The sequence below is a fragment of the Kitasatospora sp. NE20-6 genome (genome assembly GCF_045862635.1).
On sequence record NZ_BPRL01000013.1, the window covers coordinates 112,951 to 170,232 of the forward strand.

Genomic DNA, 57,282 nt, shown 5'->3' on the forward strand with positions numbered 1-57,282 from the left:
GCCGTGGCCGGCGGCTCGGAGTAACGGCCGGCGCGGCCCGCAGCACCCCCGCCCCCGGCCGTCCGGCCGGGGGCGCGCGACCGCCACGGGGACGCCCGCGCAGGCTCCCGCACCGCACACCCTCATCCGCCCCCCGAACGCCGGAGGCACCATGCGCTACGACAGCCCCCTGGAGGCCGTCGGCAACACCCCGCTCGTCCGGCTGCCGCGGCTCTCGGCAGACCTCCCCGGGAACGACGACGGGCGCGTGAGCCTGTGGGCGAAGCTGGAGGACCGCAACCCCACCGGCTCGATCAAGGACCGCCCGGCCCTGCACATGATCGAGACCGCCGAGGCCGAGGGACGGCTCACCCCGGGCTGCACCATCCTGGAGCCCACCAGCGGCAACACCGGCATCTCGCTGGCCATGGCCGCCAAGCTCAAGGGCTACCGCATGGTGTGCGTCATGCCGGAGAACACCAGCGAGGAACGGCGCGAACTGCTCCGCATGTGGGGTGCCGAGATCATCTCGTCGCCCGTCGCCGGCGGCTCCAACACGGCCGTGCGGATCGCCAAGGAGATCGCCGCCGAGCACCCGGACTGGGTCATGCTCTACCAGTACGGCAACCCCGGGAACGCCGCGGCGCACTACGGCGGCACCGGCCCGGAGATCCTCGCCGACCTTCCCACGGTCACCCACTTCGTCGCGGGCCTGGGCACCACCGGCACCCTCATGGGCGTCGGCCGGTACCTGCGCGAGAAGGTGCCCGGCGTGAAGATCGTCGCCGCCGAGCCCCGCTACGACGACCTCGTCTACGGCCTGCGCAACCTCGACGAGGGCTTCGTCCCCGAGCTGTACGACGCCGAGGTGCTCACCACGCGCTTCAGCGTGGGCTCCGCCGACGCCGTCCGCCGCACCCGCGACCTCCTCCAGCAGGAGGGCATCTTCGCGGGCGTCTCCACCGGCGCCGTCCTCCACGCCGCGATCGGCGTCGGCCGGAAGGCCGCGCAGGCCGGCGAGCGTGCCGACGTCGTCTTCGTCGTCGCGGACGGCGGCTGGAAGTACCTGTCGACCGGCATCTACACGGCCGAGTCCACCGAGGCCGCCGTCGAGGCGCTCCAGGGGCAGCTCTGGGCCTGAGGCCCGAGGGCGTACCCGCCGAGGCGTGGCATCCGGACGGGTGCCACGCCTTCCGCGTGCCGCCCCGGCCGCCCGCCCGTCGTGCTGTGACAATCGGGGATTTGTCCGTTCCGTGCTGCCGGCCCGTCACGGAACGGCGACGGCGTCAGGCCGCCGCCGGCCGTCCCGGGCCCGCCCGCGAAGCTGATCGCGCACCGCACCCAGCGCGAAGGGCGAAGCCTGTGACGCACCCCGAGGACCTGTGGTCCTACCCGGAGATCGCCCGGTACATCGGCGTCCGGCCCGACACCGTCCGCAGCTACCGCCGCCACGGCCTCCTGCCCGACCCCGACGCCGTCGACGCCGCCGGACGCCCCCGCTGGCGTCCCGACCGGATCCGCAGCTGGGCCCGCAACCGCCCCGGCCACCGCTGACCGGCGCCCGCCGCCACTCCCCGCAACCTTCCCGGCCCGTTCTGGTGATTCCAGCCACAGCGCGGCACGGAGACGGGGGCAAAGTGCCGCCCGCCCCTTACTCTCGACAACGCGAAGGCATCACTACCGACAGGTAGTGCCCTGTCGGCGGACCATGACCCAGCGGGGCGGAGGGGCTCGGCATGAAACTGACCGTGGTGGGGTGCTCGGGAAGCTTCCCGTCGGCCGACTCCCCCTGCTCCAGCTACCTGGTCGAGGCCGACGGCTACCGCCTGGTGCTCGACCTCGGCAACGGCGCCCTCGGCGCGCTGCAGAGGTACACCGGACTCTACGACGTCGACGCCGTGATGCTCAGCCACCTGCACGCCGACCACTGCGTCGACCTCTGCGCCTACTGGGTCGCCCGCAACTACCGCGTCGAGGGCTGCCCCGACCCGGTGCCCGTCTACGGGCCGCACGGCACGGCCGACCGCCTCGCCCGCGCGTACGACATGCCGGAGGAGCCCGGCATGAAGGAGGTCTTCGACTTCCGCCCGCTCGGCAACCGCACCTTCGACCTCGGGCCCTTCCGCGTCACCAGCACCCTGGTCAACCACCTCGACACCGAGGCGTACGGCTTCCGGGTCGAGCACGGCGGCAAGGCGCTCGTCTACTCCGGCGACACCGGCGAGTGCGCCGACCTCGTCGACCTCGCCCGCGGCGCCGACCTCTTCCTCTGCGAGGCCGCGTACACCGACGGCAAGGAGAGCTTCCGGGCGATCCACCTCAACGGCCGCGAGGCCGGCGAGCACGCCGCGGCCGCCGGGGTCGGCCGTCTGGTCCTCACCCACATCCCGCCGTGGACGGATGCCGAGCGCAACCGCCGCGACGCCGCCGCGGCGTTCACCGGGCCCGTCGACCTCGCCCGCCCCGGCGCCGTCTACGAGCTCTGACCGGACCCGGACCCGGACCCGGAGCCGTACCGAACCCGGAGCCGTACCGGACCTGAAGCCGTACCCGGCCCGGCCGGCCCCGGGGCGCCTCACAGCCGCGTCAGCCAGTGGGCGTAGCGGGAGTCCTCCCCGGTCACCGCCGCCCGGTACGCGTCCGCCAGTCGCTTGGTCAACTCGCCTGGAGCCGAGGGGAGTTCGCGATCGTCCAGGGAGCCGACCGGGGCGATCCCGGCGGCGGTGCCGCACACGAACACCTCGTCCGCCGCGTACAGGTCCGACCGCAGCAGCCGCTCCACCCGCACCTCCACCCCCAGATCCCGGGCCAGCGCCAGCACGGTGTCCTGGGTGAGGCCCTCCAGCGCGCCCGACGCCGCCGGGGGAGTGCGCAGCACCCCGCCGCGCACCGCGAAGACGTTCTCCGCGCTGCACTCGCTCACCGAACCGTCGGACGCCAGCAGCAGCGCCTCGTCGTAGCCGGCATCGGTCGCCTCCCGCCGCGCCAGCACCGAGTTGAGGTACGGGCCGGTGGCCTTCGCCGCCGGGGGAACGGAGTTCGGGTCGTTCCGCCGCCAACTGCTGGTCTTCAGCCGCAGCGGCCGCGCCTCCGCGGCCTCGGGCCAGTCCCACGACGCGATCACCGTCGTGGTGGGGGCGCCCTGCATGCCGAGCCCCATCGTGCCGTACCCGAGGAACGCGAAGTGCCGCACGTAGCAGGACCGCTGCCCGTTCGCGCGGAGCAGGTCCAGCGTGCCCGCCGCCAACTCCTCCACCCCGTACGGCAGCGGCAGCCGCAGCATGTGCGCGGAGCGCACCAGCCGGTGCAGGTGGTCGTCCAGACGGAACACCGCGGCCCCGTCCGCCGTCCCGTGCACCCGGGTGCCCTCCAGCACACCGGTGCCGTAGTGCAGCCCGTGCGTCAGCACGTGGACCTGCGCCTGCTGCCACGGCACCAGCGCACCGTCGAACCAGATCGTCGAAGCCTCGGTCATCACCATGCCCGCCATCCTGGTGCCGCCCGTGCCGTCCGGGGCCGCCGCGGCGGCACCCTGAACCGGCCATGGCCGGGACCGGCGCCCCGGTCCCGCATGCTGGAATTCACCGTCCGGGCGGCGGGCCGCTGACTATCGTCCCCGGGGTGGAGCACAGCACCGCCCTGTACCGCCGCCTGCTTGCCGACCCGGGCCGCCCCCTTCCTCTCCTGCGCGACGAACTCGGCTGGTCGCAGCACGAGTTCGACACCGCCGTCGCCGAGCTCCGGCTCCTCGGCCTGCTCCAGCCCACCGCCTCCACCGGCAGCGGCCTCGCGGCCGTCTCCGTCACCACCGCTGTCCGCCACCTGCTCGGGACCGCCGACGACCACCTCGCGGAACTCTTCGCCGCCGTCCGGCACACCCGGGACTCCGTCGAGCACCTCCACGCCCGCTACCTCCCCCTCCAGGCGGCCGGCCCCGGTGACGGCCCCGGCCACCACCTCGTCCACGGCGCCGACCGGATCGCCGCCCTCCTGGAGGACGCGGCCCGGGGCGCCCGCACCGAGGCCCTCTCGCTCCGCCCGGGCCAGGACCAGAGCCCCGGCGCCCTCGACGCCAAACTCGCCCGCGAGCGCATCGCCCTCGGCCACGGCGTACGGCTGCACACCGTCTACCCCGCCGCAGCCCTGCGCCACCCCGCGGTGCTGGCGCACGTCCAGCAGCTCACCGCCGCCGGCGCGGGCATCCGGGTCGCCCACAGCCTGCCGCTGTGGATGATCGTGGTCGACACCACCCTGGCCGTGCTGCCGGCACCGGGCGGCGCGCCCGACACCGCCCTGGTCGTCCGCGACACCGCGGTGCTCGCGGTCGTCCGCGAGCTCTTCGACTACTTCTGGACGGCCGCCTGGGTGCCGTCCGACCTGCTCGGCCGCGGCGTGCCCGACGACCGCCACCGCGAGGTGCTGCGCCTGCTGTCGGCCGGGCTGACCGACCAGGCGATCGCCCGGAAGCTGGAGATCTCCGAGCGCACGGTGCGGCGGCTGGTCTCGGACCTCACCACCGACCTGGGTGCGCAGAGCCGCTTCCAGGCAGGCGTGCACGCCGCTCGGCTCGGCTGGCTCTAGGCGCGGGCGGCCGCGGCGCGGAACGCGACGGACCCCGCCCGGAGCAGCCGGGCGGGGTCCGCGCGAGCGGGGGAGGGGTGTCAGGCCTTGGTGACGTCCTCGAGTTCGCCGTCGTCCTCGCGGCCGGGTGTCTTGAGGTTGAACTTGGTGATCGCGAAGCGGAACAGCACGTAGTACAGCGCCGCGAAGACCAGACCGATCGGGATGATCAGCAGCGGGTGGGTGGCCTTGCTGAAGCCGAGGCCGTAGTCGATCAGGCCGGCGGAGAAGGTGAAGCCGGCGTGCACGCCGAGCGCCCAGGTGACGGCCATCGAGACGGCGGTCAGCACGGCGTGGATGGCGAAGAGCACGGGGGCGATGAAGAGGAACGCGAACTCGATCGGCTCGGTGACACCGGTGACGAAGGAGGTCAGCGCCAGCGACATCATCATGCCCATGACGGCCTTGCGGCGCTCGGGGCGGGCGGCGTGGGCGATGGCCAGGGCCGCGGCGGGCAGCGCGAACATCATGATCGGGAAGAAGCCCGACATGAACTGTCCGGCGCTCGGGTCGCCGGCGAAGTAGCGGGTCAGGTCGCCGTGCACGACGGTGCCGTCGGTCTTGGTGAAGTCACCGGTCTGGAACCAGGCGTACGAGTTCACGAACTGGTGCATGCCGACGGGCAGCAGGCCGCGGTTGATCAGGCCGAACGCGCCCGCGCCGAGGGCGCCGGCGCCGATGAGGGAGTTGTTCAGGCTGCTGATGGCGTCGCCGATCGGGCCCCAGGTGAGGGCGAAGACCACGCCGACGGCGGTGCCGACGAACGCCATCATGATCGGGACGAGGCGGCGGCCGTTGAAGAAGCCCAGCCAGTCGACCAGCTTGGTGCGGTGGAACCTCTGCCACAGCACGGCGCTCAGCAGGCCGATCACGATGCCGCCGAGCACGCCGGGATCCTGGTAGGTCGCCGCCTCGTCCTTGCCGGGGAGGATCTTGTACTCGGTGATCGGGAACGCGGTGAGCACGTTCTTGTACACCAGGTAGCCGACCAGCGCGGCGAGGGCGGTGGAGCCGTCCGCCTTCTTGGCGAAGCCGATGGCGATGCCCACCGCGAAGAGCAGCGGGAGGTTGTGGAACACCGCGTCGCCGGCGGTGGCGAACACCGCGGCGACCTTGTCCCAGCCGAGACCGTCCTTGCCGAAGACGTCGTCCTGGCCGAGGCGCAGCAGCAGGCCCGCCGCCGGCAGGACGGCGATCGGCAGCTGGAGGCTCCTGCCGATCTTCTGCAGGCCCTGGACGGTGCTCTGGCCGAACTTCTTGGCCGGGGACGGTGCCGCGGCGGGCGCCGGTGCCTGCGCAGTCGTACTCATGGGGATGGTTCCTAACGACAGGGCGGGCCGGAGGGGTGCATCGGGGCCGACACGCCAAACTGGTCTACACCACGAGTGGTGTAGACCAGTTTCTAACACGCTCCCGACGGAGGGGGGAACCCTCGGAAGCACCGCAGGTCGGAAGCGCTATGAAATCGAAACCTTCTTGCGGATCGGCGATCATGATTACCCGCGGTCACCGCGACTTTGGCGAGTGGCTCAACAAAACCTCACGCCTTCGTGACATCCACCTCGTCCGCCTCGTCCTCCCGGCCCGGAGTCTTCAGATCGAATTTCACGATCACGAATCGGAACACCGCGTAGTACACCGCCGCGAACGCCAGACCGATCGGGATGATCAGCCACGGTTTCGTCGCCAGCCCCCAGTTGATGACATAGTCGATCAGGCCCGCCGAGAAACTGAAACCGTCGTGCACCCCCAACCCCCACGTCACCCCCATCGACGCGCCCGTGAGCAGGGCGTGCACCACGAACAGCGCCGGCGCGATGTACGCGAACGAGTACTCGATGGGCTCGGTCACACCCGTCACGAAGCTCGTCAGGCCCACCGACAGCATCAGACCGTAGATCTCCTTGCGCCGGTGCGGTTTCGCGCAGTGCGCGATCGCCAGCGCGGCCGCCGGCAGCGCGAACATCATGATCGGGAAGAAGCCCGACGTGAACTGTCCCGCGGTCGGGTCCCCCGCCAGGAACCGCGGGATGTCGCCGTGCACCACCTCGCCCGTCCCCGGCTTCGTGTAGTCCCCGAACTGGAACCACACGAACGTGTTGATCAACTGATGCATGCCGATCAGCAGCAGCAAACGGTTCGCCAGGCCGAAGATCCCCGCCCCGCCCCAGCCCAGATCCGCCAGCCACTGCGAGAAGTCCGTCATCGCGGTCCCGATCGGCGGCCACACCCACAGCGCCAGGCACGCCAGCGCCAGGCCCGCCACGGCCGTGATCATCGGCACCAGCCGGCGCCCGTTGAAGAAGCCCAGCCAGTCCACCAGCTTCGTCCGGTGGTACCGCACCCACAGCCACGCCGACATCAGACCGATCAGGATCCCGCCCAGCACCCCCGGATTCTGGAACACCGCCGCGCTCGACGTGTCCGCCGAGAAGTCGATGCACTGGTCGCCCGCCAGCGTCCCCCCGCACTGGTCCCTGTCCGGGAACGCCCGCAGGACGTTGTAGTAGACGAGGTAGCCCACCACCGCCGCCAGCGCGGTCGAACCGTCCGCCTTCTTCGCCATGCCGATCGCCACGCCGATGCAGAACAGCAGCGGCAGCCCCAGGTTCGAGTTCAGCAGCGCGCCGCCCGCCGCGGCGAACACCTTCGCCACGTTGTCCCATCCCAGGCCGTCCTTGCCGAACACGTCGTCCTGCCCCAGCCGGTTCAGGATGCCCGCTGCCGGCAGCACCGCCACCGGCAGCTGCAGGCTCCGCCCCATCTTCTGCAGGCCCCCGTAGAAGGTCTGCCACCACGGCGAGGGTGGAACCGCTGCGCCCGCTGTGCTCATCCGTACCCTCCGAGTGCCGTCACCGATGCCGAAGCCGCCGCCCTGCACCGCCGCCCTGCACGGTCGCGGCGGCGGTGCAGGGCGGCGGGGGCCGAGGAACACCGGGGGTCCGTTCCGCGTTGTCCGTTGTGCACCTAATATTGGTGTAGACCACTTGGAGGCAGGCGGGAACCGGGCCCACGGCCCCGGTGATCGCCATCCTCCGGCCCCGGCGCGCGGCCGTGCGCGCCGAAATGGGCCAAAAGTGAACTGACGTGGCAAATCACCCCGAAACGGGAAATGCTGGTCGCGCCACGGTGGCACGGTGAACCCGCGTCACCACCCACGGCACCACACGCACCAACGCAGGACGGCACCCGGCGGCACCGCCGCCGCACCGCCGACACACAGGGAGACACACATGGCCAGCAAGGCAGAGAAGATCGTCGCCGGCCTCGGCGGAATCGACAACATCGAAGAGGTCGAAGGCTGCATCACCCGCCTGCGCACCGAGGTCGTCAACCCCGAGCTCGTCGACGAGGCCGCCCTGAAGGCCGCCGGCGCCCACGGCGTCGTCAAGATGGGCACCGCCATCCAGGTCGTCATCGGCACCGACGCGGACCCCATCGCCGGCGAGATCGAAGACATGATGGACTGACCCGCCCGCACGCCCCGCGGCCCGCCGACCACCCGGACGGCGGGCCGCAGCCGTCCCCCCAACAGCTACGCTCGGTGCCTATGTCACGCATCGACGGCCGCACCCCCGACCAGCTCCGCCCCGTCACCATCGAACGAGGCTGGAGCAAGCACGCAGAAGGCTCCGTCCTCGTCTCCTTCGGCGACACCAAAGTCCTCTGCACCGCCAGCGTCACCGAAGGCGTCCCCCGCTGGCGCAAGGGCACCGGCGAAGGCTGGGTCACCGCCGAATACTCCATGCTCCCCCGCGCCACCAACACCCGCGGCGACCGCGAAGCCGTCCGCGGCAAGATCGGCGGACGCACCCACGAGATCAGCCGCCTCATCGGCCGCTCCCTCCGCGCCGTCATCGACCACCGCGCCCTCGCCGAGAACACCATCGTCCTCGACTGCGACGTCCTCCAGGCCGACGGCGGCACCCGCACCGCCGCCATCACCGGCGCCTACGTCGCCCTCGCCGACGCCATCGCCTGGGCCCGAGACAAGAAGATCCTCCGCGCCAAGGGCCAGCCCCTCACCGGCGGCGTCAGCGCCGTCAGCGTCGGCATCATCGACGGCACCCCCATGCTCGACCTCCGCTACGAGGAGGACGTCCGCGCCGGCACCGACATGAACATCGTCTGCACCAGCGACGGCCGCTTCGTCGAGGTCCAGGGCACCGCCGAAGGCGCCCCCTTCGACCGCGCCCTCCTCGACCAGCTCCTCGACCTCGGCACCCTCGGCTGCGCCGAACTCGACGAGATCCAGCGCAAGACCCTCGAACAGCTCCAGAACTGACCCGCCGCCGGGCCGCGGGCGCGCATCCTGTACACCGCGCGCCCGCAGCCCGTACCGTTCGGAACCGAGGACACCCGACCCACCGTCCTCACCACCGAAGCACCGAAGCACCGAAGCACCGAAGCACCGCACCGACCGAGTGACCACCCACCAGCGGAGGACCCCGATGCCGGACCGCCTCACCCGCTCCACCACCCTCGCCGTGGCCGGCCTCGCCCTCGTCCTCCCGCTCAGCGCCGTCAGCTGCTCCGCCGTCCAGCGCGCCGTCGACTGCGGCAACACCGCCATCCGCATCACCAACGACATCACCCAGGCGGGCGACGCCTTCAACAACGCCGCCAACGACCCCGCCGCCGCCGGACAGGCCCTCCAGCAGCTCAAGAACGACCTCGACCAGCTCGGCCGCAACTCCAGCGACACCGACGTCTCCCAGGCCGTCACCGACCTCCAGACCCAGGTCGACAACGCCCAGAAGGCCATCGACAGCCAGCAGGTCCCCGACCTCAAGCCCCTCGCGGACGCCGCCGGCAACCTCACCAAAGCCTGCGCCTGATCCTCGCTAGGGTGGCCGCATGACCACACGACGCCTCGTCCTCGCCACCCGGAACCGCCACAAGGTCGCCGAACTCCGCGACATCCTCGGCGACGCCGGACTCGACGTCGAACTCGTCGGAGCCGACGCCTACCCCGAGATCCCCGACGTCCCCGAGACCGGCATCACCTTCGCCGAGAACGCCCTCCTCAAGGCCCATGCCCTCGCGAAGGCCACCGGCCACCCCGCCGTCGCCGACGACTCCGGCCTCTGCGTCGACGTCCTCGGCGGCGCCCCCGGCATCCTCTCCGCCCGCTGGTCCGGCAAGCACGGCGACGACCGCGCCAACCTCGACCTCCTCCTCGCCCAGCTCTCCGACATCGCCGAACCGCACCGCGGCGCCCACTTCGCCTGCGCCGCCGCCTTCGCCCTCCCCGACGGCACCGAACGCGTCGTCGAGGGCCGGCTCCTCGGCACGCTGCGCACCGCGCCGGCCGGCGACGGCGGCTTCGGCTACGACCCGATCCTCCAGCCCCTCGGCGAGAGCCGTACGTGTGCGGAGCTGACCCCGGCGGAGAAGAACGCCATCAGCCACCGCGGGCAGGCCTTCCGCGCCCTGGCCCCGGTCGTCCGCGAGCTGCTGGGCTGAACGGGACCGGCCCCTCACCTTCGTTTCGAAGGTGAGGGGCCGGTCTGTATCTGTACGCCCGGTGGGACTCGAACCCACGACCCTGCGGACCTAAACCGCAGCTCTCTAGCCAGCTGGAGTACGGGCGCACGCCGCACCACAGCGTACCGTTTGGGCCGACGGCGGCGCCGCAGGGATTCCGGTCAGTCCCCTCGCCTGTTCCGTCCGCAGTACGTGTCCGTGACCGCGTGGCAGTTCGGGCAGAGCAGGCGGAGGTTCTCCGCGCGGTTGTCGAGCCAGTCGCCATTGATGTGATCGACTTCCAGGGTCAGGACCCGGCCCTGCCACTCCGGCCCTGTCCCGCAGTCGGCACAGGCATCGGGGCGGCCGAGGTGGACGAGCATGGCGCGCAGCTGTCGGCCGCGGATGCGGTTGCTGCCCGCGGGCAGCCGCACCAGGAGATCCGCGGGAGCCCTGAGCGGCCCCGTCCTGCGGCCCTTGTTGTGGGCGGCGCCGGTGAAGTGCGAGGTGTCGATGCCGTGTTCCCGGATGCCGGACTTCAGCAGTGCCCGGCAGGCCGCGGTGTCGGGGAGGCCCAGGGCGCGCAGCGTGCCGGCGATGCTCCGGCTCGCCGCTGCCGCCGCCGCGAGCTGCTCGGGCGGGCACGGCCTCCTCCGGGTGCCCAGGGGCGTGTGGAAGTGGGAGGTGTCGATCCCGTAGTGCTTGATCCGCTTGCTGAGGTAGCTGTGAGCTCCTCCGGCGGGCCGTGTGCCGAGCCTGCGCAGCATGTCGTTGACGCTGACGGCCGCAGCCGCCGTCTCGGCGAGGAGTTCGCGGGTGTATCTGACCTGCATGTGCTTCCCCCTGTGGGTTCCTGTGAGCAGTACCCGTCCCCTGGTGTGAGAACGAGTGTGCGGGCGGGGGGTCACGGGGCGGCGGCAGGTTATTGGTACAGACCTATTGACCGAAGTGGTTCAGACCACATACCTTCGGGCCCAATCTGCGGGACGGCCGCCGGGCGGTTGACGGTGCGTCGGCCGCGGTGCGTCCTACCCTCCCCCACTTGCACGTCCGCGCCCCAACCGGACGTGCCGACACTCTCTCCTGGAGGACCGAGTGTTGAACCGAAACCTGACGGTGCAGCGTCCCACCGCCGCAGGCCGTCGCGAGGGCTCCGGCCGCCGGACGGCGTTCGTCGCCTCGGCCGTGGCCGGCCTCGCGGGTCTGCTCGTGGCGACGCTCGGTGCGTCGCCCTCGCAGGCGGCCGTCGACAACCAGTCGTGTCGTCCCGACGGCATGTACAGCACGCCCGGCGTGAACGTCCCCTACTGCGACGTCTACGACACCGCGGGCCGCGAGAAGATGGGCGCGGACCACCAGCGCCGCATCATCGGCTACTTCACCGGTTGGCGCACCGGGCAGGACGGCACGCCGGCCTACCTGGTGAACAACATCCCGTGGGACAAGGTGACCCACCTCAACTACGCGTTCGCGCACGTCGGCAGCGACAACAAGGTGTCGGTCGGCACGGATTCTGCGACCAACGCGGCGACCGGGATGACCTTCCCCGGCGTGGCCGGTGCCGAGATGGACCCGAGCCTGCCGTACAAGGGTCACTTCAACCTGCTGACGAAGTTCAAGAAGCAGTACCCCAACGTCAAGACCCTCGTCTCGGTCGGCGGCTGGGCGGAGACCGGCGGCTACTTCGGAGACGACGGCAAGCGCGTCGGCTCCGGCGGCTTCTACTCGATGACGGTCAACGCGGACGGCTCGGTCAACCAGGCCGGCATCAACACCTTCGCGGACTCGGCGGTCGACTTCGTCAAGAAGTACGGCTTCAACGGCGTCGACATCGACTACGAGTACCCGACGTCGATGAAGGACGCGGGCAACCCGCTCGACGCCGCGACCTCCAACGCCAAGCGCGGTTCGCTGGTCAAGGGGTACGCGGCGCTGATGAAGACGCTGCGCGAGAAGCTCGACCGCGCTGGTGCCACGGACAGCAAGTACTACATGCTGTCGGTCGCGGCGCCGTCCTCCGGCTACCTGCTGCGCGGCATGGAGACGTTCCAGGTGGCGCAGTACCTGGACTACGTCAACATCATGTCGTACGACCTGCACGGCGCCTGGAACAAGTACGTGGGCCCGAACGCCTCGCTGTACGACGACGGCAAGGACGGCGAGCTCGCCGCCGCCAACGTGTACGGCACCTCGCAGTACGGCGGCATCGGCTACCTGAACACCGACTGGGCGTACCACTACTTCCGCGGTGCGATGACGGCCGGCCGGGTCAACATCGGCCTGCCCTACTACACGCGCGGGTTCAAGAACGTCACGGGCGGGACCAACGGCCTGTGGGGTACGGCGTCGACGAGCACCTGCCCGGCGGGCGCCGGGCTGACGTCCTGCGGTGACGGCGCGGTCGGCATCGACAACCTGTGGCACGACCTGGACGACAACGGCAAGGAGGCCCCGGCGGGCTCCAACCCGATGTGGCACGCCAAGAACCTGGAGAAGGGCGTCGTCCCGGACTACCTCTCCAAGTACGGCCTGACCGACACCGCGCTGCAGGGCAGCTACACCCGCAACTACAGCTCCTCGCTGGTGGCGCCGTGGCTGTGGAACGACTCCAAGAAGGTGTTCCTCTCCACCGAGGACGAGGAGTCGGTGGCCGCGAAGGCCGACTACGTGGTCGCCCAGGGTGCCGGCGGCACGATGATCTGGGAGCTCGCGGGCGACTACAGGTGGGACGCCACCGCGAACGGCGGCAAGGGCGAGTACGTGCAGGGCTCGACCCTGACCTCGCTGATGTACGACAAGTTCAAGGCGGCGTCGGCGTACGGGGCGACCCGGTCGACGATCGCGCTGCCGCAGCAGACCCTGCCGATCGACGTGTCGTTCACCAACTTCGCGCTGGGCGACTCGAACTACCCGATCAACCCGAAGATCCACATCGTCAACAACTCGACGCTGACCCTGCCGGGCGGCACGGAGTTCCAGTTCGACTACGCGAACTCGGCCCCGGGCAACGCCAAGGACCAGTCGGGCTTCGGCCTGAGCGTGATCCGGCAGGACCACACCGCGGCGAACAACGTGGGCGGCCTGAAGGGCGTGTACAACCGCGTCTCGGTGAAGCTGCCGAGCTGGCAGTCGCTGGCGCCGGGCGCGTCGGTCGACATGGACTTCGTCTACTACCTGCCGGTCTCGACCCCGGCGAACTGGACGGTCAGCGTCAGCGGCACGCTGTACGGACTGGCGGGCGACTTCACCCGCGGCGCGACCGGCTCGACGGCCTCGCCGAGCGCCTCGGCCTCCGCCTCGCAGTCGGCCTCCGCCTCGCAGTCGGCCTCGCCGAGCGCGAGCGCCTCGGCCAGCGCCAGCGCGTCCGCGTCGCCGAGCACCTCGGCCAGCACCTCCCCGAGCACCTCGGCGAGCCCGACCGGCGGCACCTGCACGCCGCCGAGCTGGAACACGGCGACGGTCTACGCCACGACCACCACGGTCTCGTGGAAGGGCCGCAAGTACAGCAACAAGTGGTGGACCCAGGGCGAGGACCCCTCGACCACCGGTCAGTGGGGGGTGTGGAGCGACCTCGGTCCGTGCTGACTGACCTGAGGTGACGGACGGCGGTGGCGGTCGACCCGGTCGGGGGGTCGGCCGCCACCGCTGCCGTGCGCGGGGGCCCCGCGGCGGCTCACTGCTCCAGATCGGCCCGCATGGCGGCGAAGAGCTTCGCGGCCGCCGCCGGGGTGGCGGCCGGGACGAGCGCGACGCCCGCGGTCGAGGAGTCGGCCCAGCCGCAGATCGCGTCCGCCCCCAGGGAGAGGCACTCCAGGCTGCCGCCCAGGGCGCCCGCGGCGTACGGGTTCGCCGTGGTGGGCTGACCGGTGGAGCCGTTGCCCTCGGCGTACTCGATGAGGCCGCGCCACAGGTGCTCGCGGCGCTTGCTGGTGTCCTCGGGCACGTTGTCGACGCCGACGAAGAGGATGCGGCGGCCGCCGGTCTGGCCCGCCCGCTGGTAGTTCTCGACGACGAGGTTCATGCCGTCGCGCATCTCGCCCGGGTCGACGGGCACGTCGGTGATCGCGTCGTCGCCGGTCGCCAGGGTCAGCCCGCCGGCGGTCTTCGCGGAGACGACGGTGTGCTTGCCGCCCGCCTTGGCCGTCGGGCTCGCCTTGGGCGTGGCAGGTCTGCTCGCGGCGGCGGTGGTCGCGGCGGTGGCCGGGGCGGCGGGCGCGGAGGCGGTGGCCGGGGTGCCGGAGCCGGCGGGCGGGAGGGCGTCGGGCTCGCCGTCCGGGTCGCACGCGGTCAGGGTGAGGGCGGCGGCGAGGGCGCCGGCGGCGAGGAGGGTGCGGGCGGTGCGGGATCCGGTGCTCGGCACGGTGTCTCCAGAGTCGTGGTGGGCGCGGGCTGCTGGACCCGGTGACCGGAGACGCTAGCGGCCGGGGGAGGCGTGCGGTGGAGTCTTGTCCGTCCCAGAACGCCATCGGAACGAGACGGTGACACGGTGACAGCACCGCCCCGGCGCGGGACCGGCCCGGAACGCGCCGCGGCGGGCACCGGGAGCGGTCCCGGTGCCCGCCGCGGGCCGACGGAGGGTCAGGCGCCGATCTTCAGGTCGCGGAGCAGCTTCGCGACGTGGCCGGTGGCCTTGACGTTGTAGAGGGCGTGCTCCACCTTGCCCTCCTCGTCGACGACGACGGTGGAGCGGATCACGCCGACCACGGTCTTGCCGTAGAGCTTCTTCTCGCCGTAGGCGCCGTACGCCTCCAGGACGGACCGGTCCTCGTCGGCGAGCAGCGTGACCTTGAGGTTCTCGGTGTCGCGGAACGTGCCGAGCTTCCCCGGCTTGTCGGGCGAGATGCCGAGGACGTCGTAGCCGGCGCCGGAGAAGACCTCCAGGTTGTCCGTGAAGTCGCAGGCCTGCCTGGTGCAGCCGGGGGTGAGCGCGGCGGGGTAGAAGTAGACGATCACCTTGCGGCCGAGGTGGTCGGCGAGGGACACCCGGTTGCCGTCGGCGTCGGGCAGGGTGAAGGCAGGGGCGGCGTCGCCGGCCTTGAGGCGCTCGCTCACGGTGGATCTCTCCTCGTGCTGGACGGGTGGTCGTACCCCGGTCAACCTACCCCTGTCGGTGGGTGGCGCTGCGCGAGGCGCCGGGCGAGCTGACAGACTGGACCCCTCGTACGGACAAGCATCGGTGATTGGGGTGGCACGAGTGGCCCAGGCGAGCACGAAGGACGGGGCGCCGCGGACGACGGCCCAGATCGAGGCGGACATCGCACAGGCCCGTGAGCGGCTCGCCTCCACGCTGGACGAGCTGGCGATGCGGGTGCACCCGGCGACGGTCGTCGCGCAGACGAAGGCGCGGGTGCTCGGCGCCGTGGAGCAGAAGGCCGGTCGCGCGTACGTGGCGGCCAGCGGCGCGCTGGAACAGGCGAAGGCCGGGTTCGTGGACGCCAAGGGCCGGCCGCGCCCGGAGCGGGTGGTGCCGGCGGTGCTGGTCGGCACGGGCGTGCTGCTGCTGGTCGCCGCGGCGCGGCGGCGCCGCCGGGGCTGACCCGCCGGGAGGACGGACGGAGGGCCGGGGCGCGCAGGACGCGAACCGGCCCTTCCGCATGCCGGGCAGCGCGCGGGGCGACGTGCGCCCGGCGCCGGGCGGGCGGGTACGGTCGGGGGCGTGAGCAAGAACGACGAGCGCGGCGCGCAGCAGGACGAGACCCGGCACGACCGGCTGGGGGAGAAGCTGCCGATCAGGATGTTGCACGACCGGGTGCTGGTGCGCACGGAGGCGGGGGAGGGGGAGCGCCGTTCGACGGGCGGCATCCTCATCCCGGCGACGGCGGAGCTGTCGCGGCGCTGCGCCTGGGCGGAGGCGGTGGCGGTCGGCCAGAGCGTGCGGGCGGTGGAGCCGGGTGACCGGGTGCTCTACGACCCGGAGGACAAGCTGGAGGTGGAGGTCCGCGGGGCGACGTACGTGCTGCTGCGGGAGCGCGACCTGCACGCGGTGGCCGCGGAGCGGCTGAGCGGTGTGGAGGGCTCGACGGGCCTGTACCTGTGACGCCCCCCCTGCTCCGACGGCCTGGCGTTCTGACGGCCCGCCGTCCTGACGGGCTGTCGATCTGACGGTCCGCGCTTCGGCGGTCCCGCGTCGGTCCGTGCCGGTCGGTCGGTGGTGGACGGCTGGTGGTGGACGGACGGCTGCGGCGGCCCGCGGGTGCGGGTCGCCGCAGCGGCCTGCGGCGGCCGTCAGGGCCGACGGGGGGTGGGCCGGGGAACCGGGGGCCTGACGGGTGCGGGTGGTGCGGCCGCGGCGGGCCGGGTGGCGGCGGGGGGCCGGGGTGCGGCCGGGCGCTTGGTCGCCGGCGCGGTGGTTTTGGCCTTGGGCTTCGGCTTGGGCTTGGGCTTCGGCTTGGCGGGTTGGGGGGCCTTGGGGGTCTTGGGGGTCTTGGGGGCCTGGCTGACGGGTGCGGGCGGTTCGGTGTTGCCGGGGCCGGGCTGGAGGTCGAACTGGCCGACGGGGGTGCCGTTGAGGGCGCTGCCCATGTAGGCGGTCCAGATGCGGGCGGGGAAGGTGCCGCCGTTGATGCGTTCGTACCCGGCGGTGCCGGCGAGGGACTCCTTGGCGTGGGTCTTGGTGTCCTCGCGGAACAGGCCGACGACGGAGGCGAGTTCGGGCGTGTAGCCGGCGAACCAGGCGGAGCGGTTGTCGTCGGTGGTGCCGGTCTTGCCGGCGGCGGGGCGGCCGAGCGCCTGGGCGGTGGAGCCGGTGCCGTCGGGGCCGACGGTGTCGCGCAGCACGTCGGTGACGGCGTCGGCGCTGGTGCGGGTGACGGCGACGGTGGGTTCGTGCCCGGGCAGCGGGGGTGCCTCGCGGGTGCCGGGGCGTGAGAGGGCGCTGACGGCCCAGGGGCGGATGGCCTGGCCGTGGTTGGCGAGGGCCGCGTAGACGGCGGCGAGGTCGAGGGCGCTGGGGGTGGCGGTGCCGAGGGTCATGGAGCTGTGGTCGGGGTCCATGCCCTGGAGGCTGTCGGGGAGGCCGAGCCGGATGGCGGTGCGGCGGACGTTGTCGAGTCCGGCGTCGATGCCGAGCTGGGCGTAGACGGAGTTGACGGACCGCATCATGGCGCGGCGCAGGGTGATGGGGCCGTGGTTCTCGTTGTCCTCGTTGGGCGGGGAGTACGGGCTGGGGCCGCCGACGACGGTGCGGCCGCTGGTGCCGTCGTAGAGGGTCTGGGTGGTGATGGGGTGGCCGTCCTGGGTGGTGCGGTCGCCTTCGAGGGCGGCGGCGAGGTCGACGGGCTTGAAGGTGGAGCCGACCTGGTTGTCCTGGCGGAGGGCGTCGTTGTAGGGCTGGACGGCGTAGTCGGGGCCGCCGTACGCGGCGACGATGCGGCCGGTGGCGGGTTCGACGGAGGCGCCGGCGACGCGCACGTCGGTGTCGGTGCGGGGCCGGGCGGCGGGGTCGAGTTCGGCGGTGAGTTCGTGCTTGACCGCGTCGACGAAGGCGTCCTGGCGGGGCTTGTCGAAGGTGGTGGTGATGCGCCAGCCGCCGGCCTTGAGGGTGGCGGTGTCGAGGACGCCGGTCTGGGTGAGGTAGTCGTCGGCGATGTCGACGAGGTAGCCGGACTGTCCTTCGAGCCCTTGGGCGGCCTGGGGTTCGAGGGTGTCGGGGAAGGTGAGCCCGGCGCGGGTGCCGGGGTCGAGGAAGCCGAGGGTCACCATGCCGTCGAGGACGTAGTTCCAGCGGGCGACGGCCTTCTCGCGGTTGGCGGGGCTGGCGGTTCTGACGTCGTAGGCGCTGGGGGCCTGGAGGAGGGTGGCGAGGTAGGCGCCCTGGGCGAGGGTGAGGTGGGCGGCGTCGGTGCCGAAGTAGGCGCGGGCGGCGGTCTGGATGCCGTAGGCGTTGCGGCCGAAGTAGCTGGTGTTGAGGTAGCCCGCGAGGATGGTGTCCTTGGTGGAGCGGCGGTCGACCTTGAGGGAGATGAACAGCTCCCGGGCCTTGCGGGTGAGGGTCTGGTCCTGCGTCAGGTAGTAGTTCTTGACGTACTGCTGGGTGATGGTGGAGCCGCCCTGGAAGGCGCGGCCGGGGGCGCCGAGGTGGCTGACGTTCTGCCAGGCGGCGCGGACCATGCCTTTGAGGTCGACGCCCCGGTTGCGGTAGAAGGTGCGGTCCTCGGCGGAGACGACGGCGTTGCGGGTGTCGAGGGGGATCTCGGAGAGCGGGACGTCCTCGCGGTTGACGGCGCCGGTGCGGGCGATCTCGGTGGTGCCGTCGGCGTAGTAGTAGACGTTGCTCTGCGCGAGGGCGTGCGCGTTGGGGTCGGGCACGGGGACGGCGGCGTAGAGCGCACCGAAGGTCGCGCAGGCGAGGAGCACGCCGCCGGCGAGGGCGCCCAGCAGCATGCGCCAGGTGGGGACGGCACGGCGCCAGCGGGGGAGGGCGCGGCGGCGGGCCCGGCGGGCCTCGCGTCGCCGGCGGCGGTCGTGGCCGGGGGTGCGGCGGTGGCGGCGCCGGGGGCCGGGAGGGCCGGGGAGGGGCGGTTCCCCGGTGCGGCCCGGTGCGGCGTGCGGGCGGCGCTGGGCGGGCGGGTCGGTGCGCGTGGCGGTGTCCGGCCCGGGGCGGTGGTTCCGGTCGCCCGTGGGGTGGTTGGCTCGCTGCGCTCTGGTCATGGGGTGATTATGGGCGATTTGACCCGTAATCAGGTGTTTCTGCGGGTCGGCCCGGGCGTGCCGGAAATCGGCTGCGACGGCCGGACGGCGGCGCTACGGTGAAAGGTGACAACCGCACAGCACCGCAGCACCGCCCAGCTCCGCCCGCCGCCCCGCACCCCCGGGGGTGTGCCGGTCGGGGCGGTTCCGGGCTGCCCGCGCGGGTGTGCGCGGGCAGCCGGGCCGCACCGGGCGCGTGCTGTCCGCCACCGTCCGTCGATGTCCGCAGAAAAGTCGACAAGGAGACATTCGAGTGTCAGAGCTGCAGCTCGGGCCGCCCCGGGCCGGCGCCCTCGCGGTCCACCGGGCCGTCGCCGCCGGCGCCTTCCGGCGCTACGCCACCTACCGCGCCGCCACCGCCGCGGGCGCCTTCACCAACACCGTCTTCGGCTTCATCCTCGCCTACACCTTTCTCGCCCTCTGGCGCGCCAGGCCCGGCCTCGGCGGCTACGACGCCAACCAGGCCGTCACCTACATCTGGATCAGCCAGGCCCTGCTGGTCACCGTCGCCGTCTGGGGCGGCGGCTTCCAGGACGACGTGCAGGAGCGCTTCCGCAGCGGCGACATCGCCGTCGACCTCTACCGGCCCGTCGACTTCCAGGCCTGGTGGCTCGCCACCGACCTCGGCCGGGCCGCCTTCCACCTGCTCGCCCGCGGCGCCGTACCCACCCTCGCCGGCGTGCTGGTCTTCCACATCCGGCTGCCCCGCTCGCCGCTGGTCTGGGCGGCCTTCCTGCTGTCCGTGCTGCTCGCCGTGGTCGTCAGCTTCGGGCTGCGCTTCCTCGTCTCCCTCACCGGCTTCTGGCTGCACGACTCCGAAGGCATCCGGGCCGTCACCCTCGTCGTCGCGATGTTCTTCTCCGGCATGCTGCTGCCCATCACGCTCTTCCCGGGCCTCCTGGGCCGCCTCGCCGCCGTACTGCCCTGGGCCGCCCTGATCCAGATCCCCACCGACGTCCTCCTCGAACGCCGCACCGGGACCGCCCTCGCCACCGGCCTCGCCTTCCAGCTCGTCTGGGCGGCCGTGCTGTTCGCCGCCGGACGGGCGATGCTCGCACTCGCCGTCCGCAAGGTGGTGGTGCAGGGTGGCTGAGACCCCGACCGCCCGCTCCGGCGGTTCCGGCAGCCCCGAAACCTTCGACGGACTCGACGGGTTCGACGGACTCGACGGACTCGACAGGTTCGACGGCACGCTGCACCGCACCGGCCCCGTGGCCCGCGCCCGCTGGGCCGTCCGCGCCTGGCGGATGATGGCCGGCATGTGGATGCGGTCCCTGATGTCCTACCGCACCTCGTTCACCCTCATGGCGATCGCCAACATCGCCGTCACCTCCCTCGACTTCGTCGTCGTCGTGCTGATGTTCCGCCACACCGACACCCTCGGCGGCTGGACCCTCCCCGAACTCGGCTTCCTCTACGGCACCTCCGCCCTCGCCCTCGGCACCGCCGACCTCTTCGTCGGCTCCGTCGACCTGCTCGGCGACCGCATCCGCACCGGCACCCTCGACACCATGCTCGTGCGGCCCGCCCCCGTGCTCGCCCAGCTCTGCGCCGAGCGCTTCTCGCTGCGCCGCCTCGGCCGACCCGTCCAGGCCGCCGCCGTCCTCGCCTGGTCGATCGGCGAGCTGCCCGTGCACTGGACGGCCGACCGCGTGCTGCTCGTGCCCGTCCTGCTGCTCTGCGGCAGCGTCATCTTCGCGAGCGTCTTCATCGGCGGCGCCACCCTGCAGTTCTGGTGGGGCGAGGCCAAGGAACTCCAGAACTCCTTCACCTACGGCGGCGCCACCCTCCTGCAGTACCCGCCGACGATCTTCGCCAAAGAACTCGTCGCCGGCACCGTCTTCGGCGTCCCGCTCGCCTTCGTCAACTGGCTGCCCGCCCTGCACATCCTCGGCCACCCCGACCCGCTCGGCCTGCCCGCCGCCTTCCAGTACGCCTCCCCGCTCGCCGCGGCGCTCTGCGTGCTCGCCGCAGCCCTCGCCTGGCGGGCCGGCCTGCGCGCGTACCAGGGCACCGGCAGCTGACCCCGGCGGCCGGCCCCCCCCGCAGGTCCCCGCAGTCCCCGTCCCCGCGGCCGACCCCGGCCGGCGCACCCGGCCACGACCAAGGAGCACCCGCATGGCCCTCATCGAACTCGACGACGTCCGTCGCACCTTCACGATCCGCACCCGCGCCGGCCGGCTGCGCCGCGAGCGCCGCGAGGTGCACGCCGTCGACGGCCTGAGCTTCACCATCGGCGCCGGCGAGTGCGTCGGCTACATCGGCCCCAACGGGGCCGGCAAGTCCACCACCATCAAGATGCTCACCGGCATCCTCGTCCCCACCTCCGGCCGGCTCCGCGTCGCCGGCGTCGAACCCGCCCGCGACCGCACCGCCCTCGCCCGGCGGATCGGCGTCGTCTTCGGCCAGCGCACCACCCTCTGGTGGGACCTGCCGCTGCGCGACTCCTACGAGCTCGCGCGGCGCATCTACCGCATCCCCGACGCCCGCTACCGTGCCAACCTCGACCGCTGCGTCGAACTCCTCGACCTCGCCACGCTGCTCGACACGCCCGTGCGGCAGCTCTCCCTCGGCCAGCGGATGCGCGGCGACCTCGCCGCGGCCCTGCTCCACGACCCCGGCGTCCTCTACCTCGACGAACCCACCATCGGCCTCGACGTCGTCAGCAAGGCCAAGGTCAGGGCGTTCCTGCGCGAGGTCAACCGCACCCGGGGCACCACCGTGCTCCTCACCACCCACGACCTCGTCGACATCGAGCAGCTCTGCGACCGCGTCATGGTCATCGACCACGGCCGGCTCGTCCACGACGGAGACCTCGGAGGCCTCCACGCCGCCGGGGAGAGCGAACGCACCCTCGTCGTCGACCTCGCCGAGTCCCGCCCGCCGATCGACGTGCCCGGCGCCCGCGTCGTCAGGACGGACGGCCCCCGCCAGTGGCTCGCCTTCCCCGCCCGGGAGAGCGCCGCGCCGATCGTCGCCGCCGTCGCCGCCCGCTACCCCCTCGTCGACCTCTCGGTCCGCGAGCCCGCCATCGAGGACGTCATCGCGCGGATGTACGCGGGCGTCGCCATCGGCTGACCCGTCGCGCCGCGGCCCGGGCACCCGCCCGGGCCGCACCCGGTGGCACCCGGTGGCACCCGGGCCGCACCCCGGCCGCGGCGGGTACGCGGTGGGTATGCGGCGGGTGCACGACGGTACGCGGGCCGGACCGCCCGGTCCGTTGACGCGATGCGGGCCCCGGACCCGGGGCAGACTGTGCGGGTGAGCGTCGAACAGAGCACCGGGACGGCCCCCCGACCCGCCGGCGGGGTCAGGTTCACCGAGGCCGATGAGCGCAAGCGCCGCGGCGTCCGGCGGATGAAGACCATCGCGACCGGCCTGCTGGCCGCCGCCACCGCCGTCTTCGCCCTCGCCACCTGGGCGGACGCCGCCGGGGCCGGCGCCTGGGCGGGCTACGTCGCCGCGGCGGCGGAGGCGGGCATGGTCGGCGCCCTCGCCGACTGGTTCGCCGTCACCGCGCTCTTCCGGCACCCCCTCGGCCTGCCGATTCCGCACACCGCGATCATCCCCACCAAGAAGGACGCCTTCGGCCAGTCGCTCGGCGACTTCGTCGGCGACAACTTCCTCTCCCCGACCGTCGTCCGCGCCCGGCTGGAGGCGATCGGCATCGCCCGCCGGCTCGGCGAGTGGCTCTCCGCCCCCGGCAGTGCCGAACGCGTCACCCGCGAGGCGTCGGCCGCCCTGCGCGGCGTCATCGCGGTGCTCCGCGACGAGGACGTGCAGGCCGTCGTCGCCGAGGCCGTCACCCGGCGCGCCGGCGCCACCCCCGTCGCCGAACCCGCCGGCCGGCTCCTCGCCAAGGTCGTCGCCGACGGCGGCCACCACGGCGTCGTCGACCTGATCGCCGTCCGCGTCCACCACTGGCTCACCGAGCACCACGAGGACGTGGTGCAGCGGATCACCAGCAAGACGCCCGGCTGGACGCCGCGCTTCATCGACCTCCAGGTCGGCGAACGCGTCCACAAGGAACTCATGCGGTTCGTCACCGACATCCGCGACGACCCGCACCACGCGGCGCGCGGCGCCATCGACAACTTCCTCGCCGACTTCGCCACCGAGCTCCAGCACGACCCCGACACCATCGCCCGCGTCGAGCACGCCAAGGCCGACCTGCTGGCCCGGCCCGAGGTGCAGGACCTCATCGCCTCCTCCTGGGACGCCGTCCGCACCCTCGTCCTCGACGCCGCCGAGGACGAGGACAGCGAACTGCGCCGCCGCCTCCGCGACGGCCTGCGCTCCTTCGGCGAGCGCCTCGCCACCGACGGCCGGCTCCAGGCCAAGGCCGACGGCTGGCTCCAGGACGCCGCCGAGTACGTCGTCGCCACGTACCGCGAGGAGATCACCGCCCTGATCTCCGACACCGTCGCCGGCTGGGACGCCGACGAGGCCTCCCGCAAGATCGAGGCCAACGTCGGGCGCGACCTCCAGTTCATCCGCATCAACGGCACGGTCGTCGGCGCCGCCGCCGGACTCGTCATCCACAGCGTGGCCGTCGCGCTCGGGGGCTGACATTACGATCGGGGACGCGGCCCGGTCCCGTCCCGGGGGGACGGCGGCCTGCCGCGATCCGCGCGAGTCGACCGAGAAGGAGCAGCACCGTGGCCGAAGGCACGAACGGCATCGAGGCGTTCATCGCCGGCATGCCCAAGGCGGAACTGCACGTGCACCACGTCGGCTCCGCGTCGCCGCGCGTCGTGGCCGAGCTCGCCGCCCGCCACGAGGGCCGCAGCAAGGTGCCCGCCGACCCCGTGGCGCTCGCCGAGTACTTCACCTTCACCGACTTCGCGCACTTCATCGAGGTGTACCTGAGCGTCGTCGACCTCGTCCGTGACGCCGAGGACGTCCGGGCGCTGACGTACGGCGTCGCCGAGGACATGGCCCGCCAGCAGATCCGGTACGCCGAGCTCACCGTCACCCCGTACTCGTCGGTGAGGCGGGGCATCCCCGACACGGCGTTCATGGAGGCCATCGAGGACGCGCGGATCTCCGCCGAGAAGGACCTCGGCATCGTGCTGCGCTGGTGCTTCGACATCCCCGGCGAGGCCGGTCTCGCCGCCGCCGAGGAGACCGCCCGCCTCGCCCTCGACCTGGCCCCCGAGGGCCTGGTCAGCTTCGGCCTCGGCGGTCCGGAGATCGGCGTGCCGCGCCCGCAGTTCAAGCCGTACTTCGACCGGGCGCGGGCCGCCGGCCTCCACAGCGTGCCGCACGCCGGCGAGACCACCGGCCCGCAGACCGTGTGGGACGCGCTCCGCGACCTCGGCGCCGAGCGGATCGGGCACGGCACGCAGTCCGTCCACGACCCGGCCCTCGTCGACCACCTCGGCGAGCACCGCATCCCGCTGGAGGTCTGCCCGACGTCCAACATTGCGACCCGGGCGGTCGCGCGCATGGAGGAGCACCCGATCCGGCAGATGGTCGACGCCGGTCTGCTCGTCACCGTCAACAGCGACGACCCGCCGATGTTCGGCACCGACCTCAACACCGAGTACGCCGTCGCCGCCCGCCTGCTCGACCTGGACGAGGCGGGCGTGGCGGCGCTCGCCCGGAACGCCGTCGAGGCCTCCTTCCTCGACGCGGCGGGCAAGAAGCGGATCGGCGGCGAGATCGACGCCCACCTGGACGCCTGGTCCCGCCGCTAGGCCCGTGCCCCGCCGCGGCCGGTGCCGCCCCGGACCGGGGCGGCGGGAACAACGGCCCCGGGGAAGGGCGTTGTGGCGGAGAGGTGACGGGTACGTACCGATAGCGGTTCCACGGCAGAGGGCCCCTGACGGCGCGTCGGGGGCGGCCGCTATGTTAAGGGTGGCGGCGGATGCCGCCCGTCGGTGCGTGAGCGTCCGAACGGAACGGTTAGAGCACCCGGCAGGGGAGCTCAGGAGAAGTGGTGGTACGGCGGGCCGCGGCGGGGCCAGGCCGTGCACGGGGGAGGTGGAACGGCGATGAGCGATGGCGGGACGTCCGGGATCTTCTACAACATCGTCTCGACGGTGACGGCTGCGCAGACGGCGGCCATGGTCGCGCAGTCTCAGACCCTGGCCGGCCAGGTCGGGGCCAGGGAGGTCAAGGTCGAGGTCGAGAACCTGCAGACCTTCAAGAACAAGGTCGACGCGATCCTGAGCGGCCTCGACGGCTCGCCCGCGAGTCACGGCGAGGTCTCCCAGCAGCAGCTGCAGCCCTGGCAGCTCGGCCAGAACTTCGGCCAGGTCGGCGACCTGATGTCGGCGTACACCACCGTGCACGCCAACCTGGAGCAGCTGTCGAGGACGCTCTCCCTCCAGATCGAGGCGATGAGCGCCAGCATCGACATGGCGGCCAAGGGCTACGACAACGCCGACGAGGAACAGCGCCAGAAGTTCCACACGATCCTCAACCAGGCCGGCGAGCAGTCGCAGCTGCCGCCCGCCGGATCGTCCGCCGCCTACCGCCCGGCGGGCAGTGGCACGTACGCCCAGCCGGCGACCTACCCACAGCAGGCCGTCCAGCCCACGACCGGTACGCAGCAGGGGGCCTACTGATGACTGCTCCGACAGCGGAGAGGGGGAGTGAGGCATGACCGAGAAGCGATTCGTCCGTCGTCTCCACCAAGGGGACGGCGACTTCGGCGCCAACACCCACGAGGATCTCGTGGCGATGGTCGACGGCGCCGACCCGGTGGCCGTCATGCAGATCGGTCAGCGCCTGCTGCTGGCCGCCCAGAAGATGGACGAGGTCAGCAACGAGCTGCACGCCCACATGGGCGGGCTCGACTGGCAGGGCGACGCGGCCGACAGCTTCAAGAACTGGGGCGGCAACGTCTCCAAGTCGACCATGGAACTCGCCTCGTACTCCCGGACCGCCGGCACCTACATGGCGACCGCCGGTGAGACGCTCAGCGAGGTCAAGTCGGGCATGCCCGGCGTGCCGACCGCCGACATGGAGATCGTCCGCCGGTACGAGGCCCAGCCCAACACCGCCGTCACCGTGGGCGGTGTGATCGCCGGTGGCATCGCGATGCCCGGCATCGGCACCGTGGTGGGCGGCTGGGCGGCCGGCAAGGTCGCCAACATGGTCGACCCCGACTGGGTGACCCCGGAGGAGGCGAACGCCGCGCAGACCCGGATCAACCAGGCCCACGAGGACGCCACCCAGCAGATGGCGAAGCTGGGGCAGTCGTACGACCAGTCCATCTCGCGGCTCAGCCAGGCACAGCCCCCGATCTTCCCGCCGCCGCCCGGCGCGGACATCAGCCGCGGTAACAGCGAGAACGTGTCGGTCGGCGGTGGCTCGACCGGCGGTGGCACCGGCGGCTCGTTCAGCCCGGCGCAGATGCCGTCGTGGTCGCCCCCGGGCGGGTCGCAGCAGGTGCCGACGGGATCGACGCACCCGACGCCCGTCACCCCCGGCCACGTCACACCCCTGCCGAGCCCCGGCGTGAACATCCCGAGCACGGGGATCGACCACGTGCCGGTGTCGCCGACCCTGCCGAGCCCGTCCGGTCCGGGCCTTCCCGGTGGTGGCGCCGGTGGTGGCGGCCTCGGAACAGGCGGCGGTGGCCTCGGCGGTGGTGTCGGCGGTCTGCCCGGCGGCACGATCCCCGGTGGGCTCGGCGGCCTGGGCGGAGCGGGCGGCCTCGGTGGCGGCCGCGGCGCCGGCAGTGCGGGCGGCCTCGGTGGCGGTCGCGGGGCCGGCAGTACGGTCGGTGCCGGTGGCGCCGGCCGGGCCGGCGGCTCGGTCGCCGGAGCCGGCGGCGCGGGTGCGCGGACCGGTGGCACTGCGGGTGCCGCGGGTGGCGCGGGTGGCGCGGGTGGCGCCCAGACGGGCCGGTCCGGAGCCCCCGGCATGGGCGGCATGCCGCACGCCGGCGGCGCGGGCGGTGCCGGTGCCGGTGCCAAGGGCGGCGCCGGCGGTGCACGCGGTGGTGCCGGAGGCCTGGTCGGACGCTCCGGCGGTGCGGTCGGCGGCCGCCGCGGGCCCTCCGCGGGTGGCGAGTTCACCCAGGGCGGCTCCGGCCTGCGGGGCAGGGCGGAGCGCGGGACGGACGGGCGGGCCGGTCACGGCGGCTTCGGCGGCGGCCAGGGCGGCGCTGCCGGACGGAAGGACAAGAACCGCGGTAACCGTCCCGACTACCTGACCGAGGACGAGGACACCTGGACGTCCGGTACGGGCCCGGTCAATCCGGGCGTGATTGAGTAGTCATCAGCCTGCCTGCCCGGTCACGGGGTCATGGACCCGGTGGCCGGGCAGGTCTGTGCGGCAGGCCGGAACGGCCCTGGACGATCGATCGAAGGAGAGTGTGATGCGGCGAACGGGCAGGGGAGTGCGGGGGCGGCGGTTCGCCGCGTTGTCGGCGGTGGCCGCCGTCATGGTCGGGGTGGTCGTCGGTCCCGCCGCCGGAGCGGACTCGATCCGGGAGCAGCAGTGGCACCTGGACGCCATGAAGGCCCCGGAGATGTGGAGGACCAGCACCGGCACCGGCGTCACCGTCGCCGTGATCGACACCGGCGTGAAGGGGGATGCTCCTGACCTGCAAGGTCAGCTGGTGTCCGGCAAGGACTTCAGCGGGCTGCCGGGAGGGGCCACCACCGACCCGAACGGGCACGGCACCTCGATGGCGGCGAACATCGTCGGCAGCGGCAAGGGCCTGAACGGCAAGGGCGCGTACGGCCTGGCACCCGGCGCGAAGGTCCTCCCGATCAAGGTCAACAGCAAGATCGGCGGGACGGACGGAACCGCCGCCGGTGCGCTGCAGCAGCTGGCCGACGGCATCGTCTACGGGTCCGACCACGGTGCCAGGATCATCAGCATCTCGCAGGGCATCGCCGCCGGCTACCTGAAGCCGGCGGACCTGGAGAAGCTGCGCGCCGCGGTCGACCACGCCACCGCGAAGGGCAGCCTGATCTTCGCCGCCGCGGGCAACAGCGGCAGCGGGAGCAACGTCGTCGAGTACCCCGCCGGCATGCCCGGGGTGGTCGGGGTGGCGGCGACCGACAGGAACGGCAAGTCGACCTCCGAGTCCGAGCACGGTCCGCAGGTGACCCTGTCCGCGCCCGGCGCCGACATCTACACCGCCTGCACCGGACCGTCGGGGTACTGCAAGAGCCACGGGACGTCCGACGCGACCGCACTGGCCTCCGCGTCGGCCGCCCTCGTCTGGTCCGTGCACCCGGAGTGGACGAACAACCAGGTCCTCCGCGTCCTCATCAACACCGCGGGAAAGGCCGCCGGTGAGACGGGCCGCAGCGACTACGTCGGCTACGGCGCCGTCCGTCCGCGGATCGCGCTGACCACGCCGGGCGACCCGGGGCCCGCGGACCGGAGCCCCCTCGCGGGGGAGGCTGCCCCGGCGCCGTCCGGCGAGGCGACGGCCGATCCCGGCGGTGCGGCGAGTACGCCGGCCTCGGCGCCCGCGCAGGTGCCGTCCTCTCCGGCGGCCCAGGCGTCGTCGGACTCGGACTCGGGGAGCCTGCCGCTGATCCTCGGCGCCGCGGGCGTCGTCGTGGTGCTGGTGGTGATCGTGATCGTGGTCGTCGCCCGGCGCAACCGCTCCGCGGCAGGGCCCGGACCGGTGCCGCCCGCGCCGTACGGCCAGCAGCCGCTGCAGCCCCAGCAGGCCCAGCCGTCGTACCCGGCTGCCGGGTTCCCGGCGCAGCCGCCGGCTCCGGGCCCGTACGGTCAGCAGCCGCAGGCGCCGTACGGGCAGCCGCAGCCCTACGGCCAGCAGCCGCCCGCGCCGGGCGGTTTCCCGCCCGGGCAGGGCACGCCGCCGCCCGGCGGGAACCCGTACGGCCGCTGAACGACCCGGGGAACCCGTCGGGGGCGCCCCCCCCCCCCGGGGGGCCCCCCCCGCCGCGGCCGCCCGGCGGTACCCGGTCCGGCCGCGCACGCCCCCGGGGAACCCGTCGGGGCCGACCGCGCACCGCGGTCGGCCCCGACGGCGTTCCCGGGCCCGGGCGGGCGGTGTCAGCCGAGCCGGACGGTGCTGCCGGTGGCGGCGGAGCCGCGCGCGGCTTCGAGGACGGCGAGGGTGGCGACCGCGTCGCGCGGGTCGACGGGCGGCGGGCCGCCGGTGGCCAGGGCGGCGGCGACCCCGGCGTAGTAGGCCGGGTAGTCGCCGGGGTCGGTGGGGGTGCGGGCCGCGCCCTCGTCGGTGCCGAGGGTGCCGTAGGAGGCCGGGTCGTCGGCCCCCCAGGGACGCCCGTCACCGGGGTGCCGACCGGCCCTGAGGTCGTCCTCCTGCGGGTCCATGCCGAACTTCACGTAGCCGGCGGTGTCGCCGAGCACGCGCAGCCGGGGGCCGCCGAGCGGGGCGAGGGCGCTCGTCCACAGGTGCGAGCGGACACCGGAGGCGTGCGTCAGGGCGACGAAGGCGTCGTCGTCGACGACCGCGCCGTCGCGCAGCGTCTCGATCTCCGCGTACACGCTCTCGGCCGGGCCGAACAGGGTGAGCGCCTGGTCGACGAGGTGGCTGCCGAGGTCGTACAGGGTGCCGCCCACCTCGGCCGGATCGGCGAGCTCGCGCCACCCGGGCTTCGGCTTGGGGCGGAAGCGCTCGAACCGCGACTCGAAGCGGTGCACCCGGCCGAGCACGCCCTCCTCCAGGAGACGGCGTGCGGTCAGGAAGTCGCCGTCCCAGCGGCGGTTCTGGAAGACCGACAGCATCACGCCGGCCTGCTCGGCGAGGTCGCACAGCGCGGCCGCCTCGGCGGCGGTGCCGGCGAGCGGCTTGTCCACGACCACGGGGATGCCGGCGGCGACGGCGGCCCCGGCGATCGGCACGTGCGTGCGGTTGGGGGAGGCGACGACCACCAGGTCGAGCTCGTCGCCGCGGGCGAGGAGCTGTTCGGGGGTGTCGACGGGCTGCGCGCCCGGGTGCACCCGGCGCAGCCGGTCGCGGCGGTCGGGGTTGGCGGTGACCACCGCGGCCAGCTGCAGTCCGGGGGTGGAGGCGATCAGCGGGGCGTGGAAGGCGGAGCCGGCCAGGCCGTAGCCGATCAGACCGACGCGGAAGGGGGGTCGGGGCACGCTGCTCATGTCCCTACTCAACCACGGCCGCGTCGGCCCGCCCGGTGTCAGCGGGCGTGCGCGCCGCGGCGGTGACGGCGGCGCAGGACGGCCATCGCGGTGCCCGACAGGAGGAAGGCCGCGCCGACCGCGGCGATCAGGCCGGTCGACCGGTCGGTGCCGGTGCGGGCCAGCTGCCGCCCGGCGGCGGGGGCCGTGGCGGGCGTGGGGGCGCTGCCGGGCGTGGTCGCCGGTGCGGCGGCGGACGAGGCGGCGGCCGACGCCGCGGGGGCGGCGGGTGCCGCTGCGGGGACGGCCATGGAACCGGTCGGCGTCGCGGTCGGCGTCCCCGGCGCGGGAGCGGTCGGGTGCACGTGCTGCGCCCCGCTGCCGGCCGACGGCACGGGGGCGGTGCCCGCGACGGTGCCCGTGCCGTCGAACACCACGTCGGAGCAGGAGTAGAAGGCCTCCGGGCTGTCCGAGCGCTGCCAGATCGCATAGATCAGCTGGCGGCCCTTCAGCCCGGACGGAACGGTGCCGGGCAGCACGTACTGACCGTCCACCAGCTGCGGGTCGGTGACGGTCAGGAACGGCGTGGACTGCAGGTCGGACCAGCCCAGCGGCCGCGTCGGGTCGTACGCCGTGTTGGTGACGTACAGCCGGAACGTGCCGCGGTGCGGGGCGGTGGCACGGAACCGGAAGGTGAAGGCGGCGCCGGCGGTCAGGCTGGTCGCGGGCCAGTCGGCGCGGGCGAGGTCCAGACCGGCGAACTCGGCGTTGCCGGCGCTGCAGAGCCGTCCGTCCGGGATGATCTCGCGGTGGCGGCCGCCGGCGTCGCCGATCCGGACACCGTTCCAGTCGTACACGGCCTGGGTTCCGCCGTGCGCGATCGCCGCCGCGCAGGCCGCCGACCTCGGGTTCTCCGGGCCCTCCAGGTAGCAGCCGGAGACCCGGCTCAACGGGTTCTGCATGGAGCCGTGGGCGGCGGCGGTCCCGGTGCCCAGCGTGCCGGACAGGGCCAGCCCCGCGAAGGCGCCGGCCAGCACGGTGACCCGGCGTCGGCGGCAGGCGGACGGGCGAGCGGACATGGGGGAGCTCCTCGGGGGAGGGAGGGGTGAGGGCGGGGGCGCTGCGTCCTGCACGCTAGCCAGTGCGGACCGGCGGATTGACGGTCACCCAGTGCCGTTATGGGCCGCTTAAGGACACCTTGAGGCGGTGGGCCGCCCGGCAGGACGGCCCGCGCGCCCCTCCTGCCCGGTCCCCGCCACGGGCCCCGAAGTCCGCAGGGCGGGACGTCCTCCCGTCGGCCAGGTGTGCGGATTAGGCTGGGCCCGTTGGGGCAGCCGGCAGGACCCCCACACGTCGCGGTCCGGCCCGCTGCGGGTCACCGGGCGGAGGGGTGCAGTTCAGAACGACCACCCGCACGATCTCGGGAGACACGCACGTGGCAGACCGCAAGCCCATCGAGTCCTGGCTGACCGACATGGACGGCGTCCTCATCCATGAGGGCACCCCGATCCCCGGGGCGCAGGAGTTCCTCCGCCGCCTGGGGGAGTCCGGCAAGCCGTTCCTGGTGCTCACCAACAACTCCATCTACACCCCGCGCGACCTCAGCGCCCGCCTCGCCGGCATGGGCCTGGAGGTGCCGGAGGAGTGCATCTGGACCTCCGCCCTGGCGACGGCGAAGTTCCTCAAGAGCCAGCGCCCCGGCGGCACCGCGTACGTCATCGGCGAGGCCGGCCTGACGACCGCGCTCTACCAGGCCGGCTACGTGCTCACCGACAAGGACCCGGACTACGTGGTGCTGGGCGAGACCCGCACCTACAGCTTCGAGGCCCTCACCAAGGCGATCCGCCTGATCAACGCCGGTGCCCGCTTCATCTGCACCAACCCCGACGAGACCGGGCCGTCCACCGAGGGCGTGCTCCCGGCCACCGGCTCGGTCGCCGCCCTGATCACCAAGGCGACGGGCGTCGAGCCCTACTTCGTCGGCAAGCCCAACCCGCTGATGATGCGTGAGGCCCTCAACACGGCGGGCGCGCACTCGGAGTCCGCGGCGATGATCGGCGACCGCATGGACACCGACGTGGTGTCCGGCATGGAGGCCGGCATGGAGACCATCCTGGTGCTCACCGGCCTCACGGCCCCGGCCGACGTCGAGCGGTTCCCGTACCGGCCGACCCGCGTCGTGAAGTCGATCGCCGACCTGATCGACGAGATCTAGCGCCACCCGCGCACAGCCCGCGCGGGCCCGCTCCGGGGAGGGGCGGAGCCCGCGCAGGGCCGCCGTCCCGCGGGGTACACCGGGTTCGGCGGGTTCCACCGGGTTGCGCGGGGTCTGCCCGCCCAGGCCGGCCGCGGCCGTCGTTCTCGCCCCGCTGGTGCTGCACCTGCCGGTTCTCTCGGTGCCCGACCTGCTCACGGTGCTGCTGACCGTGCTGAACGCCGTCGGGCACGCGCGGTCCGACCGGACCGCGTCCGTACGGCCGGCCGGACCCAGGTCCCGAGATCTCCAGGTCCCGAGCGAGGTCCCCGCGCCCACCGGTCGGCGCCACGGCGCACCACCCGCTGCGCAGCCCGGGCCGCGGGCCGGACCACGGGCCTGACCGCCGCCGGCGCCGACCGGTGGGCGCGGGGTGTCGGTCCGGGTGTGTAGCGTTCGGGTTGTAGAAGTCGTACGTCGGAAGCGGCTGTTGCGGGATGCCGCGCGGTCGGTGGGAGGTTGGTCGTGACGGATCTGGCTGAGGCGGGCGTGGGCGCCGGTTTCGAGGTACCCGAGTCGTGGCGGGAGGCGCTCGCCGAGGAGACCGGCAAGCCCTACTTCGCCGCGCTCGCCGCCTTCCTGGCGACGGAACGGGCCGAGCACCAGGTCTTCCCGCCGAGCGGGCAGGAGTTCTCCGCCCTCGCGGCGACGCCGTACGACAAGGTGCGCGTGCTCGTCCTCGGCCAGGACCCGTACCACGACGACGGCCAGGCCCACGGCATGAGCTTCTCCGTGCTGCCCGGCACCAAGACCCCGCCGTCGCTGCGGAACATCTTCAAGGAGCTGGACGCCGACCTCGGCATCCCCGCCCCCGACAACGGTTACCTCATGCCCTGGGCCGAGCAGGGCGTCCTGCTGCTCAACGCGGTGCTCACGGTGCGTGCGCACGAGGCCAACTCGCACAAGGCCAAGGGCTGGGAGAAGTTCACCGACGCGGTGATCAAGGCCGTCAGCGCCCGCGAGGAGCCCTGCGTCTTCGTCCTCTGGGGCAACTACGCGAAGAAGAAGCTGCCGCTGATCGACACGTCCCGCCACGCGGTGGTGCAGGGCGCGCACCCGTCGCCGCTCTCCGCGAAGCTCTTCTTCGGCAGCCGGCCGTTCTCGCAGATCAACACGGCGCTCACGGAGGCCGGCGGCGAGCCGATCGACTGGACGATCCCGAACCTGAAGGGCTGAGTCCGCCCGGGGACGACGGAGGCCCGGCCGGGGTGCTGCGCGGTGTGCGCGGTGCCCCGGCCGGGCCTCCGTCGGGGATCAGTCGGTGTCGTCGCCGAACCCGGCCGGCACCAGCAGCGGCGGCTCGCTGGCCGCCCGGACCTCCGCGACCGTGCGTCCCGGCGCCACCTCCACCAGCACGAGCCCCTCCGGCGTGACGTCCAGCACCGCGAGATCCGTGACGATCCGGTGCACGACGCCCCGGCCGGTGGCCGGCAGGGTGAGCTCGTTCACGATCTTCGGCGAGCCGTCGCGGGCCACGTGCTCCATCACGACGATCAGCCGGCGCGCCCCGTGCACCAGGTCCATCGCGCCGCCCATGCCCTTGACCATCTTGCCCGGGATCATCCAGTTGGCGAGATCGCCGCCGGCCGACACCTGCATCGCACCGAGCACCGACACGTCGATCCGACCCGCCCGGATCATCCCGAACGAGAACGCCGAGTCGAAGTAGGCGGCGCCCGGACGGACGGTCACCGTCTCCTTCCCGGCATTGATGAGGTCCGGGTGCTCCGTGCCGGCCTCCGGGTACGGGCCCACGCCGAGGATGCCGTTCTCGGAGTGCAGCACGACGTGCACACCGGGCGGCAGGTGGTCGGGGATCAGCGTCGGCAGGCCGATCCCGAGGTTCACGTACTGGCCGTCGCGCAGCTCGCGGGCCGCCCTCGCCGCGAGCACGTCCCGCGGGTCGGCGGTGGCGCCGTCGGTGCCGGGAGCGGTCGTGGTGATCGTGGTGGTCGGGGACATCTCAGGCCTCCAGGAGAGCCGGCCGGACGGTGCGTCGCTCGATCCTGCGGTCGGCCGGGTCGGCCGCGACCACCCGGTCGACGTAGACGCCGGGCAGGTGCACCGCGTCCGGTGGCAGCTCACCCGCCTCGACGATCCGGTCGGCCTCCACGACGGTGATCCGCCCAGCCGCCGCGCACAGGGGGTTGAAGTTGCGGGCGGCGGCGTGGAACACGCAGTTGCCGTGGCGGTCCGCCACCTCCGCACGGACCAGCGCGAAGTCGGCCGTGATCGCCTCCTCCAGCAGGTAGCGGCGGCCCCCGAACTCGCGGACCTCCTTCGCCGGCGAGCACACGGCCACCGAGCCGTCCGCCGCGTACCGCCACGGCAGCCCGCCCTCCTCGACCTGGGTGCCGACCCCGGCCGGGGTGAAGAACGCCGGGATGCCCGCCCCGCCGGCCCGCAGCCGCTCGGCCAGCGTGCCCTGCGGTGTGAGCTCGACCTCCAGCTCGCCGCTCAGGTACTGGCGGGCGAACTCCTTGTTCTCCCCGACGTACGAGGACGTCATGCGGGCGATCCGCCCGGCGTGCAGGAGCAGGCCGAGGCCCCAGTCGTCCACGCCGCAGTTGTTGGAGACGACCTGCAGGCCGCCGGTTCCGGCTGCGGCGAGCGCGCCGAGCAGGGTGCTGGGGATACCGCACAGCCCGAAGCCGCCGACGGCGAGGACCGCACCGTCGGGGATGTCCTCGACGGCGCGATCGGGGGAGTCAAGGACCTTGTCCAAGGGGTCACCTCACGGGGTTCGGGCTGGTGGGGCGGGCACGGGCCGGTGCAGGCGGGCCCCGGTCCGCCGGCCGGTGTGCCGGCCGGTGCGTCGGCCAGTGCGCAGGTCGGTCTGCCGGTCGGGCGGTGGTCGGGCGGTGGTCGTGCCGGGGTGGCGCCGCCGGACCACCCTCACCGGGGAACAGCGCCCGTTCCATGGCGGTGCACGACAGCAGAACGGGTCGGGCGGTGTCGCCCGGCCACATGGGCGCGCAGCTGACGGCCGGACATGGCCGAGACCCACACAGTGCGGGCCTCGGGTACGTCGACCGGCGCCATGTCGCCGGCCCGGGCGCGCTCCTACGGTTCCGGCATCCACCCCGCAGCACCCTCAGGAGCCGGCCATCATGCGCAGCAGTCTCGTCACCAGTGTCAGAGCAGCCGGAACCACCGGGGATCCCGTGCAGCAGGGGCGTGCCGGCACGCCGGGCGGGACCGGCCGGACGGGACGCCCGGGGCGTGCCGTGCGCAAGGCCGCCCTCCTCGCGGTGTGCGGGGTGCTCGCCGTCGGCTGTGCCAAGGCCGGCACCGCGGGAACGGCCGACGCGAAGAGCGCCGACGCGTCCGGCCCGGTGAAGGTCGGGCTGCTCTACTCCCGGACGGGGCCGCTCGCCGCCTACGGCAAGCAGTACCTCGAAGGCTTCAAGGCGGGGCTCGACTACGCGACCAAGGGCACCGGCAAGGTCGACGGGCATCCGATCGAGTTCGTCGAGCAGGACGACGCGGGCGATCCCGCGAAGGCGGTCTCGGGGGCGAAGGAGCTGATCGGCAAGGGGTACAAGATCCTCGCCGGCTCGACGGCCTCCGGTGTGGCCCTGCAGGTGGCGCCGTTCGCCGCGCAGAACAAGGTGCTCTTCATCAGCGGCCCGGCCGCCGCGGACAAGGTCACCGCACTCAACACGTACACGTTCCGGTCCGGGCGCCAGTCGTACCAGGACACGCTGACCGCCGCCTCCTTCATCGGCGAGGCGAAGGGCAAGAAGGTGACGGTGCTCGCCCAGGACAGCGCCTTCGGCCAGGCCAACGTCGCCGCGGTGCGCGCCGTGCTCGGGAAGGCCGGTGCGACCGTCGACGCCGTCCTCGCCCCTCCCAGCGCCACCGACCTCACCCCGTTCGCCACGCAGGCCAAGGCGTCCAAGCCCGACCTCCTGTTCGTCGCGTGGGCCGGCGAGACCGCCTCGGCCCTGTGGACGTCCCTCAACCAGCAGGACGTCTTCGCGGCGACCAGGGTCGTCACCGGCCTCGACCTGGCCGCCTCGTACCCGCTCTTCGGCCCGGCGGCCGAGAAGATCTCCTTCCTCAACCACTACTTCCCGGGTGCCGCCGGCACCGACGTCGAGCGCGCCATGACGGACTCCGTCGCCAAGGCGGGCGGCAAGGCCGACATCTTCACCCCGGACGGCTTCACCGCGGCCCAGATGATCGTCCACGCGATCGAGGCCAACCACGGGTCGGCCGACGACACCGCGGCGCTGGTGAAGGCACTGGAGGGCTGGAGCTTCGACGGCGTCAAGGGCCGGCTCAGCATCCGCGCCGAGGACCACGCCCTGCTGCAGCCGATGTTCCAGGTGAAGCTCACCGGTACCGGTGCGGCGGCCAGGCCCACCGTGGAGAAGGTGCTCACCGCGGACCAGGTGGCGCCGCCCGTCACCGCGATGGCGGGCTGATCCTGATGCAGCCTCCCGTATCCGCGGCGGGACCGCAGGAGCCGGTGGCGGGCATACTGGTGACGCCGGGCACGGCGGCGGCAGCACCGGGCACGGCGGCGACAACGGCGCCGGGCACGCCGGTGCTGCGGCTCCGTGGGCTCGGCTGGTCGGTCCGAGGTGTCCCGATCCTGGAGGACGTCTCCTTCGCCGTGGACGAGGGCGAGTTCATCGCCTTCATCGGGCCGAACGGTGCCGGCAAGACCTCCCTCTTCAACCTCGTCTCCGGGCTCCACCCGGCGACTCACGGCACCGTGGAGCTGGACGGCGTCGACGTCACGGCCCACGCCGTCCACGCCCGGGCCAGGCTCGGGCTCGGCCGCACCTTCCAGACCTCTTCCCTGTGGAACGGGATGACGGTCGCCGACCACGTCCGCCTGGCTGCCCAGGCCGCTGCCGGCCCGGGGGCCTCGTACCGGTTGTGGCGCCGTGCCGACCGGTACGACGCCCAGGTCGCGGAGACGCTGGAGCGCACCGAGCTCGGGCACCGCGCAGACACCCTGGCGGGCGCACTGTCCCACGGCGAGAAGCGCAAGCTGGAGCTTGCCGTGCTGCTCGTCGCGGACCCCCGGCTCATCCTCCTGGACGAGCCCATGGCCGGTGTCAGTGCGGAGGAGGTGCCGGCGCTCACCGAGCTGATCCGCTCCGTGCACCGGGATTCGGGCCGGACGGTCCTGATGGTCGAGCACCACATGGACGTCCTGCTCGGCCTCGCGGACCGGGTCGCGGTGATGCACCACGGCACTCTTCTGGCATTGGACGCTCCTGCAGCAGTGATGGCGGACGCCACCGTGCAGCAGGCCTACCTGGGTGAGGCGCTGTGAACGACAACTCCTTTCGGACGGCGGGACGGACGGCGGGACGGACGGCGCCGGAGGCGGACGGACAGCGGGACGGCAACGGCGCCGCCGGCGGTGCGGTGGTCGCGGAACCGCTGCTCGCCGTCCGGGGACTCCGGGTGGTGATCGACGGGCTGCACATCCTCCACGGTGTGGACATCGACGTTGCGGCGACGGGCGTCACCGCCCTCCTCGGGCGCAACGGTGCCGGCAAGACCACCACCGCCAAGGCGGTGATGGGACTCGTCCCGCGGACGGGGAGCATCCGCTTCGACGGGGTGGAACTCGCAGGCCTGCCCACGCACCAGGTGGTCCGGCAGGGCATCGGCTACGCCCCCGAGGACCGCGGCATCTTCGCCGGCCTCACCGTGGCGGAGAACCTCCGCCTGGCCGAGCGGGACGCCGAACCCGCGTACGACCTGGTCCACGAGTTGTTCCCCGAACTGCGCACGCGGGCGCGGCAGCTCGCGGGGACGCTCTCGGGCGGCCAGCAGCAGATGGTGGCGATCGGCCGCACGCTGCTCAACCGCAACCGGCTGGTCATCGCGGACGAGCCCACGAAGGGCCTGGCTCCGAAGATCGTCTCCGAGGTGGCGGAGGTTCTCGCCAGAGCCGCCGAGCGGGTTCCGGTGCTCCTCGTCGAGCAGAACCTGGCGCTGGTGAGGCGACTGGCCGACCGGTGCGCCGTCCTGGCCGACGGCCGTACCGCCCACCAGGGTGTGGCCGCCGATCTGCTGGCCGACGAGGAGGCCGCCCGCCGCCTGCTCGGTGTGGGTGGCCGAAGGACGGTGGAGCCGGTGACGCACCCGGCCGCGGCTGCGGCGTCCACCGGGTTCCTCCAACGGGCTGCCGACCCCGATCCGACCGCATCCGTCACGGAGGTGATCTCCCCATGAGCACTGTTGTTCTCCTTGTCTGTACCGGTCTCGGGCTCGGTGCGCTGTACTTCCTGGTGGCTTCCGGCCTCTCGCTGATCTTCGGGCTGATGGACGTGCTGAACTTCGCCCACGGCGCGCTGCTGTCCGTGGGGGCCTACGCATCCTGGTGGGCCGCGGCCGAGGCCGGGATGTCCTTCTGGCTGGCCGTCCTCTTCGGCACGGTGGTGGGCACCCTTGCCTCCGTCCTGCTCGAACTCGTGGTCATCCGGCCTCTCTACAGCCGTCCGCGGGACCAGATCCTGGCCACCGTCGGTGTCGGGCTCGCCCTGCCCGCACTGCTCATGGGTGTGTGGGGGGCCGATGCCAGGCCCTTCCCGCAGCCCTCGGAACTCTCCGGCACCGTCGGCCTGTTCGGTGCGGTCGTGCCCGTCAACCGCTTCGTCCTCATGGGGGCGGCCCTGGCCGTCCTGTTCGCCCTGCGGCTCTTCCTCGCCCGCACCCGGTACGGGCTGATCGTCCGGGCCGGTGTCGAGGACCGTGCCATGGTGACGGCCCTGGGGATCGACGTCCGCCGTGCGTTCACTCTCGTCTTCGCCATCGGAGGCGCTGCCGCCGCTCTGGGCGGGGCCCTGGCCGGCCTCTACTTCGGGTCCGTGAACCCCGGTCAGGGCACGGGTCTTCTGATCTTCGCCTTCGTCGTGGTCGTCATGGGAGGCATGGGCTCCGTCACCGGTGCCGCGGTGGCATCGGCCGCGGTCGGTCTCGTGCAGCAGTTCGCGAACTACTACACCGCCGCCGGTCTGGGTGATCTCTCCGTCGTCGTACTCCTGGCCGTGCTTCTCCTCGTACGGCCCCGTGGACTCACCGGGAGGCTCGCGTGAGCTCCAGCACCTCGACCACGAGCACCGGCAGCCCGGACGGGATCGCCGATCCCGTCCTCAGCAGTGTTCCTGACGGACATTCTGGATCCGGCGGACGTGAACGCACCATCCCTCGAACAGGTGAATCATTCCGTCACGGCTCGACGCCGGGCCGACGGGCACTACGCTGGTGGCCGATCGCTCCGCTGATCCTGCTCCTTGTCGCCCCCTACAGTGCGCTTCCCCTCCCCGGGCTCCTCGACGGCCCGCTCGGCAGCCCCGGAAGCCTCCAACTCCTCGCCCTGTGCCTGGTCTACGGCGCCCTCGCGACCGGCTACGACCTTCTCCTCGGCCGCACGGGCCTGCTCTCCTTCGGCCACGCCCTCTACTTCGCCACGGGCCTCTACGGCACCGAGCTCGCAATGATCGAGCTCCGCCTCCCCTTCGCCGCCGCGGCCGTGATCGGCACCGCCGCCGCGACCCTGCTGGCCCTCGCGCTCGGAGCGGTCAGCCTCCGCGTGACAGGCATCGGCTTCTCCATGGTCACCCTCGCCTTCGCCCAGGCCGGGGCCATCCTCGTGCAGCGGAATCCCGGCGGCCTCACCGGCGGCGAGGAGGGCCGGGCCGCCCCGGCGGACCTGATGCCCGCCTGGACGGTCGGCATCGGCAACACCGCCAACCTCTACTGGATCGCCCTCGGGTACCTCGTCGTGACGCTCGCGATCGTGCACCACGCCGTCAACTCGCCCACCGGACGCATCTGGGCGGGCATCCGGGAGAACGAGCGGCGCGTCGAGGTGCTGGGCCTGCGGCCCTACGGGTACAAGCTGATCGCCTTCGTCCTGGCCGGCGGTCTCGCCGGTGCGGGCGGCGTGGTCCACCTCCTGCTCACCGGTGGCGCCACCCCGCAGGCCGCCACCTCGGACGCCACCCTCGCCCTCCTCGTGATGGTCGTGCTGGGCGGCTCGGGCACCCGCTGGGGCCCGCTCCTCGGCGGGGTGATCTACACCTGGGCCGGCCACCGCCTGGGCGACCTGGCCAACTCCTCGGCGGTCGCCGACCTGCCCGCGGTCCTGAAGGTGCCGCTCTCCCAGCCGCTCTTCCTGCTGGGCATACTCTTCGTGGTCGTGGTCTACCTGCTCCCCGGCGGTCTGGCCCGTCTCCCGGGCCGGCTGCGGGCCGCCCGCGGCGGGTCGGCCGTCCCCGTCCGCACCCGTGAGAGCGAGGCAACGTGAGCACGCCCGACGTCGCAGGTCATGTCACAGGTCATGTCACAGACCATGTCCCAGGTCATGCCGCAGGTCACGAGGAACTGACCGTGGCCGTTCCCGGCGGAGACCTGACGGTGCTGCGCTGGCCGGCCCGGACGCCGCACGCGCCGACCGTGGTCGCCGTCCACGGCATCACCGCGAACGCACTCGCGTGGGGGGCGGTCGCCGACCGCCTCGCCGGGCGGGCGGTGCTCGTCGCCCCCGATCTGCGGGGCCGGGCCGGCAGCCGCGAGGTCACCGGGCCGTTCGGCCTCGCCCGGCACGCCGACGACGTCGCGCAGGTCGTCCAGGCCCTCGGCCTCGGGCCCGCCCTCCTGCTCGGGCACTCCATGGGGGCCTGGGTCGGTGCGCTCACGGCCGTCCGGCATCCGGAGCTGGTGCGCCGCCTGATCCTCGTCGACGGTGCGCTGAGCTTCCCGCTCCCGGCCGGCGTCGACGAGGACGACGCCCTGGCCCACGTCCTCGGTCCCGCACTGACGCGGCTGTCCATGACCTTTCCCGACCGTGCGGCGTACCGGGATTTCTGGCAGGCCCATCCGGCGTTCGCCGGTGCCTGGACGGACCGCTGGGACGCCTACACCCAGCGCGACCTGGTGGGAGAGGAACCGGAGCTCCGATCCTCCTGCGTGCCGGACGCGATCCGGCAGGACGGGCGCGAGGTCCTGCTCGACGAGGACGCCGCGGCCGCGATCCACCGGCTGCCGTGCCCCGCCGAACTGCTCTGGGCCGAGCGCGGCCTGCTCGACGAACCGCAGGGCCTGTACGACCCGGTCCGGATCGAGCGCGCGGGCCTCGACACCACCAGGGTTCCGGCCACGCGGGTGCCCGGCAGCAACCACTACTCGATCATCGGGGGCACGGCCGGGGCGGACGCCGTCGTCGAACGGATCCTGGACGGCGGGTCCGCGGCCTGACACCACCGGGGACCGCCCCGGCCGCGCCCCCGTGCGGCGGTGTCGGGCGTCAGCCCGTCGTCGCCCCGAGGAAGGCCTGCCAGCCGTCGGCCGGGGCCTTGCCGACGCCGAGCGTCCGCAGCTTCCGCAGCGTCGACTCGTCCTGCACGTCGAGCCATTCGACGAGCTGACGGAAGGAGACCAGGCGGACGTCCGGCTTCGCGGCGATCTCCTTCATGGTCTCCTCGACCGCGTCCATGTAGATGCCGCCGTTCCACTGTTCGAAGTGGTTGCCGATGAACAGCGGCGCCCGGTTCGTGGTGTAGGCCCGCTCGAAGCCGGCCATGTAGGCCCCCTTGGCCTGGGCGCGCCACTCGCCGTACCGCGCCGGGTCGCCCTTGGTCGTGCGCGACTGGTTGGCGAGCATGTTGTAGTCCATCGACAGGACCTGGAACGTGTGGCCGGGGAAGGGGATCGCCTGCAGCGGGAGGTCCCAGATCTTGCCGTCCTGCACCTTCTGCGGCCAGATCTGCTGGCCGCCGGGTGAGCTGGCGTCGTACCTCCAGCCGAGCTTCGCGGCGGTGGGCAGCAGGGCCTTCTGGCCTTCGAGGCAGGGCGTGCGGCCGCCGATGAGCTCCTTCCTGTAGTCGAAGGGCAGCGGCTCGACGTCGGAGAAGCCGGTGTTGGTCCGCCACCCGGTGACGAAGGAGATCGCCTGCTGGATCTCGCTCTCCCAGTCCTCGGGGGTCCACTTGTTGACGCCGTTGTGGTCGGAGCGGCTGGAGCAGAAGTGCCCGTTGAAGTGGGTGCCGATCTCGTGGCCGTCGAGCCAGGCCTGGCTGATCAGCTTGACCGTGTTCCGCACCGCGTTCCCGGACAGGAAGGGTATGTCCGACGCGCCCACGGAGTGCCGTGGCGGGTGGTAGAGGTTCGCCTTCTCCTTCGGCAGGGTGTAGATGCCGGAGAGGAAGAACGTCATGGCGGCCTTGTGCTCCTCGGCGATCTTGAGGAACCGGCCGAACTGCCCGTCGTCGGTCGCGCCGGCGCCGTCCCAGGAGAAGACGACGAACTGCGGCGGCTGCTCGCCCGGCTTCAGCTTCTCGGGCTTGGGCTGGTTCGGCTGGATCCCGGAGTCCGAGGTCGAACCGTCCCCCAGCGGGGTCGCCTTGACGGGCTGCACCGTGGGCTGGGTGCCGGTCGCGCTCGCCCGGCCGCCCTGCGCGTCCTTGGAGGCGGATCCACCGCCGCCCGAGCACGCCGTCACCACTCCGAGTGCCGCGGTGGCCGCACCGGCACTCAGCACGGTCCTGCGCGAGATGCTGCTCATGGTCTCCCCCTGGGCGTGGCACCGATGGCGCGGCCGGCACCCTGGCTCCGCGTGGCCGTCCGGGCGCGCCGACATCATCGGGCGATCGATCATGTGTGCTGTTCAAGGATGGCAGGCGCCGCGGGAGTGCCGGGGCGCCGAATGCCACCGCTACCCATCACGCGGGGAGGCCCGTGACGGCTCCCGTTCCGGCCGACTGTTGCCGTCCTGAGACAGGACGGGCTTCGACCGCCCGGCCTGCGGGTCGCCGGGTCGGGCGGACGCCCGGTGCGACGTCCGCGCACCGTCGGGTCAGCAGGCGACGGCGGTCCGGCGCCGGCGCCTGATCAGCCGGGCGATCGAGGTGCTGATGAGGGTCGCCGCCGCGCAGGAGACCGCGAGGCTCAGCCAGGCGGTGTCGAACCAGTGGCTGTTCAGCCACCCGAGGCTCACGATGTACGTCGCCCAGATCACGGCCGCCAGGGCGGACCACCGCAGGAAGAGCCGGGAGGAGTCCCGCGAGTGCCCGACCGCGAGATCCAGGATGGTGCGCCCGGCGGGCACGAACCGCGCCACGATGACGATGACGGCCGCGGCCCGGCTGGTCCGCTGCGCGAGGCCCTCCTGCACGCGTTCCACGGTGGTGGCCAGGCCAGGCCGGCTGGCGAGCCGGCGCCGCACCGCGGGAGCCCCGCGACGGGCCAGCTGCAGGAGCAGCAGGTCGCCGAGGAAGGAGGCGACGGCCACGCCGGCGCCGAGCAGCAGCGGAGCACCGTCGACCTCGGACGTTCGCAGAACCGCGAGGATCACCAGTGTGCCGCTGGGCAGGAAGGGTAGGAAGGCGTCACCGAGCACGGCGCACAGCGCCAGCGCGCAGATCCATGTCGGGCCGATGACGGCTGCGGCGTCCAAGGTCGAGCTCCCTCCAGACCGCCCGGGGGAGAGCAGTGCTGCAAGGAGTAACGCTAGCGACTCGACCTTTCATGCCGTGAAGCACCCCCTGTGCCGAGCTTCACAGCCCTGGCCGGAACCATCCCGCGCCGCCGGACCGGCACGGCCATCGCGGGCCATCGCGGGCCATCGCGGTCGGGCGCGGTCCTGCGCTGCCTGGCGCGGGCGTGATCGCGGGCGCGGCCACCGGCCGGCGGGGATGCACATCGGGCCGGGCGGAGTGCTCGGCCCCGGGGAAGCGGGCCGCCCGGATGCCGCCCGCGCGCGGACCTGTCCCGACACGGCACGAGCCCCCGGAACGGGGTGCCGTTCCGGGGGCTCGTACAGACGGCGCGGCGCTGGTCCAGCCCGGCTGTCTTCGTCAGGAGCGCGGTCGCACATGCACCGCACTGGTGAGTAACTTTGCCCGATCCGATCCTCTGACGCGACCTCAGGTACTGGCGACTTCCGGCGCTGGCATGAAGTCGCCAGCGCCCTGCGGTCCAGGTCAGGCGGGCACCGGCCGGGCCCGCCCGGGCAGGCGGGCCGGCGCGCGGCCAGCCCCCGCCCCGGTGGCCGGTGCAGGGCCCGGGGCGTGCCCGGGCCGGGCGGCCGGGAACACCCGCGGCCGGTCCGGGGTTGTTGTCCCACTGTCCACCGGTCACGCGGTGGCGCCGGTGCAGCGGCATCGCAGACACATCGCGGAGATCGGGAGGACGGGCGGCATGAGCAGCGAGGACCAGCGGCCGAGCGGGACCAGCGGGGCGCAGGCCACCCCATCCGAGGACGCAGGCCGGTCGGAGGACGCCGTCCGGGGCCGGGCCCGGGGGTCCGCGCCCGCCCCGCTCTCCATCCTCGACCTCGCCACGGTCGGCGCCGGCCACACCCCGGCCGAGGCGCTCGCCGCCACGACCGACCTCGCCCGCGGCGCGGAGGAGTGGGGCTACCACCGCTTCTGGGTCGCCGAGCACCACGGGATGCCGGGGGTGGCCAGCTCCACCCCGGCGGTGCTCCTGGCGCACCTCGGCGCGCACACCACGACCCTCCGGCTGGGTTCGGGGGGCGTCATGCTGCCCAACCACGCGCCGCTGGCGATCGCCGAGCAGTTCGGGCTGCTGGAGGCACTCCACCCGGGGCGGATCGACCTCGGCCTGGGCCGCGCCCCGGGCACGGACCAGGCCACCGCCCGGGCCCTGCGGCGCGGCCTCGCGGACGGTGCGGACGACTTCCCGCAGCTGCTGTCCGAACTGACCCACTTCCTCGACGCGGACTTCCCCGCCGGCCACCCGTACGCACGGCTGACGGCCGTGCCCCAGGGGCCGGAGCGGCCACCGGTCTGGCTGCTCGGATCGTCCGGTTTCAGTGCCCGGCTCGCGGGCCGGCTCGGCCTGCCCTTCGCCTTCGCCCACCACTTCAGCGCCGCCAACACGGAGCCCGCCCTCGACCTGTACCGGAGCTCGTTCCAGCCCTCCGAGGTGCTCTCGGAGCCGTACGCGCTGATCGGTGTGAGCGCGGTGGCCGCCGACGACGAGGCCACGGCGCTGTGGCTGTCCCGTTCGGCGGGGCTCGCCATGCTGCGGCTCCGGCAGGGACGGCCCGGCCCGATCCCGACCCCGGACGAGGCCGCCGCCCACCCCTACACCGAGGCGGAGGCGGACTTCCTCGCCACCTGGCTGGGCAACGTGGTGCTCGGCGCCCCGGGGGACGTGGCGGACGGCCTGGAGGCACTGCGCAAGCGGGTCGGCGCGGACGAGTTGATGGTGACGTCGCACATCCACGGCCACGCGGCACGCCACCGTTCCTACCGGATGATCGCGGACGCCTACGGGCTCACCGCCGACGGCCCCGCGGCCGCCGGACCGGTGGTCTGAGTCCGTCCCGAGCCGTCCTCGGCACCGCCCCGCCCCGCACCGCGAGTGCCGGGCGGGGCGGTGCGGGGGGTCGATGCGGGGCCGCACCCCGCCCGCCCCGCCTTCCCCGCCCCGCCGCCGCAGGCGTGATCACCGCGAGCGGTTCTCGCGGAGCATCGCGGCCACCAGGTCCGCCGCGCCGGGCTTGGCGAAGTACCAGCCCTGCGCGGTGTCGCAGCCGGTGAGGCGGAGGCGTTCGGCCTGGGCCGCGTTCTCGATGCCCTCGGCCGTGACGGTGAGCCCCAGGGCGTGGGCGAGCTGCACCATCGCGCCGACGATCTGCTCGTCCGCCTCGGTGCGGCGTGCACGCAGGCCGTCGGCCTCCCCGGCGGCCGGCCGGCCGCCGTCGGCACGGCTGCCGACGGCCCCCGCGTCGCGGAAGCCCTCGACGAAGGTGCCGTCGAGCTTCAGCACGTGGACGGGGAGCCGGGAGAGGTAGGCGAGGTTGGAGTAGCCGGTGCCGAAGTCGTCGATGGCGATCCGGATGCCCATGTCGGCGAGCGCCTGCAGGGCCTGCAGCGGGCGTCCGCCGGGGCCGAGCAGGGCGCTCTCGGTGATCTCCAGCTGGAGGAGCCCGGCGGGCAGCCCGGTACGCCGGAGCACCTCGGCGACGTCGGCGACGACGTCGGAGTCCCAGATCTGGCGTGCGGCGAGGTTGACGCTGACGAACGTGTCGGCGTCGGGGAACTCCGCCAGCCAGTGGCGGGCCTGACGGCACGACTCCTCCAGCACCCACTTGCCCAGCGGCACGATCGCCCCGGTCTCCTCCGCGAGCGGGATGAAGCGGTCGGGCGACAGCGTGCCGAAGCGCGGGTGACGCCAGCGGACCAGCGCCTCGGCGCCGTGCACGAGGCCGTCCGACAGCCCGACGAGCGGCTGGTACTCGACGGTGAACTCGCCGCGTTCGAGCGCCGGCCGGAGCGCGGTGGAGAGCAGCTGCCGGGTCAGCTGGTGGGCGCCGCGCGCCGGGTCGTACAGCGTCCAGCGTGCCCGGCCGTCGGCCTTCGACCAGTAGAGCGTGGAGTCCGCGTCCTTGAGGAGGTCGGTCGGCGAGGTGCCCTCGACCGGCCGCTCCACGACGCCGACCGACGCCGTGACCACGAGCCGGTGCCCGGCGATCTCGAACGGCCGCTCCAGCGCACCGAGCAGGCGGTCGGCCAGGCTCGTGAGCTGCGCCGAGCCCTCGCTGTCGGTGACCAGCACGGCGAACTCGTCCCCGCCGAGCCTGGCCACCAGCTGGCGGTCGCCGCGGGCGAAACCGTTCTCCAGGCGGGCGGCCACGGCGACCAGCAGCCGGTCCCCGATGTGGTGGCCCAGGGTCTCGTTGATCGCGGCGAAGCAGTCGAGGTCGAGGTAGCAGAGCCCGATCCGCTGCTGCTGCCCGTGCTCCGGGGCCGCGCGCCCGGGGCCGCCCGCCGACGTGCCGGTGGACCTGTCCGCTGCGCCCGTGCGCGCCGGACGGAGCGCCCCCGCCCGGGTCGAGCCGCCGGTCACCGCACCGGTGAAGTCCGTCCGGCCCGCTGCGCCGTGCGCCGTCCGCCCGGCACCGCCGCCCGCCGGTGCCGCCGTGCCGGCCGGCAGGCCCCCGGGCACCGCGGGAGGCGCCCCGACGGGCAGGGCCGGCGGCACGGCGGGGGGTGCGGAGGCAGGAACGGACCTGCTCACCGACGGCGGTACGGATGCCGGGAGGGAGCCCGGTGCCGACGTGGACGTGCGGGCCGACCGGGACCGGTCCGCAGCGGGACGGGCCGGGAGGAACGCGGCTTCGAGACGCTCGAAGAAGAGGGTCCGGTTGGGCAGTCGCGTCAGCGGGTCGTGCAGCGCCTGGTAGGCGAGCCGGTCGCCGAGCAGCCGCTGCTCGGTGACGTCCTCGACCATCGCGAGCGTGTAGAGGGGCTGCCCGGTGCTGTCCCTGATCAGGGAGATGGTCACCTTGCTCCACACCGACCGGCCGTCGCGGTGCTTGAGCCGCTTCTCGACCTTGATCCGGTCGCGTCTGCCGTCCACCAGTTCGCGGTAGAGGCGCTGCGGGGTGTCCTCGGGGTCGATGATGTCGTGGATGTGCGTGCGGCCCAGCTCGGAGGGCTCGCACCCGACCATGGCGGCGAAGGCCGGGTTCACCTCGATGATCCGGTCCTCGGGGTCGATCAGGGCCATGCCGATCCCGGCGTCGGCGAACACGGCCCGGAAGCGTGATTCGCTGGCCCGCAGCGCGGCGAGGAGGTGCTCGCTGCCACCGTCGCTGCCGTTCCCGCCGCCGCTCCTCCCGCTTCCCCCGCCGCCGAACGGGCCGGAACAGGTGGGACAGACGGGCTGCGGCTCCTCGCCGTGCGGGCTGTCGGCGGCACCGTGCGGGGCGTCGGCGGCGCGCGGCTGCGCGGCCCGGCCCTGATCGGCCCGGTGGAGCTCCGACCGCGGCTGATCGGCGCGGCGCTGATCGGTGTGGCGCTGGTCGGGGTGGGGCGGGGGCGCGTGCGCCGGCTCCGGGCGCCCCGGTCGTTCCCGGTGCAGCTCCTCGTACCGCACGACCGAGTGGTGTGCGTCGACCCCCTCGTTTCGGCCCGGCACGGCATGCTCCCGTCCGCTGCTCCCACTGAGATCCGGACGGTTGCCCGTGCTGCAGTGGTCCGTGTTTTCGGCGGTCCGCGCCCGCGGTCGATCGAACCCCTCGGGGCCGGGCCGTCGCCGCCGATCATAGGCGGCGCACGGAAGCTGAAGCGACTGCTGCGAGGGCGATTCGCCGGGTTTCTGACGAAGGGTGGGACTCCGCGCCCCGGACGCACCCGCGCCCCCGGTCCCGCGGGGTGGCGGAAGCGGGGGCGCGGAGGGCGCGCGTACGGCGCGTCGTCGGTCGGGGCCCGGGCCGGGCCGGTCGGCGGGATGCCGCCGGACCTGCGGAGACCCGGGCCGGCCGACGGCCGGGTGCCTACGCGAGCTTGGCGGTCAGGGTGATCGTCGTACCGGTGAGGGCCTGGCTGACGGGGCAGTTGGCCTTGGCGTTCTCGGCGGCCTTGGTGAAGCCGTCCTCGTCCAGGCCGGGCACCTCACCGGTGACGGTGAGGTGGATGCCGGTGATGCCGGTGCCGGGCTGGAAGGTGACGTCCGCCTGGGTGTCCAGCTTGGTGGGCGGGGTGCCCGCGCCGGCCAGGCCGTGCGAGAGGGCCATGGAGAAGCAGGCCGAGTGGGCGGCGGCGATCAGCTCCTCGGGGCTGGTCTTCCCGTTGGGCGTCTCGGCGCGGGCGGGCCAGGAGACCGGGAACTCGCCGATGCCGGACGAGGCGAAGGTCACCACGCCCTTGCCGTCGAGCAGATTGCCTTCCCACGCGGTGGTCGCGGTGCGGGTGGTTGCCACGGTCAGGTACCTCCTGGGCTCGGGAACTGGTGGACCGTCAGGTCCGGGTGGTGCCGGGCCCAGCCTACGGCCAGATCGGGCCCTGCTCGGGCGATCGGCCGCACCGGGCGCGCGGCGGCTGTCCGGATGCTGGACCAGGGGTCCGGAGGGTGGGGTTTCCCGGGGCGGCCCCTGTTAGATTTGCCGGGGCCCGCGCCGGTCACCGGCCGTTCGGGCATGTCCAGCCCGCGAGACCCGGAGCGATCATCCGATGACCGATCAGCCCATCGACCCCACCGTCGACGCGACGGGGAAGATCGCGGACGCCGTACTGGCCGAGCTGACCAGCCTGCGCGAGAGCATCGACAACATCGATGCGGCCGTGGTCCACATGCTGGCCGAGCGTTTCAAGGCCACGCAGAAGGTCGGCCGCCTCAAGGCGGCCCACAAGCTGCCCGCCGCGGACCAGGCCCGTGAGCGCGACCAGATCAAGCGGCTCCGCGAACTCGCCGCCGGAGCCCATCTCGACCCGGTCTTCGCGGAGAAGTTCCTGAACTTCATCATCGCCGAGGTGATCCGTCACCACGAAGCCATCGCGCGGGCCTGATCCGCGGCGGAGGCGCTGCGGCAGCGATGCCGCGGCAGGGAACCCGTGGCGGGGCGGCCGGGACCGGACACCGGTACCGGGCGCCGGCGGCGGGCCCGTGGAAGCGGGATTCGCCACCGCCGCAGGGCGGCGCTAGCGTGCTGTCGTTCTTCGACCGGCGATATTCGACCCACCGGCGGGGCGCTGCCGGTGGGCCGTCGTGGCCGGTGGCCGCGCCGCGGTGGCGCGAGGAGTGGCAGCGCAGATGACCAGGTACGTGAGCACCCCGGGCGCGGACGCGGGTGCCGGCACCGCCGCCGGTCCCGAGCGCGGCAGCGGACACGGCAGCGGGCCGGCCGAGGGGGCCGTCGCCGCCGGTGCGACCGCCACCGGCACCCCGGTCGGCGCGGTGTCCTCCGCCACGCCCTCGGACCCGCCCCCCGGCGGCCTCCGCGCCCGACTGCTGCGGATCGCCGGACCGCGGCGCCCCGAGGCCGAAACCCCGGCCCCGGCCGGGGACGAGGGCGAGGGCGAGGGTGCTGCCCGCGGCGCCGCCCGCCGCGGCGGACGGCGCCGGTGGCCGTGGTGGACGGAACTCCCGGTGATGGCCGCCGTCGGCCTGCTGGTGGCACTGGTCGTGAAGACCTGCCTGTTCCAGGTCTTCACCATCCCGTCCGGCTCGATGGAGAACACGCTGCGGGTGCACGACCGGGTGGCGGTCAACAAGCTGGCCGTCCTCACCGGCTGGCAGCCGAAGCCCGGCGAGCCCGTGGTCTTCCGCGACCCGGGTGACTGGCTGCCGGGGCGGACGGCCTCCGACGGTGCGCTGCCGGGTGCCGTCGACAGCGTGCTGAGCTTCGTCGGCCTGCTGCCGCCGAAGGACGACAACTACCTGGTCAAGCGGGTGATCGCGGTCGGCGGGCAGACCGTCCAGTGCCGGGGCACGGAGTTGCGCGTCGACGGGCAGATCGTCGTCGAGCCCTATCTGCACGCCGGTGACGACTCCTGCGCGGGGCTGGACTTCGGGCCGGTCACGGTGCCGCAGGGCTACGTGTGGGTGGAGGGCGACCACCGCAGCAACTCGGCCGACTCGCGCTACCACCGGGAGGGGCCCGGCGACGGGGCCGTACCGGTCGGGAACGTCGTCGGACCGGCGGCGGCGGTCGTCTGGCCGCTCGGCCACGTCGACTGGTTCGGCTGGTCGGGCCGCTGACCGGCTGCTGCCCGGGCACCGTCTGCCCGGGCAGCCCCTGAGCGGCGGCTTCCCGGGCAGGGGGTGTCCGGGCTACCTGGCCGCCCGGTCCCGGGCCGTCCGGTCGTCGGCCGGCTGTTCGTCGCCGCCCGCCCGCCCCGCACCGACGGCCTTCCCGGTCGCCGCAGCGGCGGCCGTGACCGGGTCTGCGGTTCCGGCCGGGCCGGTGGCCGGGGCCCGGTCGGCGGGCGGCCGGCTGGTCTGGGCGGCGAAGGCGCCCGCCAGCACGAGGAGTCCGCCGAGCAGCTGGGGCGTCCCGAGGTGCTCGCCGAGCAGCACCCAGGCCAGCACAGTGGCGACGACGGCCTCCAGGTTCGCCACCACCCCGGCCACCGGCGGTGACAGGTGCTGGACGGCGACGACGCCGGTCAGATAGGCCAGGACGGTCGCGACCAGCACCATCCAGGCGGCGGGCAGCAGGGCGGGGAGCTGGTGGCCGTTCATGGTCACCGAGCCGCCGAGCAGGCTCCAGTCCGCGTTCCAGGGCCGGGTGGCGGCGGTCAGGACGACGGCGCCGACGAGCAGCCCGTACGCGCTGACCGCGATGGGGTCGATCGGGCGCTCGCCGCGGCGCCCGGCGTCCGCGAGCACGAAGTACCCGACCTGGCAGAAGGCGGCGCCGAGGGCGAACAGCACGCCCACGGCGTCGAAGCCCAGGCCGTTCCAGACCTCGACGACGCAGGCCAGGCCGGTGACGGCGACGCCGGCGCCGATCACGGCGCCGCGCGAGACCGGGCGCCGCTGGACGAACCGGACGTAGCCCAGCAGCAGCGGCGGCCCGAGGTACTCGATCAGCAGGGCCACGCCCACCGGGATGCGTGAGATCGCCGCGAAGTAGCAGGCCTGCACGCCCGCCACGGCGAGGAGGCCGAAGCCGAGCAGCAGCCCGGGCCGCTGCCGCACGGCCGCCCGGTGCCGGTAGGCGAGGGGCAGCAGCACCACGGCTGCGCCGGTCACCCGGAGCCACACGACGTGGACCGGCGAGAGACCCGCCTCGATCAGCGGTTTGGCGGCCGTGCCGGAGCCGCCGAAAGCGACGGCGGAGACCAGGGCGAGGGCCGGTCCGAGGGAGGTGAGGCGGCGGGGCGGTGAGGGCGGAGAGCTGTGCACCGCCGCATTGTGCCAGTTCGCGGACGTGCTACGTAAGGCGCCATCTTGCAGTTTGGTGCTGATCTCCCGGCCCTGTGCTTCCCGCGCCTGCCGTGCCTGCCCGGGCGGCCCCGGGCCCCGCTACCCGCCGCCGCCCCGGGCGCCCCCGGTGTCGGTGCCGGACCCCGATCCGGAGCCGCCTGAGCCGCCGGTGCCGAGCAGGCCGCCGCCGGAGCCGCCGCCCGTTCCCGTGCCTGTCCCGCTGCCCGTCCCGGAGCCGGTGCCCGTCCCGCCGTCTCCGCCGAGGATGCCGCCGGTACCGCCGGTACCGCCGGGCCGTCCCGCGCCGGGCGTCGCGCCCTGGCTGGGCCGGGGCCGGCTGCTCTGCCCGCTCCCGTCGGACCCGTCGGCGGGAGCGGTGGGCGCGGTGGAGGCCGGGGCGGACGGGCTGCCGGAGGGCGTGCCCGACGGGGTGCCGGTCGGCGCCGGCCCCACCGGCCTGGTGCGCACCTGCTTGGGCGCGGTGAACGCCGTGACCGGCTCGCCCGCCAGCGCGGACTTCATGTAGGCCGTCCAGATCTGCGTGGGGTAGCGGCCGCCCGCGGCGGAGCCGGTGCCGCCGATGCCGTCGAGCGTGACCTGGGCGCCGGTCTTCGGGTCCTGGCCGAACAGGGCGACGGCGGTCACGAGGTCCGGGGTGTACCCGACGAACCAGACCGACCGGGAGTCGTCGGTGGTGCCGGTCTTCCCCGCGGTGGGACGGTTCAGCGCGGCGGCGCGGTACCCGGTGCCGCCGGGGTCGCCGACGACGCCCTGCAGGATGTCGGTGGTGGCGCGGGCCGCCTCGGTGCTGACGGCCTGGGTGCTGCCGTGCGCGGGCAGCGGCACCTGCTCGCCCTCGACCTCGACCGACTTCACCAGCCACGGCGTGATCTGCTTGCCGTCGTTGTCGAGCGCCGCGTACACCCCGGCCATCTGGAGCACGCTCGGGGTGGCGGCGCCGAGCGGGATGGAGGGCACCGCGGAGAGGCCGGGGGTGTCCGCGGGCAGCCCGAGGGCGACGGCGGTCTTCCGGACGTTCTCCAGGCCGGTGTCCTGCGCGAGCTGCGCGTACACGGAGTTCACCGACCAGTCGGTGGCCTGCTGGAGGGTGACCTGCCCGTAGTCCTTGCCGCCCTCGTTGGGCGGGGCGTACGGCACGCCGGTGCCGCCGCGGACGGCGCGGCCGCTGGTGCCGTCGTAGACGGTGTCGGCGCCGATCCGCCGGCCGGACTGCGTGGTCGCCCCGCTGTCGAGGGCGGCGGCCAGGGCGATGGCCTTGAAGGTGGAGCCGGCCTGGTAGTCCTGCCGGGTCGCGTTGTCGATCCAGTGCTCGGTGGCGTCGCTGCCGCCGTACAGGGCGATCACCGCGCCCGTCCCCGGGTCGACGGAGACGGCGCCGGCCTGCGCGTCGGCGTCCTTCTTCCGTGCGGCCGGGTCGAGGTTGTCGGTGAGCTGGGTGCGGACGGCGGCCTGCAGCTGCCGCTCGCGCTCGGGGTCCACGGTGAGGGTGATCGCGTAGCCGCCCTGGGCGAGCTGGGCGTCGGTGAGGATGTGCTGCGAGGTGAGGTAGTCGGTGGCCGCGGCGACGAGGTAGCCGGCCTGGCCGGAGAGCCCGGGGGCGTTCTTCGGCTCCTTCACCTCGGGGAAGGCGATCGCGGCGCGGTCGGCGGCGGAGAGCCAGTCCTCCTGCACCATGCCGTCCAGCACGTAGTTCCAGCGGTTCGTCGCGTTCTGCCTGCCCTGCGGGGTGGCGGTGGCCACGTCGTAGGCGCTCGGCGCGTTCAGCAGGGCGGCGAGGTAGGCGCCCTGCGCGGCGTCGAGCCCGTCGGCGTCGATGCCGAAGTACGCCTGGGCGGCGGCCTGGATCCCGTACGCCCCGCGCCCGTAGTACGAGGTGTTGAGGTAGCCGGCGAGGACGTCGTCCTTGCTCTCCGTCGCGTCCACCTTGATCGCGATGAAGAGTTCCTTCACCTTGCGGGTGACGCTCTGCTTCTGGCTCAGGTAGGTGTTCTTGACGTACTGCTGGGTGATGGTGGAGCCGCCCTGGGTGCTCTTCCCGGTGGCCGTGTTGAAGGCGGCGCGGGCCAGGCCCTGCAGGTTGACGGCGCCCTCGTGGTAGAAGTTCCGGTCCTCGGCGGCCAGTGCGGCGTGCCGGGCCTCGGGCGAGATCCTGTCGAGCGCCACGTTCTGCCGGTTCGTCCGGCCCGTCCGGGCGATCAGCGTGCCGTCCTGGTAGAGCCACGTGTTGCTCTGCGCCATGGCGGCGGCGTGGGCGTCCGGCACCTTCACCATGGTCAGGCCCAGGGTGAACAGCCCCGCGCAGAGCACGACGGCCGCGACCACGCCCGCCAGCGTCATTCGCCAGGTCGGCAGCCACCGGCGCAGGCCGGTCCGCCGCCGTCGCGGCGGCTCTCCGGCGGGCGAGGACCGGCCGTTCTGCTGTGGGGTACGGGGCACCGGAGGACCCTTCCTGCGAGCCCCGAAGCGGTTGCTCACGCGTCTGACGGCATGGACCGTCCCAGCCTGCCTGATCGACTTGTCAGGCGTTAGGGACTTATGTCCCATTTCTTCCCACCGCTCCTTCGGCCCGGCAGGCCGCCCGGTCACCACCGGACCCGGGGCCCCGCCCGCCGCGGCGCGGCGGGTATGGTGCCCCGACCCGCCCGCACGAGGAGCACCATGGCCCGCCCGAGCATCCTGTACGTGACCGACCTCACCTATCCGGCCCGCGGCAGGCGGTACGGCGACGAGGACGTCCACCTCTCCGCGGAGCTGCGCACCGACTTCGCCGTCGCCCTCTGCCATCCGCTGGATGCGGCCGGGCTGATGGACTCCTTCGACGGTGTCGTGGTCCGCAACAGCGGCCCGGTGCTGCACTACCAGGCGGAGTACGACGCCTTCCGGGCCGAGGCGCTGCGCCGCAGCACCCCGGTGTTCAACGAGCTGACCGGCCGTGCGGACATGGCCGGGAAGCAGTACCTGCTCGACCTCTCCGCCGCGGGCCACCCCGTCATACCGACCGTCGGCACGGCGGCCGACCTCGGCCGCCTGCCGGAGGCGCCGGAGTACGTGGTGAAGCCGATGCTGGGGGCGGACTCGATCGGCCTGGAGTTCGTCGCCCCCGAACGCCTGGCCGAACGTCTGGCCGGGCACTGCGGCGCGGGGGGCGTCCTCGTCCAGCCGCGGATCGACTTCCGCTACGAGGTGTCCTTCTACTTCGTCGACCGCGAGTTCCAGTACGCGCTGCACACCCCCGACCGCGAGGTCCGCTGGGAGCTGGCGCCGTACCGGCCCGGCCGCGACGACCTGGCCTTCGCGCAGCACTTCGTCGACTGGAACACCATCGACCACGGCATCCAGCGCGTCGACGCGTGCCGCACCCCGGAGGGCGACCTGCTGCTCGTCGAGCTGGAGGACCTCAACCCGTACCTGTCCCTGGACCTGCTGGAGACCGGGCAGCGCGAACGGTTCGCGGCCGCGACGAAGGACTCGCTCCGCCGGCTGCTCGCCCGCTGACCCGGCCCCCGTCCCCGGCCCTGTCCCCTGCGCCCCGCCGTGACCGGGCCGTGGCGGGGGTGGTGGCGGGGGAACGCCGAAGGCCCCCCGCTTCCGCGAGGGGCCTTCGACCGTCTGTGCGCCGCCAGGGACTCGAACCCCGGACCCGCTGATTAAGAGTCAGCTGCTCTAACCAACTGAGCTAGCGGCGCTTGGTGACGAAGAGAACAATACACGTCCCGCCGGCCTGTTCCGTACGGGCCCCTGCGCCCCGCCGTGACCGGGCGGTGGCGGGGTGGTGGCGGGGGAACGCCGAAGGCCCCCCGCTTCCGCGAGGGGCCTTCGACCGTCTGTGCGCCGCCAGGGACTCGAACCCCGGACCCGCTGATTAAGAGTCAGCTGCTCTAACCAACTGAGCTAGCGGCGCCTGCTGACCTGCGGAACATTACACGGCGGCGGGTGCCTGCCGGAAATCGTGAGGACGCGGTCACCCTGCGCGTTCCGGAGCGGTGCCCGGAGCGGTGCCCGGAGCAGGTGTCCTGGGTGGCGGGTGTCCGGGCCGCGCGCCGGCAGGCAGCGCGGTGATCACGAGGTTCGGCCGGCGTGCGGGTGCGCAGCGGAGAACCGCCCCCGTGTTCCGTCCTCCGCCTTGACCTTCCGCGTTGCCCGCAGACCGCCCGTGTCGTCGTTCCACTCGGGAGGGAATCTAGCGGCCGGGCCCGGGCGGGCGGGGCAGCGCGCCGGGTACGGCGGCGGGAGCCGCGGTCCTGTCACCCGGTTCGCGCACTGCCCCGTCAACCGGGGGTGACGGCGGCGGTCCCGGTCCGGGCCGCTCGGCCGGGCCCGGGGGCGGATGCGTGCGCGGGGCGCGCCGGAGTGCCAGGATCGCGGGGCAGATGCCGGACCGACCCTTCCCGAGGCGGAGCATGACCAGCGACGAGGCCGGGCACCCGGCCGGTGCGGCGACCACGCCGGCACACCTTCAGCACCACCGGCCGGTCCGGCGGATGGCTCCGCGCCGGCCGGAGGAGGCACATCGCACCGCGACCCCGCTGGAGCTCTTCTTCGACCTCTGCTTCGTCGTCGCCGTGGCCCAGGCGGGCGCGCAGCTCGCGCACGCCGTCGCGGAGGGCCACCTCGCCACCGGACTGCCCCGCTACCTCTTCGCCTTCTTCGCGATCTGGTGGGCCTGGATGAACTTCACCTGGTTCGCCTCCGCCTACGACGTGGACGACGTCCCGTACCGGCTCACCACCCTGGTGCAGATCACCGGCGTGCTCGTGCTGGCGGCCGGGGTGCCCCGGATGTTCGCCTCGCAGGACCTCGTCCTCTCCGTGGTCGGCTACGTGCTGATGCGGTTCGCGATGGTCACGCAGTGGCTGCGCGCGGCGGCCTGCGAGACGGGGCCGGCCCGGGCGGTGGCGCTGCGGTACGCGCTGGGCATCACCGTCTGCCAGATCGGCTGGGCGCTGGTGCTGCTGGTGCCGCACGGCGCGTACGCCTACGTGCTGCCGCTCGGGGTGCTGGCCGAGCTGGCGGTGCCGGTGCTGGCCGAGCTGCCCGCGCGGACGACCTGGCACCCGCACCACATCGCGGAGCGCTACGGGCTGTTCACGCTGATCGTGCTGGGCGAGACCGTGGCGGCGGCGACCCTGGCGGTGCAGGCCGCGCTCGACGAGCACGAGGCGCTCGGCGCGCTCCTGCCGATCGCCGCGGGCGGTGTGCTGCTCTGCTTCTCCGCCTGGTGGATCTACTTCGCCGTACCGGTCCACGGCCTGCTCCGCTCCAGCCGGCAGGCGTTCCTGTGGGGGTACGGGCACTACCTGATCCTGGGTTCGGCGGCGGCGATCGGCGCCGGTCTGGAGGTCGCGGTGGAGCACGCGGTCGGCCAGGCGCACCTCTCGGCGACGGCCGCGACGGCCGCCGTCACCGTGCCGGCGGCGCTCTACCTCCTCACGGTCTGGCTGCTGCACTCCCGGCACGTGAAGCGCGGCGCCGAGCAGGCGGTGCTGCCGGCCGCCGCGCTCGCGGTGCTGGCCTGCACCGCCGCGGGACGGTGGGGGGTGCTCGCCGCGGGG

The 57,282-nt window shown here is 73.5% G+C and carries 50 protein-coding genes and 3 tRNA genes (2 of these 53 cut by a window edge); 33 read left to right on the plus strand and 20 right to left on the minus strand.

Features of this window, described 5'->3' with window-relative positions; all coding sequences use genetic code 11:
• From SNE206_RS14320 to SNE206_RS14335, 4 genes are all read left to right on the plus strand, one after another.
• On the plus strand, window positions 1–24 hold the final stretch of the coding sequence (locus tag SNE206_RS14320) for a MoaD/ThiS family protein (RefSeq protein WP_407913700.1). The gene continues 255 nt to the left of window position 1, outside the view; the window shows 24 of its 279 coding nt (coding positions 256–279); its start codon lies beyond the left edge, outside the window; the stop codon is at window positions 22–24.
• Window positions 25–151: 127 nt separating this feature from the next.
• Complete coding sequence (locus tag SNE206_RS14325) at window positions 152–1,120, plus strand: PLP-dependent cysteine synthase family protein (protein WP_407913701.1); 969 nt, start codon at window positions 152–154, stop codon at window positions 1,118–1,120.
• A 221-nt stretch (window positions 1,121–1,341) separates the two neighbouring features.
• Window positions 1,342–1,533, plus strand: coding sequence for a MerR family transcriptional regulator (locus tag SNE206_RS14330; RefSeq protein WP_407913702.1), 192 nt, complete (start codon window positions 1,342–1,344; stop codon window positions 1,531–1,533).
• A gap of 182 nt (window positions 1,534–1,715) precedes the next feature.
• The gene (locus SNE206_RS14335) at window positions 1,716–2,465 is read left to right on the plus strand and encodes an MBL fold metallo-hydrolase (protein ID WP_407913703.1); all 750 of its coding nucleotides are present in this window, start codon (window positions 1,716–1,718) and stop codon (window positions 2,463–2,465) included.
• A gap of 89 nt (window positions 2,466–2,554) precedes the next feature.
• Here the strand turns inward: SNE206_RS14335 and SNE206_RS14340 are convergent, their stop codons facing one another.
• Complete coding sequence (locus tag SNE206_RS14340) at window positions 2,555–3,460, minus strand: branched-chain amino acid transaminase (protein WP_407913704.1); 906 nt, start codon at window positions 3,458–3,460, stop codon at window positions 2,555–2,557.
• Between the two features lie 140 nt (window positions 3,461–3,600).
• On the opposite strand from SNE206_RS14340, the gene SNE206_RS14345 reads away from it, so the two are divergent.
• Window positions 3,601–4,560 (plus strand): LuxR C-terminal-related transcriptional regulator, encoded by a 960-nt coding sequence (locus SNE206_RS14345; protein ID WP_407913705.1) that lies wholly within the window; start codon window positions 3,601–3,603, stop codon window positions 4,558–4,560.
• Window positions 4,561–4,640: 80 nt separating this feature from the next.
• Here the strand turns inward: SNE206_RS14345 and SNE206_RS14350 are convergent, their stop codons facing one another.
• Window positions 4,641–5,909, minus strand: coding sequence for a PTS transporter subunit EIIC (locus SNE206_RS14350; RefSeq protein WP_407913706.1), 1,269 nt, complete (start codon window positions 5,907–5,909; stop codon window positions 4,641–4,643).
• A gap of 230 nt (window positions 5,910–6,139) precedes the next feature.
• Window positions 6,140–7,432 carry a PTS transporter subunit EIIC gene (locus SNE206_RS14355; protein ID WP_407913707.1) on the minus strand — a complete coding sequence of 431 codons (1,293 nt, stop codon included), beginning with the start codon at window positions 7,430–7,432 and terminating at the stop codon, window positions 6,140–6,142.
• A 400-nt stretch (window positions 7,433–7,832) separates the two neighbouring features.
• Here SNE206_RS14355 and SNE206_RS14360 point away from each other — a divergent pair, with 400 nt between their 5' ends.
• The 4 genes from SNE206_RS14360 (at window position 7,833) to rdgB (ending at window position 10,065) form a co-directional block, all read left to right on the plus strand.
• On the plus strand, window positions 7,833–8,069 hold the full coding sequence (locus tag SNE206_RS14360; RefSeq protein WP_045306667.1) for a glucose PTS transporter subunit EIIB: 237 nt from the start codon (window positions 7,833–7,835) through the stop codon (window positions 8,067–8,069).
• A gap of 80 nt (window positions 8,070–8,149) precedes the next feature.
• Window positions 8,150–8,884, plus strand: coding sequence for a ribonuclease PH (gene rph, locus SNE206_RS14365; protein WP_407913708.1), 735 nt, complete (start codon window positions 8,150–8,152; stop codon window positions 8,882–8,884).
• Window positions 8,885–9,050: 166 nt separating this feature from the next.
• Complete coding sequence (locus SNE206_RS14370; RefSeq protein ID WP_407913709.1) at window positions 9,051–9,437, plus strand: hypothetical protein; 387 nt, start codon at window positions 9,051–9,053, stop codon at window positions 9,435–9,437.
• A 19-nt stretch (window positions 9,438–9,456) separates the two neighbouring features.
• A complete protein-coding gene (gene rdgB / locus SNE206_RS14375) occupies window positions 9,457–10,065 on the plus strand; it encodes an RdgB/HAM1 family non-canonical purine NTP pyrophosphatase (RefSeq protein ID WP_407913710.1) in 609 nt (202 codons plus the stop codon).
• A 53-nt stretch (window positions 10,066–10,118) separates the two neighbouring features.
• Here the strand turns inward: rdgB and SNE206_RS14380 are convergent.
• A tRNA-Leu gene (locus SNE206_RS14380) sits at window positions 10,119–10,193 on the minus strand.
• Between the two features lie 54 nt (window positions 10,194–10,247).
• Window positions 10,248–10,898 (minus strand): HNH endonuclease, encoded by a 651-nt coding sequence (locus SNE206_RS14385; RefSeq protein ID WP_407913711.1) that lies wholly within the window; start codon window positions 10,896–10,898, stop codon window positions 10,248–10,250.
• A 352-nt stretch (window positions 10,899–11,250) separates the two neighbouring features.
• Here SNE206_RS14385 and SNE206_RS14390 point away from each other — a divergent pair, with 352 nt between their 5' ends.
• A complete protein-coding gene (locus SNE206_RS14390) occupies window positions 11,251–13,650 on the plus strand; it encodes a chitinase C-terminal domain-containing protein (RefSeq protein WP_407913770.1) in 2,400 nt (799 codons plus the stop codon).
• Between the two features lie 88 nt (window positions 13,651–13,738).
• Here the strand turns inward: SNE206_RS14390 and SNE206_RS14395 are convergent, their stop codons facing one another.
• Together SNE206_RS14395 and bcp are read right to left on the minus strand one after the other, a co-directional pair.
• Window positions 13,739–14,425: a hypothetical protein gene (locus SNE206_RS14395; RefSeq protein WP_407913712.1), complete on the minus strand. Its 687-nt coding sequence runs from the start codon at window positions 14,423–14,425 to the stop codon at window positions 13,739–13,741.
• Window positions 14,426–14,643: 218 nt separating this feature from the next.
• A complete protein-coding gene (bcp, locus tag SNE206_RS14400; protein ID WP_407913713.1) occupies window positions 14,644–15,117 on the minus strand; it encodes a thioredoxin-dependent thiol peroxidase in 474 nt (157 codons plus the stop codon).
• 142 nt (window positions 15,118–15,259) lie between these two features.
• Here bcp and SNE206_RS14405 point away from each other — a divergent pair, with 142 nt between their 5' ends.
• Window positions 15,260–15,601 carry a DUF3618 domain-containing protein gene (locus SNE206_RS14405; protein ID WP_407913714.1) on the plus strand — a complete coding sequence of 114 codons (342 nt, stop codon included), beginning with the start codon at window positions 15,260–15,262 and terminating at the stop codon, window positions 15,599–15,601.
• Window positions 15,602–15,799: 198 nt separating this feature from the next.
• On the plus strand, window positions 15,800–16,102 hold the full coding sequence (locus SNE206_RS14410) for a GroES family chaperonin (protein ID WP_405015503.1): 303 nt from the start codon (window positions 15,800–15,802) through the stop codon (window positions 16,100–16,102).
• A gap of 188 nt (window positions 16,103–16,290) precedes the next feature.
• Here SNE206_RS14410 and SNE206_RS14415 read toward each other — a convergent pair whose 3' ends face one another.
• On the minus strand, window positions 16,291–18,714 hold the full coding sequence (locus SNE206_RS14415; protein WP_407913715.1) for a transglycosylase domain-containing protein: 2,424 nt from the start codon (window positions 18,712–18,714) through the stop codon (window positions 16,291–16,293).
• A gap of 292 nt (window positions 18,715–19,006) precedes the next feature.
• Between SNE206_RS14415 and SNE206_RS14420 the strand changes: the two genes are divergently transcribed.
• From SNE206_RS14420 to mycP, 8 genes are all read left to right on the plus strand, one after another.
• Entirely contained in the window at window positions 19,007–19,846 is an 840-nt protein-coding gene (locus tag SNE206_RS14420; protein WP_407913716.1) for an ABC transporter permease, read from the plus strand.
• The gene (locus SNE206_RS14425; RefSeq protein ID WP_407913717.1) at window positions 19,839–20,777 is read left to right on the plus strand and encodes an ABC transporter permease; all 939 of its coding nucleotides are present in this window, start codon (window positions 19,839–19,841) and stop codon (window positions 20,775–20,777) included. Before SNE206_RS14420 ends, SNE206_RS14425 begins: the two co-directional genes overlap by 8 nt.
• 94 nt (window positions 20,778–20,871) lie before the next feature.
• The gene (locus SNE206_RS14430) at window positions 20,872–21,831 is read left to right on the plus strand and encodes an ATP-binding cassette domain-containing protein (protein WP_407913718.1); all 960 of its coding nucleotides are present in this window, start codon (window positions 20,872–20,874) and stop codon (window positions 21,829–21,831) included.
• Window positions 21,832–21,981: 150 nt separating this feature from the next.
• Complete coding sequence (locus SNE206_RS14435) at window positions 21,982–23,322, plus strand: DUF445 domain-containing protein (RefSeq protein ID WP_407913719.1); 1,341 nt, start codon at window positions 21,982–21,984, stop codon at window positions 23,320–23,322.
• A gap of 89 nt (window positions 23,323–23,411) precedes the next feature.
• Entirely contained in the window at window positions 23,412–24,452 is a 1,041-nt protein-coding gene (locus SNE206_RS14440; RefSeq protein ID WP_407913720.1) for an adenosine deaminase, read from the plus strand.
• 297 nt (window positions 24,453–24,749) lie between these two features.
• Complete coding sequence (locus SNE206_RS14445) at window positions 24,750–25,325, plus strand: hypothetical protein (protein ID WP_407913721.1); 576 nt, start codon at window positions 24,750–24,752, stop codon at window positions 25,323–25,325.
• A gap of 34 nt (window positions 25,326–25,359) precedes the next feature.
• Window positions 25,360–26,982 (plus strand): WXG100 family type VII secretion target, encoded by a 1,623-nt coding sequence (locus SNE206_RS14450; protein WP_407913722.1) that lies wholly within the window; start codon window positions 25,360–25,362, stop codon window positions 26,980–26,982.
• A 103-nt stretch (window positions 26,983–27,085) separates the two neighbouring features.
• Window positions 27,086–28,582, plus strand: coding sequence for a type VII secretion-associated serine protease mycosin (gene mycP, locus SNE206_RS14455; protein ID WP_407913723.1), 1,497 nt, complete (start codon window positions 27,086–27,088; stop codon window positions 28,580–28,582).
• 167 nt (window positions 28,583–28,749) lie between these two features.
• Here the strand turns inward: mycP and SNE206_RS14460 are convergent, their stop codons facing one another.
• Together SNE206_RS14460 and SNE206_RS14465 are read right to left on the minus strand one after the other, a co-directional pair.
• Window positions 28,750–29,820 carry a Gfo/Idh/MocA family oxidoreductase gene (locus tag SNE206_RS14460; protein ID WP_407913724.1) on the minus strand — a complete coding sequence of 357 codons (1,071 nt, stop codon included), beginning with the start codon at window positions 29,818–29,820 and terminating at the stop codon, window positions 28,750–28,752.
• A 38-nt stretch (window positions 29,821–29,858) separates the two neighbouring features.
• Entirely contained in the window at window positions 29,859–30,878 is a 1,020-nt protein-coding gene (locus SNE206_RS14465) for a lytic polysaccharide monooxygenase (protein WP_407913726.1), read from the minus strand.
• A gap of 356 nt (window positions 30,879–31,234) precedes the next feature.
• On the opposite strand from SNE206_RS14465, the gene SNE206_RS14470 reads away from it, so the two are divergent.
• Complete coding sequence (locus tag SNE206_RS14470; RefSeq protein ID WP_407913727.1) at window positions 31,235–32,014, plus strand: HAD-IIA family hydrolase; 780 nt, start codon at window positions 31,235–31,237, stop codon at window positions 32,012–32,014.
• Between the two features lie 498 nt (window positions 32,015–32,512).
• Window positions 32,513–33,229, plus strand: a complete 717-nt coding sequence (locus SNE206_RS14475; protein WP_407913728.1) for a uracil-DNA glycosylase — start codon at window positions 32,513–32,515, stop codon at window positions 33,227–33,229.
• Window positions 33,230–33,307: 78 nt separating this feature from the next.
• On the opposite strand, the gene SNE206_RS14480 is transcribed toward SNE206_RS14475, so the two are convergent.
• Together SNE206_RS14480 and SNE206_RS14485 are read right to left on the minus strand one after the other, a co-directional pair.
• Complete coding sequence (locus SNE206_RS14480) at window positions 33,308–34,015, minus strand: 3-oxoacid CoA-transferase subunit B (protein WP_407913729.1); 708 nt, start codon at window positions 34,013–34,015, stop codon at window positions 33,308–33,310.
• Window position 34,016: 1 nt separating this feature from the next.
• A complete protein-coding gene (locus tag SNE206_RS14485) occupies window positions 34,017–34,778 on the minus strand; it encodes a CoA transferase subunit A (protein WP_407913730.1) in 762 nt (253 codons plus the stop codon).
• Between the two features lie 385 nt (window positions 34,779–35,163).
• On the opposite strand from SNE206_RS14485, the gene SNE206_RS14490 reads away from it, so the two are divergent.
• The 6 genes from SNE206_RS14490 to SNE206_RS14515 all read left to right on the plus strand — a co-directional run bounded on the left by SNE206_RS14490 (window position 35,164) and on the right by SNE206_RS14515 (window position 41,284).
• Window positions 35,164–36,483, plus strand: a complete 1,320-nt coding sequence (locus SNE206_RS14490; RefSeq protein WP_407913731.1) for a substrate-binding domain-containing protein — start codon at window positions 35,164–35,166, stop codon at window positions 36,481–36,483.
• Between the two features lie 56 nt (window positions 36,484–36,539).
• Window positions 36,540–37,346, plus strand: a complete 807-nt coding sequence (locus SNE206_RS14495; RefSeq protein WP_407913771.1) for an ABC transporter ATP-binding protein — start codon at window positions 36,540–36,542, stop codon at window positions 37,344–37,346.
• A gap of 95 nt (window positions 37,347–37,441) precedes the next feature.
• On the plus strand, window positions 37,442–38,257 hold the full coding sequence (locus SNE206_RS14500) for an ABC transporter ATP-binding protein (protein ID WP_407913772.1): 816 nt from the start codon (window positions 37,442–37,444) through the stop codon (window positions 38,255–38,257).
• On the plus strand, window positions 38,254–39,120 hold the full coding sequence (locus SNE206_RS14505; RefSeq protein ID WP_407913732.1) for a branched-chain amino acid ABC transporter permease: 867 nt from the start codon (window positions 38,254–38,256) through the stop codon (window positions 39,118–39,120). The genes SNE206_RS14500 and SNE206_RS14505 overlap by 4 nt, the downstream gene beginning before the upstream one ends.
• 107 nt (window positions 39,121–39,227) lie before the next feature.
• Window positions 39,228–40,334 (plus strand): branched-chain amino acid ABC transporter permease, encoded by a 1,107-nt coding sequence (locus SNE206_RS14510; RefSeq protein ID WP_407913773.1) that lies wholly within the window; start codon window positions 39,228–39,230, stop codon window positions 40,332–40,334.
• An 83-nt stretch (window positions 40,335–40,417) separates the two neighbouring features.
• Window positions 40,418–41,284 carry an alpha/beta hydrolase gene (locus SNE206_RS14515; protein ID WP_407913733.1) on the plus strand — a complete coding sequence of 289 codons (867 nt, stop codon included), beginning with the start codon at window positions 40,418–40,420 and terminating at the stop codon, window positions 41,282–41,284.
• Window positions 41,285–41,333: 49 nt separating this feature from the next.
• On the opposite strand, the gene SNE206_RS14520 is transcribed toward SNE206_RS14515, so the two are convergent.
• A complete protein-coding gene (locus tag SNE206_RS14520; protein ID WP_407913734.1) occupies window positions 41,334–42,590 on the minus strand; it encodes a hypothetical protein in 1,257 nt (418 codons plus the stop codon).
• Between the two features lie 291 nt (window positions 42,591–42,881).
• The gene (locus SNE206_RS14525; protein WP_407913735.1) at window positions 42,882–43,481 is read right to left on the minus strand and encodes a DedA family protein; all 600 of its coding nucleotides are present in this window, start codon (window positions 43,479–43,481) and stop codon (window positions 42,882–42,884) included.
• A gap of 743 nt (window positions 43,482–44,224) precedes the next feature.
• On the opposite strand from SNE206_RS14525, the gene SNE206_RS14530 reads away from it, so the two are divergent.
• A complete protein-coding gene (locus tag SNE206_RS14530) occupies window positions 44,225–45,370 on the plus strand; it encodes an LLM class flavin-dependent oxidoreductase (RefSeq protein WP_407913736.1) in 1,146 nt (381 codons plus the stop codon).
• Window positions 45,371–45,499: 129 nt separating this feature from the next.
• On the opposite strand, the gene SNE206_RS14535 is transcribed toward SNE206_RS14530, so the two are convergent.
• The gene (locus tag SNE206_RS14535; protein WP_407913737.1) at window positions 45,500–47,977 is read right to left on the minus strand and encodes a putative bifunctional diguanylate cyclase/phosphodiesterase; all 2,478 of its coding nucleotides are present in this window, start codon (window positions 47,975–47,977) and stop codon (window positions 45,500–45,502) included.
• A gap of 358 nt (window positions 47,978–48,335) precedes the next feature.
• Window positions 48,336–48,761: an OsmC family protein gene (locus tag SNE206_RS14540; RefSeq protein WP_407913738.1), complete on the minus strand. Its 426-nt coding sequence runs from the start codon at window positions 48,759–48,761 to the stop codon at window positions 48,336–48,338.
• 250 nt (window positions 48,762–49,011) lie between these two features.
• On the opposite strand from SNE206_RS14540, the gene SNE206_RS14545 reads away from it, so the two are divergent.
• Window positions 49,012–49,347, plus strand: coding sequence for a chorismate mutase (locus SNE206_RS14545; RefSeq protein ID WP_405013195.1), 336 nt, complete (start codon window positions 49,012–49,014; stop codon window positions 49,345–49,347).
• A 244-nt stretch (window positions 49,348–49,591) separates the two neighbouring features.
• On the plus strand, window positions 49,592–50,539 hold the full coding sequence (gene lepB, locus SNE206_RS14550) for a signal peptidase I (RefSeq protein ID WP_407913739.1): 948 nt from the start codon (window positions 49,592–49,594) through the stop codon (window positions 50,537–50,539).
• A gap of 72 nt (window positions 50,540–50,611) precedes the next feature.
• On the opposite strand, the gene SNE206_RS14555 is transcribed toward lepB, so the two are convergent.
• Window positions 50,612–51,688, minus strand: a complete 1,077-nt coding sequence (locus SNE206_RS14555) for an EamA family transporter (RefSeq protein ID WP_407913740.1) — start codon at window positions 51,686–51,688, stop codon at window positions 50,612–50,614.
• A 120-nt stretch (window positions 51,689–51,808) separates the two neighbouring features.
• Window positions 51,809–54,166, minus strand: coding sequence for a transglycosylase domain-containing protein (locus tag SNE206_RS14560; RefSeq protein ID WP_407913741.1), 2,358 nt, complete (start codon window positions 54,164–54,166; stop codon window positions 51,809–51,811).
• A 222-nt stretch (window positions 54,167–54,388) separates the two neighbouring features.
• Between SNE206_RS14560 and SNE206_RS14565 the strand changes: the two genes are divergently transcribed.
• Window positions 54,389–55,225 carry a hypothetical protein gene (locus SNE206_RS14565; RefSeq protein WP_407913742.1) on the plus strand — a complete coding sequence of 279 codons (837 nt, stop codon included), beginning with the start codon at window positions 54,389–54,391 and terminating at the stop codon, window positions 55,223–55,225.
• Between the two features lie 117 nt (window positions 55,226–55,342).
• Here SNE206_RS14565 and SNE206_RS14570 read toward each other — a convergent pair.
• Window positions 55,343–55,416 (minus strand) — tRNA-Lys (locus tag SNE206_RS14570).
• Between the two features lie 141 nt (window positions 55,417–55,557).
• Window positions 55,558–55,631: transfer RNA gene (locus SNE206_RS14575), tRNA-Lys, on the minus strand.
• Between the two features lie 499 nt (window positions 55,632–56,130).
• On the opposite strand from SNE206_RS14575, the gene SNE206_RS14580 reads away from it, so the two are divergent.
• A protein-coding gene (locus SNE206_RS14580; protein WP_407913743.1) for a low temperature requirement protein A crosses the window boundary here: on the plus strand, window positions 56,131–57,282 show its 5' portion. It continues 60 nt past the right edge of the window; the window shows 1,152 of its 1,212 coding nt (coding positions 1–1,152); the start codon lies at window positions 56,131–56,133; its stop codon lies off the right edge, out of view.

Coding starts and splice junctions, on each gene's coding strand:
- SNE206_RS14325 (WP_407913701.1), top strand. CDS start 152: ATGCGCTACGACAGCCCCCTGGAGGCCGTCGGCAACACCCCGCTCGTC.
- SNE206_RS14335 (WP_407913703.1), top strand. CDS start 1,716: ATGAAACTGACCGTGGTGGGGTGCTCGGGAAGCTTCCCGTCGGCCGAC.
- SNE206_RS14340 (WP_407913704.1), bottom strand. CDS start 3,460: ATGGTGATGACCGAGGCTTCGACGATCTGGTTCGACGGTGCGCTGGTG.
- SNE206_RS14350 (WP_407913706.1), bottom strand. CDS start 5,909: ATGAGTACGACTGCGCAGGCACCGGCGCCCGCCGCGGCACCGTCCCCG.
- SNE206_RS14355 (WP_407913707.1), bottom strand. CDS start 7,432: ATGAGCACAGCGGGCGCAGCGGTTCCACCCTCGCCGTGGTGGCAGACC.
- SNE206_RS14360 (WP_045306667.1), top strand. CDS start 7,833: ATGGCCAGCAAGGCAGAGAAGATCGTCGCCGGCCTCGGCGGAATCGAC.
- rph (WP_407913708.1), top strand. CDS start 8,150: ATGTCACGCATCGACGGCCGCACCCCCGACCAGCTCCGCCCCGTCACC.
- SNE206_RS14370 (WP_407913709.1), top strand. CDS start 9,051: ATGCCGGACCGCCTCACCCGCTCCACCACCCTCGCCGTGGCCGGCCTC.
- rdgB (WP_407913710.1), top strand. CDS start 9,457: ATGACCACACGACGCCTCGTCCTCGCCACCCGGAACCGCCACAAGGTC.
- SNE206_RS14385 (WP_407913711.1), bottom strand. CDS start 10,898: ATGCAGGTCAGATACACCCGCGAACTCCTCGCCGAGACGGCGGCTGCG.
- SNE206_RS14410 (WP_405015503.1), top strand. CDS start 15,800: ATGTTGCACGACCGGGTGCTGGTGCGCACGGAGGCGGGGGAGGGGGAG.
- SNE206_RS14415 (WP_407913715.1), bottom strand. CDS start 18,714: ATGACCAGAGCGCAGCGAGCCAACCACCCCACGGGCGACCGGAACCAC.
- SNE206_RS14430 (WP_407913718.1), top strand. CDS start 20,872: ATGGCCCTCATCGAACTCGACGACGTCCGTCGCACCTTCACGATCCGC.
- SNE206_RS14435 (WP_407913719.1), top strand. CDS start 21,982: ATGCGGGCCCCGGACCCGGGGCAGACTGTGCGGGTGAGCGTCGAACAG.
- SNE206_RS14445 (WP_407913721.1), top strand. CDS start 24,750: ATGAGCGATGGCGGGACGTCCGGGATCTTCTACAACATCGTCTCGACG.
- SNE206_RS14450 (WP_407913722.1), top strand. CDS start 25,360: ATGACCGAGAAGCGATTCGTCCGTCGTCTCCACCAAGGGGACGGCGAC.
- mycP (WP_407913723.1), top strand. CDS start 27,086: ATGCGGCGAACGGGCAGGGGAGTGCGGGGGCGGCGGTTCGCCGCGTTG.
- SNE206_RS14460 (WP_407913724.1), bottom strand. CDS start 29,820: ATGAGCAGCGTGCCCCGACCCCCCTTCCGCGTCGGTCTGATCGGCTAC.
- SNE206_RS14465 (WP_407913726.1), bottom strand. CDS start 30,878: ATGTCCGCTCGCCCGTCCGCCTGCCGCCGACGCCGGGTCACCGTGCTG.
- SNE206_RS14480 (WP_407913729.1), bottom strand. CDS start 34,015: ATGTCCCCGACCACCACGATCACCACGACCGCTCCCGGCACCGACGGC.
- SNE206_RS14490 (WP_407913731.1), top strand. CDS start 35,164: ATGCGCAGCAGTCTCGTCACCAGTGTCAGAGCAGCCGGAACCACCGGG.
- SNE206_RS14505 (WP_407913732.1), top strand. CDS start 38,254: ATGAGCACTGTTGTTCTCCTTGTCTGTACCGGTCTCGGGCTCGGTGCG.
- SNE206_RS14520 (WP_407913734.1), bottom strand. CDS start 42,590: ATGAGCAGCATCTCGCGCAGGACCGTGCTGAGTGCCGGTGCGGCCACC.
- SNE206_RS14530 (WP_407913736.1), top strand. CDS start 44,225: ATGAGCAGCGAGGACCAGCGGCCGAGCGGGACCAGCGGGGCGCAGGCC.
- SNE206_RS14545 (WP_405013195.1), top strand. CDS start 49,012: ATGACCGATCAGCCCATCGACCCCACCGTCGACGCGACGGGGAAGATC.
- lepB (WP_407913739.1), top strand. CDS start 49,592: ATGACCAGGTACGTGAGCACCCCGGGCGCGGACGCGGGTGCCGGCACC.
- SNE206_RS14565 (WP_407913742.1), top strand. CDS start 54,389: ATGGCCCGCCCGAGCATCCTGTACGTGACCGACCTCACCTATCCGGCC.